The sequence below is a fragment of the Paenibacillus marinisediminis genome, assembly GCF_054343325.1.
Window position 1 is genome coordinate 57,672 of sequence record NZ_JBTGUH010000009.1, and the last position, 57,671, is coordinate 115,342.

39 protein-coding genes (1 of these 39 only partly in view) are annotated in these 57,671 nt (G+C 43.0%); 16 read left to right on the plus strand and 23 right to left on the minus strand.

The genetic code is table 11. From position 1 onward, the window contains the following. Positions 1–497, plus strand: the 3' portion of a protein-coding gene (locus ACXX53_RS18020; protein ID WP_458570071.1) for a copper amine oxidase N-terminal domain-containing protein. It extends 352 nt beyond the left edge of the window; 497 of the gene's 849 nt are visible here — the last part of the coding sequence; its start codon lies off the left edge, out of view; the stop codon is at positions 495–497. A 72-nt stretch (positions 498–569) separates the two neighbouring features. Here ACXX53_RS18020 and ACXX53_RS18025 read toward each other — a convergent pair whose 3' ends face one another. After that, positions 570–1,340, minus strand: coding sequence for a class I SAM-dependent methyltransferase (locus ACXX53_RS18025; RefSeq protein ID WP_458570072.1), 771 nt, complete (start codon positions 1,338–1,340; stop codon positions 570–572). Between the two features lie 270 nt (positions 1,341–1,610). Between ACXX53_RS18025 and ACXX53_RS18030 the strand changes: the two genes are divergently transcribed. The 3 genes from ACXX53_RS18030 to ACXX53_RS18040 all read left to right on the plus strand — a co-directional run bounded on the left by ACXX53_RS18030 (position 1,611) and on the right by ACXX53_RS18040 (position 5,909). Continuing rightward, complete coding sequence (locus ACXX53_RS18030; protein ID WP_458570073.1) at positions 1,611–1,898, plus strand: hypothetical protein; 288 nt, start codon at positions 1,611–1,613, stop codon at positions 1,896–1,898. Between the two features lie 429 nt (positions 1,899–2,327). Beyond that, positions 2,328–3,854, plus strand: a complete 1,527-nt coding sequence (locus tag ACXX53_RS18035; RefSeq protein WP_458570074.1) for a flavocytochrome c — start codon at positions 2,328–2,330, stop codon at positions 3,852–3,854. A 234-nt stretch (positions 3,855–4,088) separates the two neighbouring features. Beyond that, positions 4,089–5,909, plus strand: coding sequence for a PAS domain S-box protein (locus ACXX53_RS18040; RefSeq protein WP_458570075.1), 1,821 nt, complete (start codon positions 4,089–4,091; stop codon positions 5,907–5,909). 137 nt (positions 5,910–6,046) lie between these two features. Here the strand turns inward: ACXX53_RS18040 and ACXX53_RS18045 are convergent, their stop codons facing one another. The 6 genes from ACXX53_RS18045 to ACXX53_RS18070 all read right to left on the minus strand — a co-directional run bounded on the left by ACXX53_RS18045 (position 6,047) and on the right by ACXX53_RS18070 (position 12,085). Beyond that, positions 6,047–7,843: a right-handed parallel beta-helix repeat-containing protein gene (locus ACXX53_RS18045; RefSeq protein WP_458570076.1), complete on the minus strand. Its 1,797-nt coding sequence runs from the start codon at positions 7,841–7,843 to the stop codon at positions 6,047–6,049. Positions 7,844–7,878: 35 nt separating this feature from the next. Next, a complete protein-coding gene (locus ACXX53_RS18050) occupies positions 7,879–8,622 on the minus strand; it encodes a phytanoyl-CoA dioxygenase family protein (protein WP_458570077.1) in 744 nt (247 codons plus the stop codon). A 118-nt stretch (positions 8,623–8,740) separates the two neighbouring features. Continuing rightward, entirely contained in the window at positions 8,741–9,589 is an 849-nt protein-coding gene (locus ACXX53_RS18055) for a helix-turn-helix domain-containing protein (RefSeq protein WP_458570078.1), read from the minus strand. Between the two features lie 346 nt (positions 9,590–9,935). After that, positions 9,936–10,763, minus strand: a complete 828-nt coding sequence (locus ACXX53_RS18060; RefSeq protein ID WP_458570079.1) for a GNAT family N-acetyltransferase — start codon at positions 10,761–10,763, stop codon at positions 9,936–9,938. A 29-nt stretch (positions 10,764–10,792) separates the two neighbouring features. Next, the gene (locus ACXX53_RS18065; protein WP_458570080.1) at positions 10,793–11,242 is read right to left on the minus strand and encodes a GNAT family N-acetyltransferase; all 450 of its coding nucleotides are present in this window, start codon (positions 11,240–11,242) and stop codon (positions 10,793–10,795) included. A gap of 18 nt (positions 11,243–11,260) precedes the next feature. Continuing rightward, complete coding sequence (locus ACXX53_RS18070; protein ID WP_458570081.1) at positions 11,261–12,085, minus strand: MerR family transcriptional regulator; 825 nt, start codon at positions 12,083–12,085, stop codon at positions 11,261–11,263. A 96-nt stretch (positions 12,086–12,181) separates the two neighbouring features. On the opposite strand from ACXX53_RS18070, the gene ACXX53_RS18075 reads away from it, so the two are divergent. Together ACXX53_RS18075 and ACXX53_RS18080 are read left to right on the plus strand one after the other, a co-directional pair. Beyond that, positions 12,182–13,912, plus strand: coding sequence for an ABC transporter ATP-binding protein (locus ACXX53_RS18075; protein ID WP_458570082.1), 1,731 nt, complete (start codon positions 12,182–12,184; stop codon positions 13,910–13,912). Next, a complete protein-coding gene (locus ACXX53_RS18080; protein WP_458570083.1) occupies positions 13,909–15,708 on the plus strand; it encodes an ABC transporter ATP-binding protein in 1,800 nt (599 codons plus the stop codon). Before ACXX53_RS18075 ends, ACXX53_RS18080 begins: the two co-directional genes overlap by 4 nt. A gap of 62 nt (positions 15,709–15,770) precedes the next feature. On the opposite strand, the gene ACXX53_RS18085 is transcribed toward ACXX53_RS18080, so the two are convergent. The 5 genes from ACXX53_RS18085 to ACXX53_RS18105 form a co-directional block, all read right to left on the minus strand. Further along, complete coding sequence (locus ACXX53_RS18085; RefSeq protein ID WP_458570084.1) at positions 15,771–16,727, minus strand: HAD family hydrolase; 957 nt, start codon at positions 16,725–16,727, stop codon at positions 15,771–15,773. 53 nt (positions 16,728–16,780) lie between these two features. Further along, a complete protein-coding gene (locus ACXX53_RS18090) occupies positions 16,781–19,633 on the minus strand; it encodes a glycoside hydrolase family 38 N-terminal domain-containing protein (RefSeq protein ID WP_458570085.1) in 2,853 nt (950 codons plus the stop codon). A 116-nt stretch (positions 19,634–19,749) separates the two neighbouring features. Further along, a complete protein-coding gene (locus ACXX53_RS18095) occupies positions 19,750–24,162 on the minus strand; it encodes an Ig-like domain-containing protein (protein ID WP_458570086.1) in 4,413 nt (1,470 codons plus the stop codon). Positions 24,163–24,218: 56 nt separating this feature from the next. Then, positions 24,219–25,784, minus strand: a complete 1,566-nt coding sequence (locus tag ACXX53_RS18100; RefSeq protein ID WP_458570087.1) for an S-layer homology domain-containing protein — start codon at positions 25,782–25,784, stop codon at positions 24,219–24,221. Positions 25,785–26,140: 356 nt separating this feature from the next. Further along, complete coding sequence (locus ACXX53_RS18105; RefSeq protein WP_458570088.1) at positions 26,141–28,507, minus strand: AraC family transcriptional regulator; 2,367 nt, start codon at positions 28,505–28,507, stop codon at positions 26,141–26,143. 239 nt (positions 28,508–28,746) lie between these two features. Here ACXX53_RS18105 and ACXX53_RS18110 point away from each other — a divergent pair, with 239 nt between their 5' ends. From ACXX53_RS18110 to ACXX53_RS18135, 6 genes are all read left to right on the plus strand, one after another. After that, entirely contained in the window at positions 28,747–29,712 is a 966-nt protein-coding gene (locus ACXX53_RS18110) for an ABC transporter permease (protein WP_458570089.1), read from the plus strand. Positions 29,713–29,814: 102 nt separating this feature from the next. Continuing rightward, complete coding sequence (locus tag ACXX53_RS18115; protein ID WP_458570090.1) at positions 29,815–30,702, plus strand: carbohydrate ABC transporter permease; 888 nt, start codon at positions 29,815–29,817, stop codon at positions 30,700–30,702. Between the two features lie 49 nt (positions 30,703–30,751). Beyond that, positions 30,752–32,359, plus strand: a complete 1,608-nt coding sequence (locus ACXX53_RS18120; protein ID WP_458570091.1) for an ABC transporter substrate-binding protein — start codon at positions 30,752–30,754, stop codon at positions 32,357–32,359. Positions 32,360–32,462: 103 nt separating this feature from the next. Continuing rightward, positions 32,463–34,670, plus strand: coding sequence for a hypothetical protein (locus ACXX53_RS18125; protein WP_458570092.1), 2,208 nt, complete (start codon positions 32,463–32,465; stop codon positions 34,668–34,670). 15 nt (positions 34,671–34,685) lie between these two features. Continuing rightward, complete coding sequence (locus ACXX53_RS18130) at positions 34,686–35,900, plus strand: Gfo/Idh/MocA family protein (protein ID WP_458570093.1); 1,215 nt, start codon at positions 34,686–34,688, stop codon at positions 35,898–35,900. Positions 35,901–35,924: 24 nt separating this feature from the next. Further along, positions 35,925–38,900: a glycoside hydrolase family 2 TIM barrel-domain containing protein gene (locus ACXX53_RS18135; protein WP_458570094.1), complete on the plus strand. Its 2,976-nt coding sequence runs from the start codon at positions 35,925–35,927 to the stop codon at positions 38,898–38,900. 553 nt (positions 38,901–39,453) lie between these two features. On the opposite strand, the gene ACXX53_RS18140 is transcribed toward ACXX53_RS18135, so the two are convergent. From ACXX53_RS18140 to ACXX53_RS18160, 5 genes are all read right to left on the minus strand, one after another. Beyond that, the gene (locus ACXX53_RS18140) at positions 39,454–40,290 is read right to left on the minus strand and encodes a carbohydrate ABC transporter permease (protein WP_458570095.1); all 837 of its coding nucleotides are present in this window, start codon (positions 40,288–40,290) and stop codon (positions 39,454–39,456) included. After that, positions 40,287–41,177 (minus strand): carbohydrate ABC transporter permease, encoded by an 891-nt coding sequence (locus tag ACXX53_RS18145; protein ID WP_458570096.1) that lies wholly within the window; start codon positions 41,175–41,177, stop codon positions 40,287–40,289. Before ACXX53_RS18145 ends, ACXX53_RS18140 begins: the two co-directional genes overlap by 4 nt. Before the next feature lie 95 nt (positions 41,178–41,272). Next, complete coding sequence (locus ACXX53_RS18150) at positions 41,273–42,634, minus strand: ABC transporter substrate-binding protein (protein ID WP_458570097.1); 1,362 nt, start codon at positions 42,632–42,634, stop codon at positions 41,273–41,275. Between the two features lie 117 nt (positions 42,635–42,751). Then, positions 42,752–44,365: a response regulator transcription factor gene (locus ACXX53_RS18155; RefSeq protein ID WP_458570098.1), complete on the minus strand. Its 1,614-nt coding sequence runs from the start codon at positions 44,363–44,365 to the stop codon at positions 42,752–42,754. Beyond that, positions 44,365–46,161, minus strand: a complete 1,797-nt coding sequence (locus ACXX53_RS18160) for a cache domain-containing sensor histidine kinase (protein WP_458570099.1) — start codon at positions 46,159–46,161, stop codon at positions 44,365–44,367. Before ACXX53_RS18160 ends, ACXX53_RS18155 begins: the two co-directional genes overlap by 1 nt. A 349-nt stretch (positions 46,162–46,510) precedes the next feature. Here ACXX53_RS18160 and guaD point away from each other — a divergent pair, with 349 nt between their 5' ends. Then, positions 46,511–47,875: a guanine deaminase gene (guaD, locus tag ACXX53_RS18165; protein ID WP_458570100.1), complete on the plus strand. Its 1,365-nt coding sequence runs from the start codon at positions 46,511–46,513 to the stop codon at positions 47,873–47,875. 42 nt (positions 47,876–47,917) lie between these two features. After that, entirely contained in the window at positions 47,918–49,270 is a 1,353-nt protein-coding gene (locus tag ACXX53_RS18170) for a uracil-xanthine permease family protein (protein ID WP_458570101.1), read from the plus strand. 99 nt (positions 49,271–49,369) lie between these two features. On the opposite strand, the gene ACXX53_RS18175 is transcribed toward ACXX53_RS18170, so the two are convergent. The 3 genes from ACXX53_RS18175 to ACXX53_RS18185 form a co-directional block, all read right to left on the minus strand. Further along, positions 49,370–50,155: a CPBP family intramembrane glutamic endopeptidase gene (locus tag ACXX53_RS18175; RefSeq protein WP_458570102.1), complete on the minus strand. Its 786-nt coding sequence runs from the start codon at positions 50,153–50,155 to the stop codon at positions 49,370–49,372. Between the two features lie 2 nt (positions 50,156–50,157). After that, entirely contained in the window at positions 50,158–50,739 is a 582-nt protein-coding gene (locus ACXX53_RS18180) for a TetR/AcrR family transcriptional regulator (RefSeq protein ID WP_458570103.1), read from the minus strand. Positions 50,740–51,206: 467 nt separating this feature from the next. Beyond that, positions 51,207–51,635, minus strand: coding sequence for an NUDIX hydrolase (locus tag ACXX53_RS18185; protein WP_458570104.1), 429 nt, complete (start codon positions 51,633–51,635; stop codon positions 51,207–51,209). A gap of 452 nt (positions 51,636–52,087) precedes the next feature. On the opposite strand from ACXX53_RS18185, the gene ACXX53_RS18190 reads away from it, so the two are divergent. Together ACXX53_RS18190 and ACXX53_RS18195 are read left to right on the plus strand one after the other, a co-directional pair. Continuing rightward, complete coding sequence (locus ACXX53_RS18190) at positions 52,088–52,717, plus strand: cupin domain-containing protein (protein ID WP_458570105.1); 630 nt, start codon at positions 52,088–52,090, stop codon at positions 52,715–52,717. Between the two features lie 130 nt (positions 52,718–52,847). After that, a complete protein-coding gene (locus ACXX53_RS18195) occupies positions 52,848–53,345 on the plus strand; it encodes a hypothetical protein (RefSeq protein WP_458570106.1) in 498 nt (165 codons plus the stop codon). A gap of 296 nt (positions 53,346–53,641) precedes the next feature. On the opposite strand, the gene ACXX53_RS18200 is transcribed toward ACXX53_RS18195, so the two are convergent. The 3 genes from ACXX53_RS18200 to ACXX53_RS18210 all read right to left on the minus strand — a co-directional run bounded on the left by ACXX53_RS18200 (position 53,642) and on the right by ACXX53_RS18210 (position 57,384). Further along, positions 53,642–53,785: a hypothetical protein gene (locus ACXX53_RS18200; RefSeq protein ID WP_458570107.1), complete on the minus strand. Its 144-nt coding sequence runs from the start codon at positions 53,783–53,785 to the stop codon at positions 53,642–53,644. Positions 53,786–53,851: 66 nt separating this feature from the next. Continuing rightward, on the minus strand, positions 53,852–56,104 hold the full coding sequence (locus ACXX53_RS18205) for an ATP-binding protein (protein WP_458570108.1): 2,253 nt from the start codon (positions 56,102–56,104) through the stop codon (positions 53,852–53,854). A gap of 2 nt (positions 56,105–56,106) precedes the next feature. Further along, on the minus strand, positions 56,107–57,384 hold the full coding sequence (locus tag ACXX53_RS18210; RefSeq protein WP_458570109.1) for a DNA methyltransferase: 1,278 nt from the start codon (positions 57,382–57,384) through the stop codon (positions 56,107–56,109). Between the last annotated feature and the right edge of the window lie 287 nt (positions 57,385–57,671).

Sequence of the window (57,671 nt, forward strand, 5' to 3'; positions counted from 1 at the left end):
CTGTTATTTATGAACAATCTATGTTTATTCCAGTACGCGTTTTAATAGATCATTTTAATCTACCTGCAACTCGAGATCCCATGACGGGTATTGTAAACATCCAGAGTAAATCACTTATGGAGTCGGATATGATGAAATATATGAATGAATACGACAAAACACCTGAAATCTCAAGTCTGGATGCTTTGGTTCCATCGTATTATGACTTACAGATTGTAACTGAACAAGGTAAGTTACAAGAAGGAGAACTAACATTAACATCTATGAACATGAGTAGGCAAAAGATTGAACAAGGTAAGGAAGATATGCATGTGATCTTTATGTATGACCATGGATTGCAAATGGAACTGGATATAGATACTACAGATCAAGTTAATAAAAGAAATCGTCCTGCGTTAAAAGCAGATGCGATATTTAAAAGTAAATATACATTTTATGCTCCGAATTATACGGAACGATTGAAATATATCTTGGCAATAGGCAGAACTTTTAAATGAGGATTTTATAACAATATATTATTTTCGAAAAAATAGTAAAGGGATTGCCCTATAAGAGCAATCCCTTCTAACTTATTCTTTCACAGCCACAACCATAACTTCAATTTCATCTAAGCTAATATTTTCACGCTTCCAGTTTCCTGCCGTGCCGCCCCAGATGTTCTCAACCTTCAGTCCTGCCTTAGAAAACATTTGCTTCAGTTCAAACGGGAAATATCTGCGTTCCTTGACCTCGACCTGCTTCTTCCCCTCAGGCAAGTCCCATTCATCCACATAATGCTCCACCATGGTTACAGGATTGAACCTGCCGGATTCCACATCCTCTTGCGTAAGGCTGCGAATTTTCGAGTAGGCATTCAAGGTTGTAAGTATGAATCGTCCCTTTGGCTTCAATGCATCAGAGATATTGTTGAGAATCGCCATATCATGTTCGATTGGCTCTTCATCCCTACCCACTAAACCAAATGCCCCTTCGCAAAGGCAGATTACCGTATCAAATGTCTTGGTTGGGGTGTATTTCACTGCATCACAATGAACCCATTCGACATTCACGTTCGCTTCTGTGGCCATGTTATTGGCTTCTATAAGCATACCTGATGAAATATCGACACCTGTGACTTGATATCCACGCTTCGCCAGTTCGATAGAGTGTCTTCCTGTGCCGCACCCTATATCGAGGATGCTGCTTCCTTCAGCAAGCATGAGTTCCTCAATCACAAAGTTAACTTCCGAGATCGTGTTCTTGGTAAAACCATTATTCATGTATTGAGGAGCGTGTGCATCAAAAAAGGATTCCCAGTTATTTTTACTCAATTCGTCATACCTCCATGTGATGAGAACCACGGAAGCACATTAATTAGTCATCATATAAATGTAACTTCCGCAGTTCAGTTCTGTTTTATTCCCTCTTGAAGATATTCGAATAGACTTTTCATACTGCATCTCTCCCTCGTCTAAGATACCTTTAGTATATGAATTGCGTTCATTTTTTCAATGTAAAAAATAATTATATTCATGATTATTTATTGCTGTTTTTTATTGACAGAATTATTTCAAACCGATTATATTCGTAAAGGATTATGACAACATGATGCTACCTGATGGAGGGTTCATATGGAGGATATCTCTACCTTATCTTTGGTGTTCGCGGTAATTGCATTTCTAATCTTTTGTTTCATCTCTTTTGATCACCATGCCTTGGCGTTCTGGATTATTATTATCGGTTGGGGATCTCTATTCTACATTCTTTTAAAGTTTGATATTGAGACAGGTACGGCTATACAATTTGCACCAATTGCTGCGGGAAGTTTAATCGGGTATGTTTGGGGCTTTTGGAGTGGTGTGATAGATAGAGCTGAGAAAATTGGTAGAAAGATTAACCGATGGGCTGACGAGGATTAACATTGTTAGGAAAACGATTAAGAACCGCTAAAGTGCATCCCTTATAGTAGACATTGAATAAGCACCCCTAATGTATGAACTAATGAACATACTGGGGTGCATTTTTATGCCTAAGAAGGGAACAATCATTTAAACGTTACCTAAATGTGCAAAGGTCGAAAATAATATTGCGCCTCCTTCTCTCCTTCTTCATAATTTTACCTTCACATAATTCAGTTCCTCATGGAAATCATACGTATTACAAGCTTATTTTTTGACATTTCTAATTTAATCTGATATTTTGTCGATTTTTGTCTGTCGCTTTCTGTCGTTTTGTGATACAATTCACTAAGTAAGGAGCCGATGATACTTCACAATAAAATGCACCTAAAGATGTCGGTTGGCTCTTTATGTACATCACGAAAAAATCGTAAAGTTGAGGGGTTAAACATGAAAAAGAAAGTTGCATCAACGCTTATTCTAGTTCTCTCTTTCATGCTCGTGTTCGCTGGATGCGGCAGCCAGAGCAACCAAGGCCAGAATCAGGACAATGCGAAAAAAGAAGAGGCCAAAGATCCAGAAGCAGTTTCAGGAGCATCAAAAATCAGCTATACACCTATCGATCAACTACAAAATAAATATGATGTCATCATTATCGGTGCTGGCGGTGCCGGTATGACAGCTGCACTCGAGGCAAAAGAAAAGGGCATGAACCCGGTTATTTTCGAAAAAATGCCGGTTGCCGGCGGTAATACATCAAAATCATCTTCAGGTATGAATGCTTCTGAAACCAAGTTCCAAAAAGAGCAAGGCATTCAAGACAGTAATGATGCATTCTATGAAGAGACTTTAAAAGGCGGCCACGGTACTAACGACAAAGAATTGCTTCGTTACTTCGTTGACAATTCAGCAAGTGCAATCGATTGGCTGGATTCCAAGGGAATTACATTGAACAATCTCACGATTACTGGTGGTATGAGCGAAAAGCGCACACACCGTCCTGAAGACGGATCAGCAGTAGGACAATACCTGGTTAGCGGCTTAGTGAAAAATGTTCAAGCACAACAAATCCCACTGTTTGTAAATGCGAACGTAAAAGAGATTACAGAAAAAGATGGCAAAGTCAATGGCGTTAAAGTCATCTTCAACCAGAAAGATGAGAAAACTATCGAATCCAATGCTGTCGTTGTGGCAACCGGCGGTTTCGGCGCTAGTATGGACATGATTACTGAAGTTAGACCTGATCTCAAAGGATTAGTAACAACCAACCAAGAAGGCAGCACAGGTGATGGCATTAAGATGGTCGAAAAACTCGGCGGTGCAACGGTCGATATGGATCAAATCCAAGTTCACCCAACAGTGCAGCAAGACAAATCCTATCTCATCGGAGAAGCTGTTCGCGGTGAAGGAGGAATCCTTGTTTCCAGTGAAGGCAAACGTTTCACGAACGAGCTTGATACTCGTGACAATGTCACAGCAGCAATCAATAAACTTCCTGAAAAATCGGCTTACCTCGTATTTGATTCCGGCGTAAAATCCCGTGTCAAAGCGATCGAGCAATATGAAAAAATGGGCTTTGTCCTTCAAGGGGAAACGCTCGAAGCTTTAGCTAAAGAAATGAAGGTTCCAGCAGATCAGCTTAAAACTACTGTAGATACATGGAACGGCGCGGTGAAGAATAAAAATGATGCCGAATTCGGCAGAAAAACAGGTATGGACAACGACTTGTCCGGCGCACCATACTATGCAATCAAAATCGCACCAGGGATTCACTATACTATGGGTGGCGTGAAGATCAACCCGAATACTGAAGTTCTAACTAAAGACGGCAAAGCAATTCCGGGACTGTTTGCAGCAGGCGAAGTTACAGGCGGCTTGCACGGTCAAAACCGGATCGGCGGTAACTCCGTTGGTGATATCATTGTCTTCGGTCGCCAAGCTGGTGCAAAATCGGCTGAATACGTAAAAGCACAATAAGATATCAAGATTTCAGCTTCCTCCATTCACTCTAAATACAAACGCTTGGGCTTATCAAAGTCCAAGCGTTTGTTTGTTTATTTGGGACTAGAGCTTAAACCAAATCTAATGTAAAATAGCTCATACGGGAAGACTTCTTTTCTGTGAATTGGTTGTGGTGACATAATTCGACAAGAAGAGGACTTCCTTTTGCTATTTCTCATCATAATCCTTATTTGAGGAGGATATACCCCAATGGATAAAGAGACGCTTAACACTAATCCTCTTAAAGAACCGATCTATCTGGAAGAAATGCTTCAGTCTCTTGTTGAATCCACCAATGACGCTATTTCGATCAGGGACATGCAGGGGAATATTCTTTTCGTAAATCGTGCATTCGAAAATATGTATGGCTGGACATATGAAGAAGTGGTCACCGACCCTTACTGCCTGGTGCCAGAACATTTAATACATGAGACGGATGAGATATTGCATCCGATAAGATCCTCTGAAAAGAAGATCTCGCAGTACGAGACCGTACGTCAACGAAAGGATGGGACGAAGGTTCATGTATCCCTAACTGCCTCTCCCATACGGAATGGAGAAGGTACTATCGTTGGCACTTCGGTTATCTCCAGAGATATCACGGACCGGAAAAAGGCTGAGGAAGCATTGCTTAGAAGCGAGGCTAAATACCGGATACTGATAGAGAATACGAACGATGTCTTAAGCACATATGGTGTGGACATGAAACGATTATTCGTGTCACCTTCTATAGAGCTTCACTTGGGATATACCCAGTCTGAATATCTTCAGGCGAATAATTTCGAATATATTCACCCTGATGATGTAACAATAGTATTGGATCTGCATCAATCCCTCTCTACCCATAAACAAATTGTTCAAATCGTGGTCCGATTAAGGCATAAAAATGGATCTTGGGTGTATATGGAGTCGCGGTGTGTACCGATCTTATCTGAGGACGGCGAGTTCGAAAGCTGCCTAGTTGTTTCACGGAATATCACGGAACGAAAACGATCTGAGGAAGCATTGCGAAATAGCGAGGAACAATACAGGTTCATTGCTGAAAATACAGTGGACTTCATTTCTGTTATTGATAGGCAGGGCAATGTATCTTACAGTTCACCTTCGCATATGAACAAGCTGGGCAGGGATCGAATTTCCTTTCAAGATATCCATCCTGACGATGCTCCTCTCGTCTGTGAACGCTTTACATATATGCTTCAAACCCAAGCTCCTGTTGTCTGCGAATATCGATACAGGCTTCAGAATGGAGATTGGATTCACCTAGAGTCAAGAGGAGTTCCCTTTTTCAATGCGGATGGCGAATGCCTCTACTTCTTCAACGTTTCGCGCGATATCACGGAGAAGAAACACAACGAAGAGCTTCTCCTGCGAGCGGAAAAGCTTACGGTCATTGGTGAACTGGCTGCAAGTATTGCGCACGAAATAAGAAACCCGCTTACCTCGCTGAAGGGCTTTATTCAGTATTTGCGACCTTCGTTCCCGCCAAATTCCGGTATTGGTGACATTATGCTGACTGAGCTGGAGCGAATCAACTTTATCGTGAGTGAGCTGCTTGTCTTGGCGAGGCCGCAGAATCTGGATGTCAAACCGGTACCTCTGCACAAGATCATAGAACATATCATCAAGTTTCTCGAATCTGAAGCTAACTTCAAAAATATTATGATTCATACCAGCTTTGTTGACTCCCCTGTTACTATCATCTGTGAAGAAAATCAATTAAAACAAGTATTTATCAACATTATGAAAAACTCCCTAGATGCCATCTCAGCGAATGGCGAGATCCGAATTCAAACCAAACTTCTAAGTGATAACCAAGTCCTGATTCGCATTTCAGATAACGGTTGCGGCATTCCACATGAACTGCTTCCTAGACTGGGAGAACCTTTTTACACGACAAAGGAGAAAGGGACAGGACTCGGCTTGCTCGTCAGCAACAAAGTTATCAAAGACCACCATGGCAAAATACATATCACAAGTGAACTCAGCAAAGGCACAGTCGTAGAAATCACGTTACCCATCTCTTTTTGAAGCAGCCCTAGATCTCTCCAATAGGAGATGAAATACACCCCTTATAGTAGACATTGGTTACACACATCTAGTGTTAATGACCAATGAACTCTATAAGGGGTGCCATGTATGACCAAGAAAAGCTAATATCTTGTCCTTTATGTATTAGGCCAAACCTTAATTACCTGCCGACCATCTCCGGTCATTTCAAAAGGACCTGGGTAAGGATTATTCTCATCTCTGACATGTCCGAAATAATCGGTGTTCATCCTAAACGGCTTGCCGTCCGTATCTTCATAAGGCAACCCCGATATCCGGGATTGATCAAGAAGCGATGTCGTCACAAGCTTGCGGCTCCTTTGGTTTTTCCAATCCATATCGCAAGTCAAGTGAAGATAAGCAGCATCTTCTTCGATAACAAGCTGTATGTCAGGATCACACTGTTCCGCTATGAGCGGTGCCGCTTCGTGTATCGAAGGTTTTGCCCCATTAAGAAACACGTTGCCATCCATGAATACCGGATAAGCCGCTGTATCATACTTGCTTAATCCGATCTGGTTCTCATGATCAACAAATAGATTGTTATACAGGCGGTCATCTCCGCCTTCAATCGCATGAAGCCCTGCAAGATCAGTGGAATGTGCGCGATGATACGGCGTGGAACGAGTTAATTCGGGAAGAGCACAAACTGCACCCATAAACAAATTATGAACGTAGGCGCCTCCTTGTGAAACGTTGAACACCATATCTGCAGAATTCGCCGAGAGAAACAGATTATGATCTACCATAAACGGACCGTGATTCACTTCAACGAATAAATCGTTAGTGACGTTGTCATGCAACAAGTTCCTAGATACACGTGTTCCCTGGGTCATCCAGTCAAACCAAAGCCCCACTACCGTTCGGAAGATATGGTTTTTACTAACCAGCGTATCAATGGCACCGTGAAACTTGATGCCGGCCATCTCAGCTCCAGAAAAGAAACGCTGCACGTGAATATCGTGAACCACATTTTCTGTTATGACGCTAAAGCAAGCCCCCAAGCTGCCGACAATGCCGGCCATTTCGCAGTGGGAAATAGTATTACCTCTGACGATATGATGGCCGACTTGCTCGCGATTCCAACCATTTTCTAATGCACGTTCAATGGTTTTGTTGTAAGCATCGGCGGTTGACGCCACATTATCCCACTCGTCGCCGTATTTGCCGAGGGAAATCCCCGTGCATCTCGAATGGCTAATGACATTGTTTTCAATAATCCACCCTTTGCTCCAATGGGTGCCGATCAAAGCAATCTGTTCGGCGGTCGGCGGAGCCCAAGGCGTTGCCGCATGACGCATCATAAAGCCTCTGACGGTAATATAGTTGATGCCTGGCTGCTCCGGATAGAACACGGATTGTCTAGCATTAACCTCGACCATTTCCACATTCGGGTTCGAGCTGCCAAAGTTCGCCCATATCGTCGTGTTCTGTTCGTCAACACGTGCAAACCATAGCTGAGTATTCCCCTCATTATGGAGGACATCATGTAATTCGGCCGCTTCTATCAGCCACTCTCCGTTTAAGTACACCGCTCCAGTATGGTGATCCCGCCCCTTAGGGTCAAACCAATCCCCTTGAATAAGGTCATCGAATGGATTAAAACCCTGAAAAAACGAGTTAGGTATGGTCGCCTTCCACACATCTCCTTGCACTTGTTCCCAATCCTTGATGATTTCGGAGCCCTTGATCTCGACCCTTTCGCCGGCTGCGGCTTGATACACAATTCTGTTGGTATCCGATTCTCCGCCGCGCTGCGGATTGACTCTCTCTCGATAGGTACCTTCATGCACGGTGATGACATCCCCAGGCTGCGCCTTGGATGCTGCTTCAGAAATCGTTCTGAATGGAGATGTAAGTGAGCCTTCCCATCCGTCGTTTCCTGTCAGCGATACATGATATTCTTGTCCTGACAAATGAAGTCACTTCCTCAATTCGTTATTTTCGAAAATTAGTACAACCAATACTTCTGACGAAGATCTTCCCTGTGGAGAACATTCGAATCCTCACGGATATAGTGGCAGACATAGGATCGGCGCCAACGGTCCTTGCTGCGATTCTTGTTAGAGGAGTGAATCAACAGTTCACTGAAGAACAGGATGTCTCCCTTTTCCATGATCACAGGAATTTGACGGCTCGTATCTATACCTTCGGTTTCCTCGGTCCAGTGCTCGTGCTCTTCCACATTTTTAACGGCGCCGTGAGGCAGCAGTCCCAGCTTATGCGTTCCGGGCATCACCCACAGACAGCCGTTTTCTTCGTCGATGATGTCCTCCATTGCCGTCCATGCGGCGATCATGGTCATCGGATCGTTCTTGATATAGTAATAGTCTTGGTGGGAGGCTTGACCCGGTGATCCCGGTTCCTTATAAAAATACATACTCTGTACGCAAACGGCTTCCTTTCCCATCAATTGGGCTAGTGCCCCTCTGACCAAAGCATGCTTCATCACCTGCCGCGAGAAGCTGTCATGCTTATGAGGATTAAACAGCCGCAGCGAAAACTTCTTGGATTCCTGGCAAGCAGCCCATTCCGGCATCGGGTCCTCATTACGAATATCGTAAATGTGACTGTTAAAGGCATCGATCAAGTCGCTGCCCATTCCTTTTTTCCACAACAGATATCCGTTCTCTCTAAAAAAATCAATCTGCTCCTGTGATAAAGGGGTGCTCGGCAAGGAATATGTCTTGATCATCACCATTCTCCTCTGCATGGTTTTCTATTACACCCCAAGAATACTTGGATCATGCCTTAGGAACAATGGCTGAGATTTGCAGGAATGTGTCTGTGATTGATATCGCGGCCTAAACTGTTCAGCCCCCGCCAAGCCATGAGGATTGCCGAATTTCCGTCGGTGTGAGGCCAACCTGTCTTTTGATGCTTTTGGCAAAATGAAATGTCGATTTGAATCCGCATCTATAGGTGATCTCGGAAATAGAAAGCCCCGACTGCTTAAGCAGCTCAACTGCCCGAATGCAGCGGTAATTCCACAAGTAGCGGATTGGGGTGGTCCCCTCACTTTTACGGAATAACCGAATTAGATGTTCAGCGGTAACACCTGCATGCGCGGCTAGATCATTTAGAGTCAGCTCGTCGCCAAAGCGTTCCTGAATCAGCTGCTTGACGAGAATGACTGAAGCATGATCAGGCGGTTTCGCTGCTGTCGAGGTGACGCTGGCATAATAGATTTGCAAAGCGAGGTGGCCTAGGCTGGTCATCATACGGCTGTCCTCTGGAAACTCCATTTTCATGGATAGAATCATTTCCGTGATCCGGTTTAGATGGCTGCTGATGGGAACACTGAAAGGCAGATCCGAAAGAATTCGTTCCTCCTCGTGCTCTAAGAAGCTGAAATGAACCGATATCCAGCGATGCCATGTTTCCTGTGTTCGGGAAAATACGAAATATTCCTCGTTGCCCGGCATCAGCAGCGTAGCATGCCCGGGTTTCACACTCCGGGTTTGCCCCGCGATATTGACTTCCATATGACCCGAATCCAGCAGAACCAGTTGTATATCCTTCTGAATACGAGGTCCGAATACGCCTCCGGGCGGATAGATCACGCTTCCTGCCCCTGTGTAGGCAACGCGATCCAATGGAAACAATGCTTGATCATATGTAAAAGGCACTGCCGAATGAATGCCCCCGTTTGGCTCTGTCATCAGATCACCCCTAACTATCTAGAAGCACCCTGTTCCCGCTTCTGAATAAATAAACCTCTCATTGGCGAGAGGGCTATGTTGTATAAAGTACAACTTAATGAGCTGTTAATGGTCTAACTCCATAGTATTGTTGTACAGAATACAACAATGTCTAGCAAATAACTATGAAATGAGGGGGTTGAGAGAATATTGTTGTATAACGTACAACAATACTCCTATTATCCTGGATTATTGTAAGTATTGTTGTATTCCGTACAACATTTTGCCGCCGATTCATGCCGATTCATCTTGCTAGATCAGTTATGGGCTTGGCGTATGGAAATCAACAATTACATTTAACAGAGCTTTAAAAGTAGAACCAATTGATTTTGTAACGGAGTGCTTTATATAAACCTGCCTTCTCGGCTGTTTTTTGAGAAGCCATATTGCTCTCCATGCAATCCCACCAAGCAGCAATATGATTTTCATTGAATTTTTGCAATAGTAATTTCACAAGTGAACTAGACAATCCTTGTCTTTGGTAATGTTCAAGTGTTTCCACACCAATGGCGTGTGTAGAATGAAACTTAAACGAGGAAACGGCTATACTTACAATTTCATTTTGTTTAGTGAGTGCAGCGTAACCGTAGCCTTTTCCCAAATAATCATTGATAGTACCCCAATATTGTTCAACGTAATTGATCAAAAAGTCTGCATTTTTCATTTCACCCTTATTCAGTTTAAGAAATAATGCTTCATCAATCTCCACAGCCCGATATGGTTCTAGGTTATCTGTGCAGAGAACTTCACTGGTATTCATATTCGATTTATAGACATACTGAAAGCTTTCATCGATCTTTCTGCTGCCGAAGACTTGTTGTATGGCAGGATACCAGTCCTCCGAATCTACCGAGAACTCAAAATAGTTTAACTCTTTACTTTTCAAGAAAGGAATAATTTCATAATCGATGAACATTTCGATGGATTGATTGAAATTAGTGTTGTTAGCATCCCCCATGAAATTGAAGCTTTCCAATCCACTAGACCAAACTATTGCGGATGACGGATTCGAGTTGTTGTCTACCCACACTTCCCCTGGATTATGACCAACCACCACTCCTGCAAACATCATATCACTATTATCATGAACTAATTGATCGGCCAACCATTCGTTTCTTTCATTAATACGTATCATGTAGATCGCTCCTATTTCTAGTAATCACATTATAACTCCTTTACCATGACCTTCTCTCCATTGAAATCCAACTCACCGTTAAAGTGAAATCCAAACTTCTGGTATAAACGCAATGCATGCTGGTTATCCTCATACAGACTTAAATAAATTCTAGGGCAATGATATAAATCGACAAGATGTTCGATCAACGCTTCTAACATGGCACGGCCAAGCCCTTGCCCTTGAAAGCGCTCATCGATTAAGTATCGATCCAGCCACACCCTCCCGCTCGTTCCTTCATCGGGAAATAAGCCATACATCGCAAATCCAACGAGCTCCCCATCTCGATATAAGCCTGCTGGTTGATAATAATGGCACTCCTCTGCATCTTTCAGACACTGACTAGTCGATTCTATAAAGGATTCTTGGGTTGAATCGACGTGCAGAGCCAAGATCTCATCCATGTTTTCTTCGGTTACCGCTTTAATTTCAATATTCATTACTTATCACCTTTCCCTCTAATCAGCCAGTTCAAATAGAATCATCGTTACATACTCCGACTCTCGCTTAGAAGAAATATCCGATATCATATATTCCTCATATGCAAAACTCCCCAGCTTCAATCGATGATCGTCCGCATATTGCAGCATGCGTTGATAAGTCAGATTAGTCGTCTCATAGCTTCCATGATGATAGCCGACTAGATACAAGCCTTCTTTACGTACAATCTCGGTCTCAGTGGAGGCGTGCTTATTCATTTTGGTATACAGGTACGTGAGCTGATTACATATTCCATTCCGAATGTGATCGACGGAGAGAATGGCTCCCACATAATCCATTGCCGTGATGTTGTTCTGACTACAGAAAGAAATATAGTTCTCCATAAAGGTCACAAAGCCTTTGGAACTCTCGTACTCGATTAGATCACTTCTAAGGGCATATTCCTTCGGAAAATATCGCACTTCTATAATATCTAACGGAACCTCGAGCGCTCGGCGTGTTGTCGATTTAATCGCATGTATGAATTCCTGAATGCTCTGCAGATTGGCAATTTCACGTTCGACCTCGATGGATTTCTGTGCTAACAGCTCAAGCAGCAGTTCAGGTGATCGTTGATCCAGATAGATCTTGATCTCTTTGAGCGGCATGCCGAGCTTCTTCAGTACCATAATAACCGCAAAAGTATCGTATTGACGGTAGGAGTAATAACGATAGCCGTTTTCTTTAATCAAGATGGGTGAGAACAAGCCTATTTCATCGTAATGAAACAGTACATGCTTGGGCACTCGGCACACTTTGGCAAATTCCCCGGCAGTTAAGTATTTTTCATATATATCCGGCATGATCGTACTCCTTCGCTTGACTATAAGGTTACCTTATAGTTTATCATAGTTAAATTGCCATTAGCAGTTCACAGTATAAGAAAGGATTACGCCATCATGAAATTGATTCTAAAGTACTTAAGACCTTACAAATGGTTGGTTCTGCTCAATTTCCTCGGGGTATTTGGCTTTGCGGCAGCAGAGCTAGGCATTCCAACGATCGTAGCGAACATGATTGATTACGGTATTGTACAAGAGGATACGTCCTACATTTATCAAATGGGACTCTGGATTATCTTCGTGGCGATTCTCGGAGGCGCAGGCAGCATCTTAATCTCCTACTGCTCATCCAAGGTATCGACGAATATTACCCGGGACATACGTAACGATATTTTTGTTAAATCACAGGACTTTTCACATGCGGAGTACAACAAGTTTGGGATATCCTCACTGATTACGCGAACAACAAACGATGCGTTTCAGCTTCAGCAATTTGTCAATATGTTGCTGCGGATGGCCTTACTTACACCCGTTATGCTCGTCATCAGTATTATATTGACGGTGCGCACCAGTTTGGAGCTATCAGCGGTTATCGGCTTGTCGATACCGTTCATCATCATTGGCGTAGTGGTCATCGTCAAGCTGTCCAATCCGATCTCCGAGCGCCAGCAGAAGGGAATGGATAAACTTAATCGAGTATCACGTGAGAATCTGACAGGTATACGCGTCATTCGTGCATTCCGCAAGGAACGCTATGAAGAGCAGCGATTTGAAGAAACGAACGCCCAATTTGCCAGCAACTCCAAGAAGCTGTTCAAGCTGATGTCCGTCACACAGCCTATTTTCTTCTTACTGCTGAATATTGCCGTACTGTTTATATTCTGGATCTCCAGCAACTTGATCGATATGGGTGATTTGAAGGTCGGTCAGCTCGTGGCATTCCTGGAGTATACATTTCACGCGATGTTCTCCATCATGCTGTTCTCATTTGTATTTGTGATGTACCCGCGTGCACAGGTGTCTGCGAACCGTATTCATGAGGTATTAGTGGAACCTTCATCTATTGCGAATCCAGTGAACGGTATTCAAGATACAAATGAGCGCGGACTCATTGAATTCGATCAAGTAAGCTTTCACTATCCGAATGGCGAAGTTCCTGTCTTGAAGGATATCTCCTTTACGGCAAAAACGGGTGAAACGATTGCTTTCATCGGAAGTACAGGAAGCGGCAAGAGCACGTTGATCAACTTAATTCCTCGATTCTATGATGTAACGACAGGTTCCATCCGAATTAATGGCGTAGATATCAGGGAATATGATCTCAAAGCATTACGAGAAAAAATAGGCTTCATCCCACAAAAGACCTTTTTGTTCTCAGGCAGCATCGGTGAAAATATCAAGTTCGGCAAGCATGACGCCGATATGAATGAGCTTGAACATTCAGCTAAGGTCGCACAAGCCTATGAATTTATTGCTAAGAAGCCTCATCAATTTGATGAACCGATTAGCGAAGGAGGAGCCAACGTATCTGGCGGGCAGAAGCAGCGACTTTCCATTGCACGAGCTGTGGTGCGGAAGCCTGAAATCTATATCTTCGATGACAGCTTCTCGGCACTTGATTTCAAGACGGATGCACTGCTGCGCGAGCAGCTCAAGGAAGAGACGCAAGATGCCATCACATTAATCGTCGCTCAACGGGTAAGTTCCATCCTGGAGGCAACCCGCATCATTGTCTTGAATGAAGGCGAGATTGTGGGCATCGGCACTCATCAGGAGCTTCTCAAGAGCTGCAGCATCTATTATGAGATTGCTTCATCCCAGTTAACCAAGGAGGAGTTAAGCATATGAGAGCTAACAAGAAGCAGAATGCATACATCAGACGACTAGCTCGCTATTTGAAGCCTTATTGGCTGCCACTCCTTGCTGCACTATTGCTCATCGTTATCGTAGCTGTACTAACTGCTCTTGCTCCAATCATAGAAGGTAAGATTACAACACAGCTCTCAGCAGATGTTAAAGCAATGACGGATGGAATTGAGGGCGCAGGGGTAGATTTTACATTCATTCTCGGAATTATTGGAGTGCTGGCCATCATCTATGCAGCTAACGCTGGAGGGGCAATCGCCTACAACTTTTTCCTGACCAATGCGATCCAGAATGCCATGTTTGATCTGAGAAATGCAGTAGAGAAGAAGATCAGCAAGCTGCCGATCAGCTACTTCGATAAACATCCGGTTGGTGATATTCTAAGCCGCATTTCCAATGATGTAGATACGATATCCAATGCGCTGCAGCAGAGCTTAGCCCAGATTATAAATGCGGTTCTAATGCTGTCATTTGCCATTACGATGATGTTTATCATTAATCCGTTGATGGCGGTTATAGCTGTATTCATCATTCCGATCAGCATCTTGATCTCCCAATTCATTGTGAAGAAATCGCAGAAGCTGTTCCAGAATCAGCAGAATGCGCTTGGCAAGCTTAACGGTACCGTGCAGGAGAAATATACAGGCTTTAATGAAATCAAGCTGTATGGAAAGCAAGAAGACTCTATTGCAGAATTCAAAGCTGTGAATCAGGATTTATGTGAAAATGGCTTCAAAGCGCAGTTCATGTCGGGTCTGATGTCTCCGCTCGTTGCATTCGTCACTTATCTCGGAATCGGCATCATCGCCGTCGTGGGAGCGATCAATGCGATCAGCGGCGTCATTACGGTAGGTAACTTACAGGCCTTTATCCGTTATGTGTGGCAGGTGAATCAGCCCCTATCTCAAGTGACTCAATTGTCCTCCTCCATGCAGTCCGCCTACGCGGCCATCACTCGGGTATTTGAATTCCTGGATGAGGCAGAAGAGGTTCCAGATGCGGCGGATAGTAAGAAGGTTAAGCAGGTTCGTGGGAATGTTTCCTTTGAAAATGTGAAATTTGGTTATAGTGAAGATAAGATCCTTATCGATCAATTAAACGCTGAAGTAAAGAGCGGACAAATGGTGGCCATTGTCGGCCCGACAGGAGTCGGCAAGACGACGCTTATTAATCTGCTCATGCGCTTCTATGATGTAACGGATGGCTCCATCAAGATTGATGGGGTAGACATTCGCGATATGAAGCGCGAGGATCTGCGGAGTATGTTCGCTATGGTGCTTCAGGATACCTGGCTGTTCAGCGGCACCATTAATGAGAATCTCCGCTACGGACGCGATGGAGCGACTCAAGATGAGATTATTGCCGCGGCTAAGGTCGCGAACGTGCATCATTTTATTAAGACTCTGCCAGACGGCTATAATATGAAGCTGAACGAAGAAGCTTCTAATATCTCACAAGGCGAGAAGCAGCTGCTGACGATTGCGAGAGCTGTGCTGTCCGATCCAGCTATCCTCATTCTGGATGAAGCCACCAGTTCCATTGATACGCGTCTTGAGCTAATGCTGCAGAAGGCGATGCAGAACATTATGCAAGGTCGCACGAGCTTCGTCATTGCGCATCGCTTATCCACCATCCGCAGCGCTGACCTCATCTTAGTCATGAACAAGGGTACCATTGCGGAGCAAGGAACTCATGAAGAACTGATGGAGCTGGGCGGCTTCTACGAGAAGCTCTATAACAGTCAGTTCGCGCATCAAGAAGGTAATACAGCTTCATAATACTAAAGAGGTTGTCTCAACAGTAAAGTTCTTACTGATGGGACAACCTCTTTTCCTATTTACTACGATAAGATTAATGGCAGTGCATCACAAAGATTATCATATTCCTTTAAACATAACGATTGTACGCCACTCTTTCTGATGTTTCCTCCATTTATGCCAATAGCTGAAAACCCAGCCAACCGGATCGAGACAACACCGGCAGATGAATCTTCAAAGCCCAATACATGTCCCTTGTCTTCATCCGTTAACCCAAGTCCTACTCTTGCCGTCTCCGAATATAACCATGGATGTGGCTTTGGCGCCAGCTCTCCCATTGTTCCAGCTTGTCCCTTAATCAATGATTGCCCCGCTGTTATGATGGCGTCATAGAAATCCAGCGGATCTCCCATCCCCAGCGTTTTGAAGGCAGAGATAATCTCAGGCATTGCTTTATTATATAAACCTGAAGTTACTAAACCTATTTTAATATTTTTGGCCTTCAGCTCGTATAAGAAATCTTTTAATCCTGGAGCCGGCGTAAATGCATCCGTCTTGCCTCTGCCGTGCAGGATCTCATTCATTTCATATTCGGTTATGGCAAAGTAGTGCTTTCTTGCCTCTTCTACCGTCTGATCCGGGCAATATTTGTCTATGCAGTATTGCAGATGCTCAGATACCGAATGCCCCGAAACATGCGGTTCATCACAAGCTTCTAATGTAAATTGATTATTTTTCGTAAGCCTTGCCACCGTCTGTTCGATAATCCACATCCAAAAGCTTTCGCTATGCACACTTGTACCGTCCAAGTCCATTAGGATTGCCTTAGCGTTTCCTTCATACTTTGGTTTAATGACTGGATAGATGGCCGGGTAGCCCATTGCCGATTTCACATAACATAAGGTTTTGTCTTCAAATAGTATAAATTCTACTTTTTTATCAAGTGGAGTTAATATGTCTTGAACTCCGTCTTTGCCAAGTTGAAATAAACCATCTCCGCCTGTTTCCAGACTGGTATACCCCATTAATTCATCTTTCATATTATATGATTGCAGCATGGTCATTTCCTTTCCACTGATCAGTTAGTTAAACTTCACGCTAGATCTAGCTTCAGAGTTACGATCTTATTCGATTCTATCGTGAGTTCTGCAGCGTTATCGGTAACTTTCAATTGTGAATCTGCCGCTTCTTCCTCATTGAGATTCGTCATGCACACTTTGTGCACATCACATCCAAATGTAAGTCTTCCACTCTGCTCTGTAGGGTATGGATTGAATATACGTACAATGACGCTATTGCTATCCTCTGCCTTCTTCATGCAGGATACGCTTAACTTACCTGTTACCTGATAGAAGCTATGTTTTAGCGGCAGCATTCCTTCGGATTTCTCAATTGGCGCAGCAGGTATACAAGTCTGAACCGGCTTCAACGGAATATTGAAGCAGTCCGCCATTTCACAAATATCGCTGTTTTCCCAGCTTGAATACATCGGGCAGATGGCATAGTTGTACACCAGCTTTTGCTGCAATTGTCCACCCTCTTGATCAGGGAATACCCCTGCGCTTCTCCACTCTGTACAGATAATATTTTTGACAGCTCTAAACAGTGTCATAGATAGCGTTCCATTTCCACCGTCTGTGTGCTCACAACCCTGTGATACGCTGTATTCTCCCAAGCAATCTGTAATAAGGCCAAAGCCTTTATAATCATCCGCTATGGACACAAAGTTCTGTAATGGCTGAGTGATTAGTTCGTTATAGTAGTAACCTTTGTCATCCTTCAGTGGCGTAACGTCTCGGTTGTCTACTGTAAAGTGGCCTTGTGCATTGACAACTGCGGTCTGGATCTCGGTATCAAATAAAACACTCATGCGATGGTCTTTACAGTTGTTATCTACTTCAACCTTAACTTCTACTGTTTTAGCATCTTTCTTTAAGGTATAGTAAGTCGTGATTGTCAGTTGTTCAGTAAGTTCTGATCGCTCACTCTTACCTCTTAAATAGTTGTCTGGTCGATAGGCGTATTTCGGTAATTCCATGGTCAGCTTAACCCCAATAGTCGCTGCGAGATTGCCATTCTCCATTAAGAAAATGCTGGCATTACAGCCTTTGCTGTTGTAGGTTCTATTATGATATGGAGGATAGTACATCCAATAATCGCCGACATCTCCCGTACTTTCAAAGTAATTGAGATTATCGTAGCAGTTACCGCTTTCCTTATCTAATATTGAAATGGTTCCGTTCGGATTAACCTCAACCTTAAAGTACTTATTTTGCATACATGTAGAAGATACAGCTATTTCTTTACCATTCGTTGTTCTAGTCTTAGCCCAGAATTCTGTTCTTCTATTAAACTCCACTTTGTTAATCAGCTTATATACCTTATAGCCGCCCGCTGGTATTTCTCCAGTATCAAATACTACACAGTGACGGTCGGCGTAATAAGGAAACGGTCGAGTCTGCAGGTGTACAACTGGTGATGTTACCTCTGTTCTGGATATGTGCTGAATATCACATATATTCCCATCGCAGTCCACCATGTCAAACTCCCATACATTTTGATCTTGCGGAGTATCGATATATGCCTTTATCATTTCATTTCTAGGCTTAGCATATGGGTTGTACACCACCAGTAATATATCATCGCTGTTATACTGCGACAGATCCATATGGCGGATAATATTCTGACAGCTTTGATTGTATATGGAATTCGAGATTTCCAGAGCTTGATTTAATCGATAGAGTACATCATCTACTGTTTTATCCTGGGTTACTCCGTTGATGGAGTCATGCGCATGGGACAATAACATGTAATCTAAAGCGATCTGCAAGAATGCCTCATCATACTTGCCGCCTACCATCATATTGGCCACTGATAATGGCTCTGCCTGATTAAACAAGCTGTTCTGAACCTTTTTATTCAATGTTTTGATATGCGGTCTTGTCATTAGAGCATTTCCGGATAGAGAGGTAGTCGGTCCATCTCTCAATTCACCAATGATCTCTTTCAACTCATCCAACGTGAGCTTTTCTTTGAGAAGATCAACATATTCCTTTAATGAGGAGCTCTTGAAATGGATGTCGTCAAATTGCTCATTAATAGCTTCGATCAGATTCATCAGTTGAGGCTGAGCAGTTGTTGAATCCGTACCGTCCATCATCGCTCGATCATCCGGCATAAGAGTGTCCTTCATACCATCCCACGCCTTAGTAACTGCTTCCTTTATAACCTCTGGATGTATTCTTTCTGTGTCCTCAATCTTAAAATAATCCTGAATATAGTTCTCGCTGTCAGCCTGATGATACACTTGACCATAGTTCCCCATGGCGTAATTGTAACCATCCGACTTGTAGTCCACACCATTCATAGTATGAATATAGGCATTCATAAAGAAGTTGGCTCTGGCATCATCGCCTAATCTTGTGGCAAATACGCTTGTCCCATCCACGCCTGTCCACTTGAATTCACAGTTCGGAGCTCTCTTCTTGTCTACATTCTTGGAGATGATGACCGTATCGATTCCAAAGCCCTTATAGATCTGCGGAAGCTGCGATGGCTGTCCCCATCCGAAGGACTCATAACCAATATCTAAACAATTTCCTAGCTTGTCTGCCTCTCTTCTTCCTTTGAGAAGATTGCGTACTATGGATTCCCCGCTGATCGGATATAAGTCCGGCAAGGTGTACCATGGCCCTACATCAATTCTTCCTTCCTTAATAAAGGTAACAAGTTTATCTCTGTTTTCTGGTCTCACCTGCAAATAGTCCAGAATAGCAATAACCTGTCCGTCTAGAAGAAATGTTTTATAATCCGGGTTATTCTCTAAGGTCTCGATTAATTCGTCCATTAGCTTTACAAGGTATAATCTATTTTCCCATATAGGGTAACGCCATTCTCGGTCCCAGTGTGTATGGGGAATTACATATCCCGTCTTTGATTTGTTCATGATTTATATCCCTTCCTTTATGATCTTTGCCTATTCAAAGCTGATCGCCCAAAAAGTGAAATCTATACCCATATACATGGTACAGACTTCACTTTTTAAGCTTTTTAGTTCATGACTTATTTACTAGTCTTGTCATGTGCAAATACTTTAACGCCAATGTTCTCTCCTACTAGGTTTGGCATTCCGCTAGTTAACCAAGCTTCAATGCTAGTACCTGGCTTCTGATAGGATATAGAAACCGTATTACCTTGTGGCGCTATCATCACAACAGATACCTTAGCCTTTGCTCCAGTTCCTTCCGTAAATTGAACTGCGAGATACTTACCCTTTAGGTTATCTGCATGATCTCCACCAATCGTAATATTGCGAGTATAGCCCGCTCCGCCTGCAGTCTCATTGCCAATCGCAAGCGTATAACCGCTTTCTGTACCAGATGAATCATCTTTTGCCTTTACCTCTACGACTTGCAAGATATCTCCTGCATATCCTTCTGCTGTACCAACCGCGATAATCGTTCCTTCTTGTGCATATAAGGAAGAATCCAATTGTGCGAAAGTCAGTGGGAGCTCTCTAGTGTCACTTAGGTATTGTGCAGGAACGGTAGTTGCCAATTCTGGCGCTGCGCCAGCAACAGTAGCAACATGGCCTAATTTATCGATTGATGTAATGCCATCTACGATTACATTTACGCTAACGGATCCTTTTAGACCTACAAGCTGACCTGTTACTGTAAATGTGCCTGGAGTTTTATAGAATGATGGATTCACTGTATCCCAGTTCACTTTAGCGATCTGAGAAGTGCCATCATGAAATTGAACAAGAACCTCCGCTGGTAGACTTGGAGCATGATCAACAGTTGTTGAGATATGATCCTCAATACCTACTATGGATGTAATTACATAGTGCTTGTTCATATAAATGAAATAATCTTTACTTCCTGCTGAAGAAATTTCGGATAATTTTAACGTATTTTTCCCTTTGACTAATCTATCCGGTGAGATAGTCGCATACTCACCTTCAAATAGAATTTCCTCACCATTCAACTGTAATCTAATCTCTGTGCCATCAAGTACGATATGAGGCTTCTTGATTGTAATAGGCTGCGTAGGATCGATTACGGTAGCATAATAAGTATAGTAATTAGGATTAAAGCCGCCGATTAATACCGCATTGCCCAGTCCGAGGTCAGGCGCATAATCTACATATTTAGGATTGGATATGATCTCAATATCATCCAGGTACACAGTGGAATTAATTCCTCCAAAGCCTACTCCACCTGTTTTTAATTGACCATCATCAACAGATATCAATTTTTGTCCATCCAATACGAAACCAATCTTGCCATCGAAGGTTTGGATCTGCAGATTATGCCACTCATTCGCATTAAATCCATTCGGAACGCCTGCTTTACCTAATGGAGAATCTCCACCGGTAGTATGTTTCATGATTTCAAAATACGGTGTACCAGCAGGAAAGCCATCGGTTCCATTCTTATTTCTTCGATAAACGACTTGATAGGATACCGGCGCTTTATCTGCAGCTAAACCTTCATTATTTGCCATTACATAAATAGTAAAGTTATCATATTCACCATCAAGAACATTCGTTGTACCCCATCCTTCAAATTTCCACTTCATATTGACCAGGTAATTATTCCAAGGGGCATTCAACGCATAGAAATCATTGCCGTCTCTAATCTCATCCTTTAACACGTTATTTCCGGTCTCATATACAACACTTGTTACAGACGGTGCACTACCTTTTTTGATAAAATTAGGAACTTGACCATCTTCAAAATCCAGCTTAAGCTGCTGCTTATTCACATCTGATCCGTCATATGGCGGAGGTGCTGGTATATTGGATGGAGGGATTGGCAATGTCGCTGGATTCCCGCCAAACGCATAAAGCTCATCGTAGAAAGCTTGTCCTTTGCCCTGATCAGAACCAAACGAGATATAATCGAATCCCGCTGCAGGTAAAGTTTTAACGAGTTGATTATCAATGTACAGCTTTACATCGATTCCTGATGTATAGTCAAACTTCAACTCATGCCAACCAAAAGTTCGAGGGATGTTAGTAGGTTCCTTTTGATCTCCAATTTGAATTACATATTTATCTGTAGTAGCATAATCCAAACCCATACCGATCATATGGTCGCCATCATCAACTCGTGCCATGGATGTAACTCGTGCTGAATTTTGATGCCCTGAATCGTACGCTGCCAAGTTAAGGTTCTGTCTATCAAACATCTTAACTGTAACGACTTTGTTCAGCATTTCAGGGAAGTTCTTGGATACGCGAGTTGTATCCATCAGTTCTAGACTTTGTTTACCGTTTATAGGTCTTTCAGACATGAATTCGGTTGAAATCTTGGCTTGACCGTTTTGAGTAGACCACACCGAATCATCTAGTCCATGTTCAAAGTTCTCTTTGAAGTAAATATCCGCTGGCTCTGTAATCACATCTCGGTCTGTCAAGTATTGTTTAGGGTAATCTGAAGTCACTCCGATCTTGTCATACTCCATCTTAGAGTCGTCAAATTCCTTAATATGATTTGCCAATTTTCCATAGTTAACATTCGTATTATCAAACTTGATGACATCGCCATATTGAAGAATTGTGTTCACTTCAATATTAAAATTCATAGGATTTGTTGCTTTTACATTCTTTAACTCTATGCCTGAGGCTCCCATATCCAAGTTCATATCATTAGGTCCATAATCAGTCATGGTAGGGTTTGGCCCTGTGTTATCAATAAGAACTTGGTTTAAGTAGTTCGGTTTGTAATTCTTTGAGCCCTTGTATAAGTAACATGCAAAGAACGCTCCGTCATCTCCGCCATCCTGTTGACTATCATGCAGATAGACATACTCGATATTATTATGGTGGGTATACATATCCCTCATGATATTGAAATCTTTATCACCATTCGGGAATGCAACATTAGGGTTACGGCTATGTCCTGCCGTTAAGAAGATTCCTCTTCTTGGTGAATTGTAGATCTCAACATGAGACACCGTATTATAGCTTGACTGTTGGATGGTAATACCTGAGGCCTGACCAATAAGCTCACCAATATCATGAATAATGCTGTTGGTTATGGTATTATTTCTGCTATAGCCATCTCCGTTATTGTCTCCAGCCACACCAGGGTAGCCACCGTCAACGCTTATACCTCCATGGCCTGTATATTCAATAAGGCAATCCTTTATGGTTGCATTTTCATTAGCTAGATACAGATTGATACCAAACATGCCTGAATTTTTGATATGTGTTTTCGATATCGTTATGTTTTTAGTATTTTTAAGTGTAACTACGCCATATTGGAACTCTATTCTTTCGGTTTGCTCAGCATAGGATGGTTGAGTACTTCCCTCAGCTTCTGGAGGATAGAAGCCTAAACCGGCCCCTGCATCTCCCCAGTTCCAACCATATGCATACCAATCTGTCGTATTCGTATCCTTTAATTGCAAGCCGCTGAATTCAATGTTGGAAACCATACGATGCCTAGCTGAACCTTCAACTCGGATTACTTCCTTGACGGTAGGAATGATAACTTCGTTATCGTTCATATCCCCTTCAGGATAATAGTACAAGTCACCCGTAGTTTTATTGAAATAGTATTCACCTGGAACATCCAAGAAGCCTAAATTTCCTTGTACAAAATATCTTGCATCTTTACCTGTTTGATATTTAGGTCTATACATTTCTGGTTTTCCTGAAACTGTTTTGTACACAAGCTGACGCTTTGCAGTGTCAATAGCAGACACCGGTATCGTATCCGTCATCCAATCCCAGTATCCGCCGTCCCACATATACACCGAGGCATCCAAGTCTCCACGCTGTTGGGCATTTACCATACCGTTTATAGATTCTTGATCCAGATCACCATCTCTATAGATCAAGTCACCGATTCCGCCGCCAGCACTTCTCATGTAAGGAGTCAGGGCCGATGGGAAATCTTTATACTTCTCTAAATTCTGAGTACGTGCTAACGTAGCGCGTCGATCATTCACATAGAGAGTATCAAAAATAACATCCGTACCAACGTGAGTTTTATAAACTTTACCTGCAGCTGCAGCTGGCAAGTCAGCATCAGCACCGGTTCTCTCAACTAGTTGCCACGGTGTGTTAACGACCTTACCGCCGATAATCTCAGCACTAGCCAAGTCATCTAAATTTCGATAGATGATATTGTAGCCATTCGTACCAGAGTCTCTTTCATCGAAAGTAATGGTTTCATCCAGATAATATTTTCCTTTTGCGATAAAGACGTAAATATCACCTGTCATGTCCTGATTAATCTTTCGAACTGCATCTCTTGCAGCTTGCACCGTTGCAAATGGCTTATCATATGAACCATCATTTTCATCATTTCCACCTGGTGAAACAAAGAACTGCGCTTGTATTCGGTTAATTGAATTTACTTCTTCCCCTGCTGCTGCTTGAACATTAAAGGCAGGGCCAAATAATGAAGAACAACCCATACATAATGCAAGCATGAAGCTAAAGAATCTTTTTTTGGCCATAATGTTATCGATCCTTTCTCATTCAATTTTGATAATGCTTACGATATGAATAGGGGTTACCTATTATATAGCTTATGCAATATGACGGCAGCCTCAGCTCTTGTTGTCTTACCAGTTGGATTGATACCGCTAACATTTCCTTGCACAATACCCTCTTTAGTTAATGATGCCACGCTGTCCAGCGCATATTTCGCGATCTTATCGGCATCTTTATATTTTTGAAGGTCCTCTTTGCTTCCTTCTGCACCTGGTTTACCCGCCGCATGAAGCGCTTTATCTACCATGACCATCATATCTTGTCTGCTAACTTCTGCTGTGGGGTTGAATTGATTGGCTCCTTGACCAGATACTATGCCTAGAGCCTTTGCTATAGCCACTTCGTTATAGTAATAGGCATTCTCTGCTACATCATCAAAGTTTCCATTGATGTCAGCTTGAAGCCCTAAAGTATCTACTAATAACTTCAAAAAGTCGGCTCTAGTAATATTTTTCTCAGGAGAAAAGGTTGTATTGCTCGTTCCACCTATGATGCCTTTCGAGGCAAGTACGGAGATCTGTTTTTCAGCCCATTTATGCTTGGAGGTGTCTTCGAAGGTTTTCTTTACGAAACCTACCGCATATGTTCCATTAGCCTCACCATCAACAGTAACTTTTCCAGTTTCTTTGTTATATCTGCCATTCGAGACGATGACCAAGCTACCATCCTTGGCTACTTTATACACAACGATATGTTCATAATCCGCTAATTCGTTTCCTACAGGCTTATAGTCCATAGCGATCTTGATATCAGCATCTACTGGCTTGCCTTCTTGTAAGATAGATACATGAACACCTGCTCTGTTGCCTATCGTTTCGCTTGCAATTGATGTAAGGCTGCTCTTATCGATTGGGCTTATTACGATAGTTACTTTACTATTGATATCCTTGGCTAAGGATTCAATCGCTTCATTTGTTAAAACAACATCACCAAAGCCAGTATTCACTGTGACATCGATCTTTTCTGACTTAGCTGCTATCTTTCCTACAGGAATCGTGATCCTATTTTGCTTCGCATTTCCTATAGTTCCTATTTGGATTGTGATTTGCTTTACTCCACGTTCATCTGTTGCAGCACTTTTAATGGCTGAATCTACATACTCATCTTTAACCTCTACTTTTACAATTCCATCCTTGTCAGGCTTCACCTTATCGTAAGATACGCGACCATCTTTGACTGTAGGCTCTGTGTCTGGAGTAGGGGTTGGATCCGGCTTGGGATCTGGTCCTGGAAGTGTTGGCTCATTCTTTCCTGTCAAAGGTACTGATGAAACCAATGAACCATCCATTTTATTCACATAAACGATGTGTTCTTTTACTTTGTCTAAAGCGCCAGTTGTGATCGAACCTGTAATCGTTCCATTAGCATTCGTCTGAACTTGTCCCATTGCTTTCAGGGTTTTATTTACGTTATCAACTACTCTTACCAAATAGTCATGGTTCACTTCATATCCTGAACCATCGAAAGCAACAACACCATCATTATAAGTTGCTTTTAGGTTCGCAGAAGCTGCTAGACTATTTGCAGGAAATATTGCTATACAAAGTATTACTGCAAGTATTATCGGTATACTTCGTTTACTCATACTATTTCCTCCCATCGTAATCTCTGTCCCTTAAGCGCTTTCAATTTCTTCAATCGAAGTTAGTTTTCCATATCTCATCTCCTTTGCTGTAGTTTGTAAGGAAGAAGTCACTTGCATTGTAGCCGAGCTGATCACAAGCCAGCAATCTCAAAATCCGTAGTTTTTGATGTTTTCTGCTACTTCTATATTTTAAAAGGTGCTTTGTAACTCCTATTTTTAATACAATCTCTAATTTCATGTGTTTTGTGCGATATTCGAGATGAAGAAAGAGGCTTCGCAGATTCCATCACTACAGGATGAATCGCGGAGCCTCTTTTCTAGTAATCCATATGATCGTTTAGGATTGTCTCTTACAGTTAATCACCATCGATTTCTTGTCCAAGCTGCAGCTTGTACTCACTGAGAGACATGCCAAAATGCTTCTTAAAACGCGTGTAAAAATAATTGTTCTTTTCAAGACCAACCTTTTCGATAATGGTCGTTAAGGGCATTTTGGAGCTGCGCATGTATTCGTCCAGCTTCTGCATGCGGAAGTCAAATATGTATTGTGCAATCGACTTCCCGTATGCAGCTTTGAACAAATGGCCGACATAGTTCGATGACAGACGCAATTTCTCGGCAATGGAACTGAGGCACAGTTCCGTGTTGGAATAATCCTGTTCCACCATTCCAATAATGCGCTGCATCAGATGGTCGTTACTATTGGATGTATTTTTGATCGCTGTTGCCTCATTGCTGAGCTTCTGCAAGAATGCATTCATCAAAACATCAATATCTGCACCCACTTCTGCATGCTTGATATCTAACAAGAACTCCTGCAGCGTTAGATCCTGATTGTCCTTAATGGCCGGCATCTTACTGAGCACACCAGAATAGATTCGGTAGATCAAATGTACAATGCAGAACAAAACCTCATTGTAATTATATTGATACAGTTGTTTGCTGATAGACTGATAGATCGCACTGGCTCCTTCATAGTCACCTTCCAGCACTTGTTCGATCAGCTGTTCTTCCTTCTTGACGGAAACGTGGAATTCATCGGTATTCATGTCATCCATCATGTAAGGAGTGATGATGCAGCCATGGCCATAGCGCATTTTCAACAGAATAGAGCCCTTCATGTTGTTATACATACTAGGCAAATGTTGCAGCCCCTGAAACATCGTGCTGTACGCCATAGACAGCGAGATATGAAGATACTTTTGCGTATTCCCTTGTATTTCGCGTAAGAAACGTTCCACTTTATCCTGGAGCACTTTATATTGCGATACGTTGTCACAGTCCATAAGCATCACAAATTTATCAGAATCACAGCTGAAAATTTCGCATTTTCCATAGTTCTCAGCAATCTCTGTTGCGATATTTACAATCGCGTAACGCAATGCCCAACGTTCCTTCTGACTATTTTGGGACGTAAACTGACGGTAATTATCAATTTTAAACAGGCACATACACAGCTGATTGGAGACGATATAATCGAGCTGCAGGTCATGCAGTTTCTCCTGTACAGTTTTCGTAGAGTATGTTGTACTTTCGCTTAACAGCGCATTTAGAAAATCTCGTTTGGCAGCATAGCCTGTTTCGCGCATGAGTTGATCGAGCTGTAAATTCTGCTCCTTCATCGATTCGAATACAGACAGAATAACTTGGAATTCTTCCGTTTCAGCTACAAGTGCATCGCTTTTTTCGGGAGTTTCCCCGTTAATAATTTTCGTCATGGCTTGAATAGGGCTGTTTAGCCTGCGCGCTAGGAACAGACAGATTACTGCACTAAGAATGAATACAGCTATTACTATACCTGTAGCAACGATCGCGGCAATAAATACATCTTTGAAAATTCGTTTAACGGGTGTGACACCCATGATGTACCAGTTGTTCGCATTACTTTTACTGCTCGAAACAAGGTAACTGACTCCGTCAATTTTTTGCACCTGATTGCTGCTGCCGTCCAGCTCCTGTGCTTTCTGGGCTAGTGCGCGCACTTCACTCATATCATGGCCGAACTCCGGTGAGAGCACCATACTTAAAATAGAACCGTTTGTGTCAACTACCAAGAAAGACGTATCCGGCACAGGATTATGACCATTGATGGCTTGGATAGAGTCCGTAAGCGCTTTCGTTTGAATGTTGACAACAATGGCATTTTTTAAACCAGCCTCAGTGGCGCCAGGCTCAAACAAGATGTAGGAGCATACATTTGCCGATTGTGTTGCTTCATCTACAGATGCCACAATGGGACGGCCGCGATACTCAGCTACAAAATCTTTGTCTGTTATCAGCTTGGCAATCGCCTGATCCGAAAAGGCAGATGCTGATCGACGCTCACCGCTCTTTGAGGAATAAAACACATCCAACTCTGCATTGTAAAGATACACACTGTCGATGTTGTTCAATGTTAGAAAGTGCTTGTCAATTACTTTGCTAGCTAACAGAGCCGCACGTTCATTATTTTCATTCATGTTTAAAAATTCGATGATCCGATTATCGCTATAAAGAGCATTACCTAATTTTTTGGCGGTTTCGTCAAGATAGGTAATACTGTAATTGGATTGCGCAATCAATTTGTCGTTATACCGATTCGTCATCTTAATTGTAGTCCGCAAGAAAGTAAATGTCAGAAAAAACGTAAGTAAAACCGTAATAATGATCGTGATAATTAAAAAAGAAATAAATGATTTACGCAGAAAGCTCGTACGATGCGTTTTTGGATTAGAGAGCTTCATTGCGACCTCCTAATAATACGAGTCCTAGTAATATCTTCCTAGTATTAATCTAGTTTTTATTATAATGATTATTAAATCATGCCTCAACGATTTATAACACTTTGTAGAAAGTGTTAGTTTTTAGAGATGCTCTGTGTTGAAAAACAAACAGAACAATAGATTTGGTTGTTGAGCAAAGAAATCCCCCTAACTACACTGAGAGCAGACGTACAAACGAAGTACAGAAAGGGGTGAACGAAATGAAGGCGATTACACAACCATCTCAAAAAAGAAAGTCCCACAGAAAATTGAACAGCGCGCGCCGTCAGGCACCTTTCTACTTGATGATGGCACCTGGATTGATTTTCATTACAATCTTATTTTACATTCCGATGTCCGGCGTTATCATTGCCTTCAAGGATTACAATCCACGCGATGGTATATTCGGAAGTCCATGGATGGATCCGCTGTTCAAAAACTTTGAGTTTTTCTTTAAGTCCGATGCTGCGAGAACGGTTACCTTCAATACACTCTTTTACAACGTATTAGAAGCTGTTAGCGTTACGCTTTGCGCATTGGCACTGGCTATTCTATTAAGTGGAGTAAAAAACAAGGTGGTCTCTGCTACCTATAAAGGTGCAATTCTGCTGCCAACCTTTCTCTCATGGGTAGTCATCCAGTACATTCTCTTCAGCATGCTGAGTGTTGACCGTGGTATTGTCAATAACATGATTACCGCAAACGGAGGAGAAGCGATTTACTGGTACAGTGAACCGGATTACTGGCGCTACATCATGCCGCTTGCCTATCTATGGAAGAATGTCGGTTACTATTCGGTGCTGTATGTAGCGGCTATTGCTGGGATTAACCCCGATTACTATGAAGCTGCCCAACTGGACGGCGCTTCGAATTGGCAACGAATTAAGCATATCACATTGCCGCTCTTGAAACCGACAATAATTGTTCTTTCACTGCTATGGGTTGGTAAATTGTTCAATGGCGGACTAGGCGACTGGAACGGATTCTACACGCTTCCAAATGATGCGGGTGCTCTTTACCCAGCAACAGACGTTATCGACACACTTGTATACCGCTCACTGAAAAAGGTAAATGACTACGGCATGGCGTCGGCAGTTGGTCTATATCAAGCGGTCGTTGGTTTCTTCCTTGTGTTGATCTCTAACTATATCATTAAAAAGAAGGATCCCGACAGTGCACTATTTTAATCGATCAAACAGGATAGAATGTGCACCTTCTGATCGATCTGCAGAAACGGATGCTGTCTTTGAAAAAAGACTTAAATCCGTTTCTACTAGGGAGGGAAATACATGCTTCTAAGAAAGCTGCATCTTTCAAAAATGATGATTCATCTCATGTTCATTGTCTTGAGCCTAGCCTGCATCGTTCCGCTGCTGCTGGTTGTATCTATATCATTTACTGGCGAGCAATCGCTGATGCTCGACGGATATCACTTCTGGCCCGAAGAGTTCAGCACAGCAGCTTACCAGTATGTATTCAGCGGAGCAACCTCTATTCTAAATGCATATGCAGTTACGATCTTTGTTACTGTTGTGGGTACATTCTTGCATTTGCTGATTACTTCTATGCTGTCGTATTCGTTGACACGTCCCGAAGTGACTCACCGCAAAGCGCTTACTTTCTTTGTGTATCTTCCGGTTCTGTTCAACGGCGGTCTTGTTCCGCAGTACATCTTGCTGACGCGCGTCCTGCATCTGAAGGATACAATCTGGGTACTGATTATCGTCTTCCTGGTCTCGACGGTTAACGTGCTGATTATGAAGAACTTCTTCCGCACGATTCCGAACTCATTAATTGAGTCAGCGCGTATTGATGGCTCGGGCGAAATCCGTACATTTTTCAAGATTGCACTTCCGCTTTCCAAACCAGCACTCGCTACCATCGGTTTGTTTGTAGCTATTGCATACTGGAATGACTGGATGACCGCATCCTTGTACATCGAATCACCAAAACTGCGCACCCTGCAATATCTGCTCCAATCCTTAATGAACAATATTGGATATTTGCAGGCAAACGCACAAGCTTCACAGTCAATGGAGGCCGCTCTTGGTATGCTGCCTAGTGAAGGCGCGCGCATGGCAACGTGCGTACTCGCCATCGGTCCGATTATTCTGCTGTATCCTTTACTGCAGAAATACTTTGAAAAAGGCTTGACCATTGGCGCTGTAAAAGAGTAATTTCCCCCGCAATCACTGGGAGATTAAATAAATTTCAGGAGGAACGACTATGAAAAAAATGTTTTCGATCCTGTTATCCGTAATGATGCTGTCTACCATGCTGCTGACCGGCTGTGGTGGAGAGAAAGACGCAAGCTCAAACAGCTCTTCCGGCGAACCTGCTAAGACTGGGGATACTGCTTCTACTAAAGAAGAGATGGTTGAGCTCAAATTCTACATGATGAACAGCCCTGTAAATGACTTCGACCGCGTCATGCAGAAAGCTAACGAGATCATTGGCAAAGAAATAAATGCAAAGCTGAATCTGGTTCTTGTAGACAGCAGTACATATGCTGACAAGATGAATCTGATGATCAATTCCGGCGACGACTGGGATCTCAGCTTCACTGCTAACTGGGGTGGCATTAACTTCTTTGAAAACGCCGCCAAAGGCGCTTATGCCGACTTGACTGATCTCATTCCTAAATATGCACCGCAAACTTATGCTCGTATTCCTGAAGGACTGTGGGAAGGAGTTAAAGTAGATGGCAAGATCTATGCACTCGTAAACTATCAACAGTGGGGCACAGCTAAACGAGAGGGCTTCAAATTCCGTTCAGATCTTGTAGAGGAAACTGGATTTGACTGGAAATCCTTAAAAGGCAAACCTACAATCGAGGTACTCGAAAAGATGGGGCCTTTCCTTGGCGATTCTCTGGCAAAACACAAAGATATGATCGGGTTTGAAACCAGCTCCCTTGAAAGCTCAAGCTTATATGCCGGCAATCCATTGATATGGAACATGGAAGCCGTAGGTGATACGAGCATCCCTGGCTGGATTAACCTTGATCATCCAGACACCGTTATCAACCAGTTTGAGACAGAAGAATTTACGAAGTACACTGAAATTATGCGCGACTGGTTCGAAAAAGGTTATGTCCGCAAGGATGGCGCAACGGTAAAAGATACTTCTCCTGACCGTAAAGCAGCCAAATTTGTCGCTGAGAAAACGGGAAGCTGGCCTGACAGCATTGATCATCCTGGTAATCCAGACGCCAGCAATATGTCTATGACGAAGAGCGCAGGCAATGCTCCTGCAGTAACCGTTTCTACGACTCGCACAATGATTCCTGCAGGTGCTGCTTCTACTGCAGCTATTGCAATCAATTCCGAATCCAAACACATTGAAAAAGCGTTGCAGTTAGTTGAACTGCTCAACACCAACGATGAGCTGTACAAACTGATTTCGCTTGGTGAAGAAGGCGTTGACTACAAGTACGACGAAAATGGCAAGTTCACTATGATTGAAGGCAAATACAATTTCAACTTTAACGAATGGCAGATTGGTCAATCTTACAGCCCTGACTTCAACCGTGCTAACTATGACAAGAACAAAGATGGTGAAACTCAAAAAGAGACCCAAAAAATTGTCTTGGAAGCTGACAAAACAGCAGAAATTTCACCAGTAACGGGCTTCGTATTCGACCCGACTCCTGTGAAGACTCAGATTGCGAACTGCTCTGCGGTTACTACGGAATTGATTCCGGCGCTCAGCTCCGGTTCTGTAGATCCTGCTAAAGCAGTGCCTGAATTACAGAAGCGCCTGAAAACTGCCGGCGTAGACGACATCATCAAAGAAAAGCAGGCTCAATATGACGCCTGGAAAGCAAGCAAATAATTTCGCGCTCCTTTGTGAAATCCGGTGTATTTCTTTATAGCTACACCGGATTTCGTTTTTTAATAAGCCAAAAAGAGAGGAACCCGATATGCGCTATTCTCTTATGTGTAAATCTTTCACAGGCAGTGAAGTAGTAGACTGTGAGAAGGTCTATGTGGATCTGGAAGACAAGTCATATACTTTTTCAAAGTACCCATGCAGTGCTTCGATGACCACGCACCCACTGAAGCATGGACAACGATTGGATATTACCTTGTCATTTCATGAAGATACTACCGATCCGATGAATTTTTCATTTTCGATGGAAACGGAGCAATGGGAAAAAGGCAACTATGTATTGATGCCCGGTGCGGTTTATAATGGCAATCGTTTTGTAAGCCTACCTCTCCAATACCCGCCTTATTATGAGCCTCCACGGAACAGCCAATTTGCCGATGTCGAAGTCATTACCAGCATTCCTCATCTGGATATAGAGAATATGCAATCGCAAATTTCTTTACTTTCTGGTGATATGGCATCGCCTTTAAGCGGGTTCTATGATTATAACCGCCAATCCGGTTCTGTTCTATTGGGAGAGCACCAATGCGGTGGTTATTATACAGGCTTTACCGTAGATGAGAATCAAGCTGATGGCCAAGCATCTTTTGTTCTTTCCGTTCCAGGCGTACGCGAGACTACACAATATTTTTTCGGGGATCAGAACGATGGTCATGGCTTTCGTCCAGACGTTACTGCTCCTTCACAAGATACCGGAGCTTATTTTAAACAAGGACAATCCCTAACTCTGACTGTCTGTGTCTTTCACTGGCAGCACATATCTTTGCCGGACTTTTTCAAGCTAGTAAACAGCTCCAAGACAACATTAGAAGCTCCTAAGCATTTTTATAACGTACCATTTTATAAGGCATATACCAGCATCAAGGATAAGTACCAGAAGGAAAACTTCACGGAAGAAGGGTATTACTCAGTAGGAACCGTCTGGAGCATACATCAGCAGTGTTGGCAGGCGGGCTGGATTGGCGGAGGCATCAACAGCTACCCGCTGTTGATAGAAGATTCATCTGAAGCACGGCAGCGCGCGCTGTCTACGCTCCGCTTTATATTTTCGCGCCTGCAGCATCCAAGCGGATGGGTGTACGGCATGTATGGAAACGGAAAATTTTATGGTGACGGTGGCGACAGTAATCCTGAAACCATTTTGTTGGTTCGAAAAGATGCCGATTTGCTTTATTTCGTGCTGAAGCAGCTATTTTGGCTTTCGGATAACCACCATTCCACGATAGAGTTCGAGCAGCCTGTAAGGGCGCTTTGCGATGCATTCGTACGGCTGTTCCATAAGTACGGTCAGATCGGACAGTTTATGGATATGGCCACAGAAGAAATCGTAGTAGGCAATTCAGCTGGAGCATGTATGGCTGTAGGCGCGCTGGCGCTGGCAAGCGACTATTTCCAGAGTACGGAATATCGCGATGTTGCAGAGCAGCTCGGGGAGTATTATTACCACAACTATGTCAAAAAAGGGATGCTGAACGGCTGCCCTGGGGAGATCTGTCAAGCACCGGATAGCGAAGCGGCTTTCGCCATGCTGGAAAGCTATGTGCAGCTGTATGAAACGACACGCAAGAGCATCTGGCTGTCTTATGCAGAATATACCTGCGAGATTGCCATGACGTGGGTCATGAGCTACGACTTTGTGTTCCCTGCTCACAGTACAGCAGCACAGCGCGGTGTGCACAGCAGCGGTACAGTGTTTGCCAACGCACAGAACAAGCACTCTGCACCTGGTATTTGCACACTTTCAGGCAACAGTCTTCTCAAGCTGTACCGCTTTACAGGCAATACCAAATATCTGCATGAGCTGCATGCTATTGCACACAGCTTGCCGCAGTATGTATCGCTGGCGGAAGATCCGGAGCTTACGCTCGAGAAAAAATATTTGCCTGCGGGCTATATGAACGAGCGTGTGCAAACAAGCGACTGGGAAGGCAAAGAAACAGTTGGAGAATTCCTCTATGGCTCCAACTGGCCGGAAGTTTCTATGCTGCTCACATATGTGGAAGTACCCGGTGTATATGTGGATTTCGCAAGCCGCACCTTGCAGGTATATGACCATGTGGAATGCTTGGTTACACAGTGGAATCCGGACTCTGTGTGCCTGGAAATGTACAACCCTACAGCATACAGTACGGTGGTTACGCTGCTTGCGGACGAACGCACGGAAGCTCAGCGCGTAACGCATAACTACTTTGGAAGTATGAAAACTGTCCCCCTTTCAGCCGGAGAGCGTGTACAGTTTGAACTCATTAAATAACGGGAGGTTTTCCTCATGTTGAATATTGGTGTTATTGGATACGGCGTGCGGATCGACATGCTGATGGATGATCTGTTCGCGCTGCCTGATGAAGTTCGCATCAAAGCAGTAGCAGATCCCAACCACGAGCGCGTGCGGGCTTTAATGAAGAAAGACGGCTCGAAAGAAATGATGCATCACATGGAAATCGATAAAATCGACGGACTTATGCGCAGCTGTGAGATGAATCCAGATACCATTACCTTTTATACGGATGCTGACGACATGCTGGACAACGAGAAGCTGGACGGCGTGATCGTGGGCACGAACTGCAACACGCATACTTATTTCGCTCAGAAGGTGCTGGATCGCAATCTGCCGCTGTTCTTGGAAAAGCCGGTAGCTACTACGATGGAGGATCTGAGAACGCTAGCGGAGTGCGAAGCGAAAGCAACGGCTCCTACGGTTGTTTCTTTCCCGCTGCGCGTCACACCGGTGGTGCAGGAAGTAAAGCGTATCCTGGATGCTGGCACGATCGGCAAGGTGGAGCATGTGCAGGCGTTCAACGATGTAACCTATGGCTATGTCTATTTCCATGACTGGTACCGCGATGAGTCTGTTTCGAAGGGGCTCTTCCTGCAAAAGGCAACGCATGATATCGACGTCCTCAACTATCTGTTGGGTGAAGAGCCCGTGAACGTTTGCGCGATGAAGTCCAAGCAGATTTACAAAGGCGACATGCCAGCCGGTCTGCGCTGCAGCGAATGCGACAAATGGGAAACCTGTATGGACAGCACTTACAATATCGTGAATCTGCGCAATGACACTCCGCGCAGCGATTATTGCAGCTTTGCGGTAGATACCGGAAACGAAGACTCCGGCAGCATGATTGTGAGATACGCGAGCGGCATGCACGTGATGTACTCGCAGAACTTCTTTGCCCGCAAAGGTGCTGGCCGACGCGGCGCAAGGCTGTACGGTTACAAAGGCACTGTGGAGTTCGATTTCGTTACGAATGAAATCAAAGTATTTGACCATATGAGTGACAAAGTATCTACCGTGCGACTTGGTGATCAAGGTTCGCGTCATGGCGGCGGTGATATTGTACTCATGCGCAATTTTGTGCATCTGATTCAGGGCAGAACTACCGAATCTGTAGCTCCGCTGAAAGACGGCATCCGCAGTGCGCTTGTGTGTCTACAAGCTAAAGCGTCTTCCGAAAGTGATCAATTCTATCCTGTCACTCTATAAATCAAACGATAATGGAGAGATCATATGAATTACAACTATCACCAGGATTTGCAGATCGTTAGGGTAAACACAATGCCTGACCGGGCTTATTATATTCCCTGTGCACCGGGCGTAACCACCTCATCGAAACAAAACAATGAGCGTGTATTGCTCTTAAACGGCAGCTGGCAGTTTGCATATTACCCTTCCTATGCTGAAGCTTCCCTGGAAGGCGTTTCGGACGGCGTCCTTCCCGTTCCGTCCAACTGGCAAATGCACGGGTACGACAAGCATCAGTATGTGAATTTTGATTATCCGATTCCTTATAATCCGCCCTATGTGCCCAAAGACAACCCGTGCGGAATCTATAAGCGCACCTTCTCGGTGGAGCTTGCAGGGGAAATGCGATTTTATTTGAACTTTGAAGGTGTAGATTCCTGTCATTATGTATATCTCAACGGTGCATTAGTAGGATACAGCCAGGTATCCCATTCCACTGCTGAATATGATGTTACCCCGTTCTTACGAGATGGGGAGAACGAGATCGCCGTCGTCGTTCTGAAATGGTGTGATGGAACCTATCTGGAAGCGCAGGATAAGTTCCGCATGTCAGGCATATTCCGTGATGTATATCTGCTGAAACGCCCGCAGCATCATGTACGCCATTATGTGGTGCAAACAGCGATACAACAAGACAGTGCCACCTTGTCTTTCCGTTTTGAAGATTGCGGTACAGCACTTTGCAAATCTATTAAAATACTGGACGCAGCAGGCACTCTTGTCGCGCAGGGAGAAACTTGCGATGACACACTGTGCCTGACCCTAGATCACCCTGTGCTTTGGAATGCGGAGCAACCGTATTTGTATCAGGTCGTGCTCGACACCTTGCAGGAGCGGATTGTAGACACGATTGGGATTCGCACGATCTCTGCACAGGGCAATGTGCTGCTCGTCAACGGACAGCCTATCAAGCTAAAGGGTGTAAACCGTCACGACAGCTATCCCGACACCGGATATGTGGCTTCACGTGAGCAGATGGTGCGAGATTTGCAGTTGATGAAGCAGCACAACATTAACGCCATTCGCACATCGCATTATCCGAATGCACCGGAATTCTATCATCTGTGTGACGAATACGGCTTCTATGTGATTGACGAGGGTGATATGGAGACGCATGGCGCATGGTCGAGCCACGGCGAACGTGAGGATCACTGGTATGCGTTGATGCATCATGATCCGCGATTTGAAACGGCTGTTGTGGATCGTGTGCAGCGTCTTGTCACACGCGACATCAACCGTCCGTGCGTGCTGATTTGGTCACTTGGCAACGAGAGCGGTTTTGGTGTCAATACATTAGCCGCTATTGACGTCATGCGGAATCTGGACAACACACGCCTTCTTCACTATGAATCGAAGCTGCTTGTACCTGAGGATCAGGGCAAATTCAGCTTTGATATTCTAGATGTGGAAAGCTATATGTACCCGGAAATTGAATTCGCTGAACAGCTGGCTAAGGAATGCAAAAAGCCATTGATTCTGTGTGAGTTCGCTCATGCCATGGGCAATGGTCCAGGCAGCTTAACGGAATACTATGATTTATTCTATCGTTATGATGGTTTTGCCGGCGGCTTTGTGTGGGAATGGTGCGATCACGCTGTGTTACAGCACGATGCTGATGGTAACGCGCAGTATCTATATGGCGGGGACTTTGGCGAAGTGCTGCACGATGGGAACTTCTGTGTAGACGGTCTAGTTTATCCCGACCGCACGCCGCACACCGGTCTGCTGGAGCTAAAGAACTGTGCGCGTCCTGTGCATGTGACAAGGGAAGGAAACACGTTTGTAGCTGAAAACAAGCTAGACTTTGCTGACCTTTCCGAGGCTCTTACCATCGTCTGGACACTAGAGCAAAACGGTACAAAGGTAGCCGAAGGCAGCCTTGCCGATTTCAACCTTGCTCCGCACATGAAAGCTCAAATGCCGCTTTCACTGCCGCAAATTGACGGCTCGCGTGTGTATCTGAAATTGGAGTATTTGCAAAAGGCCGAACATCCGCTGATCCCTGCCGGGACATCTCTAGGGTTTGATCAATTTGATCTGTCCACAGAGGCATCAAGTGTGATCTTGCCGGTGTCGCATCACACCGTATCGGCTAAGCAGACCGAGACCGGATGGCTGGTGAGCGGCGAAGCATTTTCCTATCATTTTAATGCGGCACTCGGTACCTTTGATTCATATGTGGTAGACGGCAAGGAGTGTTTTGTTAAACCGGCTGAATTTGATATTTACCGCGCCCCTACCGATAACGATATGATCGAGTCTGGGATTGCCAGTCACAGCAAACGTTCCTGGAAAAGCTTGCGGCTGAATGCGGCTTATGCCTATACGTACGAAACATCGGTAGAACAATCTGATACATGTGTTACCATTACTTGCCCACTGTCGCTTGTAGCTGATCGCGCAGCGCCTTTCTGTACGATCAAGGCCATCTACAAAGTGCATGGCAGCGGCGCCGTCGAAGTGAGTTTGCAGGTATCGGTGCGCAAGGACCTTGCCTATCTGCCGCGCTTTGGCATGCGCTATTTCCTGACGGAAGATTTTCAGCATTGCGACTATTTCGGCTATGGTCCGCATGAGAGCTACGCCGATAAGCATGCCAGCAGCTACAAGAGCAAATTCGATGCCAAAGTGCCGGATCTCTTCGAGAACTATATTTATCCGCAGGAGAACGGTTCGCACTATGATACCGAAGAATGCACATTATCAAGTGCGGCTGCGGCGATCAAGGTATGCAGCGCACAGCCTTTTAGTTTCTGCGCTTCGGAGTATACTCGCGAAGAGCTGGCTGCTAAGAAGCATCATTTCGAGCTGCAGAAGAGTGGCAGTACCGTATGGAACATTGACTATGCGATGACCGGAGTCGGTTCCGGAAGCTGCGGTCCTTATACACTGCCGCAATATCGTTTGACGGAGAAGGAATTCGTGTTCGACTATGCCTTTGTGCCACAGAAGAAATCATGATAATAGAACACTTCTAATACGGCTATAGAGAGTAACTAACAAAAATAAAAAACCTTGCTGCATATGAAGTGCAGCAAGGTTTTTTGCAGTTGATTAATTCCCACAATGCTGTTTTGTTACTATCCCATTTCAAAAGCATTACTGCTTCCTCTAAGCATAACCATTTATAACGGCAAAATGTTGTACGGAATACAGCAATACTTACAATAATCCGCGATAATAGGAATATTGTTGTACTTTATACAACATAGTTGATCACCCTGAGCTCTCGCTGTAACGGGGACATAACCGGTTATCTCGCTCTGGCCTTCCCGCCCGTGCACGGCCTCGACTCTGTAACACGGTTTTTCCCCGTTATCTCACCTAACTTGCGGATTCCACCGCTGTAACGGGGAAACAACCTGTTATCTCGCTCTGGCCTTCCCACCCGCACACGGCCTCGTCTCTGTAACACGGTTTTTCCCCGTTATCTCACCTAACTTGCGAGTTCCGACCGCTGTAACGGGGGAAATAACCTGTTATCTCGCTCTGACCTTCCCACCCGTGCACGACCTCAGCTCTTCACCGCACCCGCTACAATACCTTTGAAAATGTACTTTGAAAATAGAAGGTAAATCACAAGTGTCGGCAGCATGACCAAAATAATCGCAGCGCTTAGATAATCCCAGCTTCCAAACTTCGAACTGCTAAAATACATCAAGGTCGTAGTTAACGTTCTTAGTTCGATTGCAGGCATATAAAGATATGGAACATACATATCGTTCATCACATCAACCGCTTTAATAATAGCCAATGTTGCAGTTGCCGGCAGCAGCAGAGGGAAGATCATCCTAAAGAAGACACCAAAGTACGAGCATCCATCAAGCATCGCACTCTCATCCAATTCTTTCGGAATACCATTGATAAACTGTGTATAAATATAGAGCTGGACCAGATTCGTTGCTGCATAGATCACGACCGGGGCCCAAATCGTATTATAAAGTCCAAGATTATTAATGATGGTAAAACGTGAAATCTCCGTAATCATACCGGGCATAATCATACCCGCTACAAAGAGAGCGAGAATGATCTTCTTCGCACGAAAATCAAAGCGATTAATGGCATAGGCGGTCGTTGTTCCTAACATTGCATTAATGACGACACTGACTGCAACAAGGAACATAGAGTTACCAAACCCCAACAAAAACTTTCCCTTATCCAGTACAACTTGGTAGTTATCGAAATCAAAGCTATTAGGCAGCTTTAGAGCAAATTCGGAGCCAATCTCCATCGCAGACTTAAATGAAGCGAACAACGTGATGAGCAAGGGTATAAAAATAACCAAGCAAATCATAATTAGAATGACATACACGGCGAGCTTCTTAACTGAGCTTGCTAATCGAAGTGTCATTCCTCACCAACTCCCTTCAGGTTGAACAGCTTGTTCTGTACACCATTCAGGACAATAATGAGAACTAACATGGTAACAGCCATCGCTGAAGCCATACCGAAGCTGCTAAATTTGAAGGCCGTCTCCAAAGTATATAAGGTGAATGTGCTGCTCGCATGACCTGGTCCGCCCTGTGTCATGATATACGGAATATCGAACACCTGTAGAGCCCCGACGACATTTAAGAATAAGATAACCTCCAGCACCTTTTTCACACCAGGAACGATTATATACCAGAAATTCTGGATGCTGTTCGCACCATCGATCTTAGCTGCCTCGAATTGATCCTGGGGAATGGATTGCAAGCCTGCCAGGAATAAGATGATATGGAAGCCTGAGAATCGCCATATCGATACAAACACTAAGCTGAGATTCACTACGGATTCATCTGTCAGCCAATTTTGTATGAGCGATTCTAGCCCAAACACTTCTAGAATGCCATTCAAGCCACCATTAATGGGACTATAGAAGAAGGCAAACATATACGAAATCGCAACCCCATTGATAATGTAAGGCATGAAGATAACGGCCTTGAAAAACTTGCTGGCTCGAATCTTACTGTCCAACACGACCGCAATCACTAATTCTAGTGGAATCATGATTAAATGGAAGACGAAGTAGATCCCGTTATTGCGAAGCGACAGCCATACATCTGGCGAATCGGTAAACATCTTAATGTAATTGTCGAAACCGATATAAACTTGTTCGGCAGCCACTCCATTCCAATCGGTAAAGCTCATTCTGACAAGCTCGAATAGCGGGTAAAGCACAAACAGCAACAGCAGCAATACAGGAATAAATAAAAAAGTGAATAACAGTATGTTTTTTTGCATAGAAATCGTCTTCATGTCTGCCCCTCCATCCCATTTATATATAAGGAAAGTGGCTAGTCTAAACGGTAGCCACCTTCCATTCATTGCTCAACATTCAATTGAGACTTATTTTATTTGGAACGGGCTTTTTTCCAGCTGTTATTCATTTCCTGCATCATCTTATCGAATTCCTTGCCTGCCATCATGTCCTGCCCCATCTTCTTCACATCAAACTTAATCGCCGATTCAATCTTCTTGTACTCCTCACTGCCGCCTTTATAAGTCACATAATTCAGATTAGGGATGTCAAAAGCACCAGCGAACGTTGAACCTAAATCAATCTTAACATCCTTCACCGTCGATTGAAGTTGAGCTTCGGTCATATATTTTGGATACCAAGCATCACTGAAGAACCAGTTCAGGAATTCTTTCGCTTCCTCAGGATGCTTCGACGTTTTCGGAATCGTATAGAACGTATCTACCATCGAAATCGTATTAAATGGCTGATCTACTGAGTCACGAACCGGCAACAAGAAGGCGCCTATATCATTCATATCCACATCCGTCATCGATTTCAGATCACTGCCGAACCATTGACCAAGAGCGATCATCGCCGCCTGCTTGGAACCAAACATCAGCTTGGATTGATCAAAGCCAACACCGAGTGGATCAGGACCCATTACCTTTGCATCGTACAGTTCCTGAATTTTCACATATGAATCATAGAAACCCTGGCCCTTCGTAAAAGGCTCATCCATCGTCGCCATCGTTGACCAGTAATCCCCGTCGTTTGCTACTAGAGCAGGCATAAATTCGTTGAAAGGATAGTTCGGCCAAGCGTCTTTGCCGCCCATTGCAATCGGAATATATTTGCCGCCGTCTTTGATCGTTTTAGCAGCAGTTACAAACTCTCCCCAAGTCTTCGGAATCTCAATTCCGTATTCCTGGAATATACTCTTGCGATACCAGACAAACTCATTGAATTGGCTTTCTGGCACGCCAAGAATATGATCATCCACCTTGAAATCAGCTGCGAATATATTGTTTTGGGCTGCCGTTAAGTCATCCAGAGGCAAGATATTATCCTTGAAATTAATCAACCATGAAGATTTCAGCGGCATAATATCCGGCAATTCTTTCGCTGCGTTCCGGATCTTCATCGTATTTTCATACTCTGTATCCTTTAACAGCTCCAATTCGATGGTGACATTGGGGTGAACCTTTTTGTATTCGTTTACAAGATCCAGCTTAGTAAGCAAATCCTCCGTAATCGTTGACCAGATTGGAAATTTCAAAGTAACAGGCTCTTCCTTTTTGGGTTCTGGCTGTTTGGTTTCTTGCTTTGCTTCCTGCTTGGTCTCTGTCTGAGCAGACTGTCCTTCATTGGTTGAGTTTCCCTTAGATGATGAACAACCAGAAAAAAATGGTACCATTAAAGCTGCGATCATGATCATGCACAATATACGTGTTACACGAGGTCGAGCTTGATGCATCTAACATTCCCCCTATACTTATTGGATGCAGGCTATGTTCATCTGCTGGTTCTATCATAGCCTTTACGATAAGAGGCCAGAATGATAAAACATTCGAAATCATGATATAGTTTTGGGCTATTTAGACACCGATCTCATGAACGTATACGGACTCATTCCCGTTATCTTCTTAAATACCCGGCTAAAGTGCTCCGTACTTGCATACCCCGTTCGCTCTGCAATCTCATAGATCTTTAAATAAGGCTCTTTCTTCATGCTTTCCATTGCCTTTTCCATGCGTACCTTAGTTACGAACTCTTTAAAAGTCTCTCCTACCGCTTTGGAGAACAACGTACTGAAATGACTCTCACTTAAATGCACAATTTCGCTTACTTTCCCAAGTGTAATTTCTTCACGATAATGCTCCTTAATATACGCTTGTGCGATGGCTACAACCCGATTCATCTGACTTGCCCTCTTATCTGCCTCTTGAAGCAGCTGTTGAACCAAGCTTGAAATTCTGGCCTGCAAGCTATCGGCGGAGTCCATCTGCCAAGCCACTTGATAGACGTCCTCTATCTGATTTATATCCTGGTTATGTACATAACCGTTATCATTCATGAACTTCACTAATATCATGAGGAGTTCCATATATCGGGCACGCAGCACCTCATTTCCCATAGAGGCAGAACGCTTAATACGCGCAAACATATGGTCTAGCTCTTGCAGCACCGTTTGCTCTTCGCCCTCCTTCAATGCATCCAGCAAGGCTTTCTCTTTTCCGATCAAGGTCTCTCCCGACTGCGTCAAGAATTGTTTAGCATCCTCAGGGTAAATGATTCGATGTTTGTTAATGACAAAGCGCAGATCGGCATGTTTTCGAGCTTGAAGATAACACGCCGGGAGCTGCTTCAACTCCTCGCAAAGCTCACTAACTCCTATCGTGACTTGAATATTGATGTATTCCTTCAATACAAATATGATCTGATCCAGGATCTGCGAGATACACTGCCGAACATACATTAAACTGCTCGTTCGAAACGATAACAGCACCGCGTACTCATACGGATTGCAGCTGATGACTTCGCCCGTTCCCGCCTCTGTTAGCACCTGATCAATAGACTTTAGAACGGAACCTACAAACTCCCCAATAGACGAACCATACCGCTCCTGTACCTGAGCAAAGCCCTCTACTCGAATCATGGAGACTGTAATATTAGACCATTCCAACCGCATGTTCAGATCCTCCAGCATTGAAGGTTCCAACTGAGGATTCACGCCGATCTCAAGCCATTCCCGAATCGTTTGCTGTTTCAGCCGGATCCGTTCGCCCTTATGGATTTCCCTCGACTGCTCTGACATCGACTGTTCAACTTCACAGTTATGCTTGATCCGATTCAAGAGATCCAGTACAACATTCGGATCCATCTCCGATTTCAGAATATAGTCATGTACCCCCTTCTTGAATGCCTTCCTGACAAATTCATAATCATCGTACGCACTTAAAATGACGACATGCGGAGCAGCTCCATTCAACTGATTAAGCTCATCAATAAGCTCTAAGCCATCCATCACCGGCATCTTCAGATCCGTAATCACAATGTCGATCTCTTGATGTTCCTTTATATACTGAAGTGCTTGATAACCATTGCTCGCTTCATACACAATTCGATATCCGTTCGATTCCCAGTCAATTAGAGTAGATAATGCCAATCTCATAATCGTCTCATCTTCGACTATCATTACATTCATCATACGGCCCGTCCTTTCAATGAAAGTTCATGTTCAAGTGGAAGCAGAATCGTAACGATAGTACCTCTACCTAGCTCACTATCAATCTCCAAACCGTACGGATGACCATAATTAAGCTCCAATCGTTTCAACACATTATGTACACCTAACCCACTGAAATTGCCGCGCTGGAGCTTCTCACCCTGCTGCAGCAATCCCCTAACTTGTTCTTCCGTCATTCCTTTACCATAATCCGTGATGGTAAAACATACGCCAAGCTCATGACGAATCGCCTTTACCTCAATGAGTTCGTTCATATCTTGCTGATCCAATCCATGAAATATCGCATTCTCTAGAATCGGCTGCAGCAGCATCTTAGGCATGCTGTAGTCCAAGAGCGTGTCATCGATATTAAACTGGATATTAAGCTTACCTCCATAACGAACCTGCATAATATGCACGTATGACTCTAGTACTTTGATCTCTTGGCCAATCGGTGCCAGCGAGTTCGGTTCACGGAATACATGAATCAGCAGGGCGGACAGGCTGTCAATAATTTTGCGTATATTGTCTGTCTTCGCGATCATGGCCATAAGGCGAACGGAATTCAATGTATTTGATAAGAAATGAGGATTAATCTGTGACTGCAAAGCTTCGATCTCAGCCTGGCTGCGCGCTCGTTCCTTCGAATCACGCTCTGCAATCAGATCTCTGATTTGAGAAACCATGCGATTGAAGGAATAGCCTAGTCGCTTAACCTCGCCTCTTCCGTCTGCCTTCACCTCAGTTAGAAAATCCCCTTTCTCCACCTTTCTCATCGCTACAATGAGATTCTGCAGCGGCCTAAGGATGTCTTGAAAAAACCATAGTAGAAATAGGATGAAAAAAGCGAAGCTGCCGAACAGGAACATGACGGACATCTTTAAGAATTGATCCGCATCCCTCGTAACCATGCTCTCATCTAATATATTGACGATGCTCCAATCGGTCTTCTCAAACGAATACAGCTTAAGAAGCTTGTTTTCACCGTTTATCTGTACATAAGAATAATCATCATCTCGATCATGAGATGGCTTCTGCACCATCTTGGATAGCTCCATCATAATTTCGGGATCTACCTTATCGTGATTGTTCTGATTCACGATTCGATTACCGTTACGATCAATAATGAATTGCTTAATTTCAGGATTAGATTGAATGAAATCTGGAAGTGAGGCGTGCGTCGTCAAATAGACCATCTCAACCTCTGTTTCCAAAGATCGATCCGGATGAAGTAGAAAAGTAAACATGTCCTGTTGATCTGAAGTAATGCCGTTCAAGCTATCGACAATAACTGTTGTTCCATTGCTGCTCCTTAGTGCCTCTTGATACCATGGCAGATTGCGAATGGAGGAATCGGAAATAGCAGGCGGATTCTTAAAATAATAGTAACCCCCGTCCTTTAACGTAAAGATAACGCTTACAATTTCATTGCTGTAATTCGAAATAATATTTAAGTAGGCATCGATATCACGCGCAATTTGAATCTTCTCTACTGAAGACGCGCTGTTGCTCCACTCTGAGACGGCATCCAATATCACATGGTCGCTCACATTCGCGATCGTAGCAATTGTAAGTGAAGCTCGTTTCAACTCCGCGTTCATACTGTTAGATGCTATATCGAGCTGTTGGTCAATCTGATCCATTGACCTTTGAATCAACGAGGTTGAATAGTATTTATAGAATATGGTGATAAACAACATGAATGGAATAATAATAATCAATACAAAAGCTCCAATAAAATGCTTCGTAATCCCTAGTTCTCTCTGTCTAAACATGGATACCCTCCATACTTGGATATGGCATATGAGATGTACTAACTAGCGATAATATAAAAAAAGATCACCTTCAATAGCATACTAGAGCAGGCGATCTACTTCGTTAACTAACAGTGTAAAGATTGAAAAAGACAAATTTAATGATATTTCTTGTTGTTATATGATATTTCTTCTCTATTAAACCTAAATATTCCTTCCAAAAGCTAGATTATTTCATGTTAAAGGTATGGCATATACTATTTCTATGACAAAAACTTACAATCATTCGTCTTTTTTGGTATAGACATCAATTTTCATCGAGACTATAATAACAAATATGGTTTAAAAGACGAACATTAGGGTGGTATCCATGTATAAATATAAAGAAATTTTCCTAGGCACTGCTTTTTCAAGCAAATCCCCTAAAGAAATCCAAATATTAAAAGACCATCTTTTTTGTATCAATAGTGACGGGATGATTGAAAAAATCGTTGCACCGGAACATTCCGACTATCAACCTTTGCTAGATACTTATCAAGGTAAACACAACTTTCATCCATTAGCTGAAGGTCAGTATTTCTTGCCTGGTTTTATCGACTTGCATGTTCACGCGCCGCAATGGGCTCAATCTGGAACCGCATTAGACATTCCACTCTATGATTGGTTGAATACCTATACCTTCCCACTCGAGTCTAAATTCTCGGATCTGAATTTTGCACAAAAGGTCTACGACGATTTAGTAAGCACCTTACTCGCAAACGGGACAACGACAGCACTTTATTTTGCAACCGTACATAAAGAAGCAAGTTTATTATTAGCTGAAATATGTGCTGATAAAGGCCAACGTGGATTAGTTGGGAAAGTGGTCATGGATGATCCACAGCAAAATCCAGAATACTATCGCGACACGGACACACATACGGCACTAGCGGATACGGAAGAATTCATTCTAGCTGTACGAGAATTAGCCAAATCCACTAAACAAGGCGTTTATCCCGTAGTGACACCGAGATTCATTCCAAGCTGTACAGACGATGCTTTAAACGGTTTAGGAGAGCTAGCAGCTAAATATGATACATATATTCAATCCCACTGCAGCGAAAGTGACTGGGCACACGGTTATGTAAAGGATCGATTCGATAAGAACGATGCCTTTGCCTTGCATGATTTCGGTCTATTGCGTGATAAATCTGTAATGGCACATTGTAATTTCCTAGATGATCATGATGTGGATTTGTTTGCTGAAACAGGAACGGCTATTGCTCATTGTCCAATATCAAATGCGTATTTTGCCAATAGCGTCATCCCAATCGCTCACTTCCATTCCAAAGGTGTCGAGATCGGTTTAGGGTCTGATATTTCTGGTGGTTATTCACCTAGTCTTTTCGATAACATCAGACAAGCTGTCATATCCTCCAGAATGCTAGAAGATGGTGTTAATGCCTCCCTTCCTGCCAAAGACCGTGGCGTACCCGGATCACGCCTTACGATTGATGAAGCATTCTATCTTGCTACTGCTGGCGGCGGAGAAGGTTTAAGCTTGCCAATCGGTCGTATTCAAGAAAATTATGCATGGGATATGCAAATCATCGATACGAAATGTCCATCCGCCAAGTTGCCAATTTTTAATGAGAATGAAGATTTACATGATGTTTTTCAAAAAATCATGTACCTTGCAAGGCCTGAGCATATCCGCGAAGTCTGGGTACAGGGCAATAAAGTTCATTCACGTTAGGAATAGAAATAACTACAAAAACTTCGAGGTGCGCATCTTAGAATGAAAACACAAGCAGACAAGCAAGATCAAGCTCAAGTGAAGTCGCAACATCTAACGGTCTTACCCGATGAAAAAATCTCATTCGGTAAGTCCGCTCTTCTAGGTTTACAACATGTATTGGCCATGGACGTTTATGTGGTGCCTTTCCTCATAGCGATGCTAATCGGTTTACAAGCCGATCAATCAAATGCTTTGATTCAAGCTACTTTTATTGCTGCTGGGCTTGCAACGATAGTGCAAACTTATTTCTGTATGAAACTGCCTATCGCCCAAGGTCCTTCTTATGTTCCGCTAGGCGCCATCATCACGATTTATGCAGCAAGCGGCGGCGGGGAAGCAGGTTGGAGTTCCGTGCTCGGGGCCAGCTTAATTGGTGCGATCTTAATGATTATTTTGGGCTATACGGGAATTTTCAATAAAATTGTTAAATCGTTTATCCCACCCATTGTAGGCGGTACGATCATTTTCATTGTAGGTCTTTCTTTATTGCCGGTTGCGATCAGAGACAATATTTATGCAGCCACCGACGCTACTATTAATCAAAACGTATTATTAGCCCTTATTTCCGGTTCTGTGCTCATTCTTTTCGTGATCCTGGGCTCTTTGTTCCGTAATAAAGGATCGCTATTCCGAATTATGTCTGTGATGGTCGCATTGATTACCGGATGTGTTGCTGCAAAATTTATGGGTATCTTAGATTTCACGGCTGTAGAAAGCGCAAAGTGGTTTAGTATGCCTAAGATTCCTTTTGCTGATTTCAGCTTTTCTTTTAACTTTTCTGCCATTATCACAATGGTCATTATTTATCTCGTACTGCTAGCTGAAACAACAGGTACTTGGTTTGCCGTTAGCAACGTAATCGATAAACCGTTAACCGATAAAAATATTAACCAAGGTGTTATTGGAGAAGGAATTAGCTGCCTTATTTCTTCTCTTCTCGGATCAACTCCTGTAACAGGCTATTCCACAAATGCAGGTATTATTTCTATCACAGGCATTGCGAGCCGCCGAGTCTTTCTGTCTGTAGGAGCATGGTTTATCGTCTTCGGTTTCTCAGGCAAATTAGCTGCTTTAATATCTTCGATTCCAACCGCTGTTATCGGTGGCGTATTCGCTATCATATGCGGCATCATCGCGATTAACGGTATACAAGTGATGAAAAATGAAACCATTGGCGAAAAAGAGATGTATATTATTGCTGTACCGATGATCATAACCTTAGCGTTAGTACTCATTCCTAAAGATTACTTGAATTCTTTACCGACTTTCGTACAATATTTGCTCGGTTCGCCTATTTTACCGTCTGCCATTGCAGCCATAGCATTGAATAAAATATTGCCAAGCGGTAAATAAGCAGGCTTTCATAAAAAGCTGCAAACAATTAGAACTTCATATATAAACGACAAAAACCCTTGTATACCAAGGGTTTTGTCACTTCTATGGAGCTTACTACTAAAAGTAAGTCACTTTTTTTATTTTGGCTAGGGCTTCGCCGGCGCCGTTCAAGGCCGTGCCGTGTTTCCACAAACCGACAGTGTAGACCAACATAATCAACACCTGAGCCGAAATCACGGCCAGCGCCGTCCAGTCGAGGGCAAGCTCCGTGCTGAAAGAGATGAAATTATGGACAGCATGCCACACAATGCCGATCCAAAGGCTGCGGGTAATGCTGACGATGAGTGCAAGCGCAAGGCCGACGAGAAAAGCAAAAGCGATCTGCAACAGCACTTCGACCGGCTGTGTCCCGCTCAGGGCGTTGGCGGCATGCAGCACGCCAAAGATTAGGGACGAGCCGATAACGGCCTGCTTTCGGCTTTTTCCCAACAGGAAAGAGAAGGCCAGGCCTCGAAAATAAAGCTCCTCGTTGAAGCCAACAACGACGGTGAACAGAGCCAGTGCCGCATATTCGGCTCCCGGACGGGTAAACGCGGGGCCGTAAACGGCAAGCGGAATCGCCTCCACCAGCAGCAACGGCACACAAAGCCAGACGGAGCGCATGCTGCCGGATGCAGGCCGGCGGAAACCAGCCTCGCTGGCCGAGAGGCCAGAGCGGCGCAGCAAAAATAGGCCCGCCAAAATGGACAATACCACGGATGTTGCCATGACGAGATAAGCGGGGACTTCCGCCAATTCGGCAATTTGGGCGGTCGCGGAACCGACAGCGGTAAGAATAGTGCAGATCAACGCCGCGATGACGGCGGCGATGTAAGGATGGTTGCGGATGAAAGTCACGGACATGGTTAAAGCTCCTCGCCTTCTTTTTTGAGTGTAACCAACAAACCTTTAAACATGCTGTTCAATACGGCCTGCGCCTCCTCGTCGTCCATCGTGCTGCTGTTTGTTGCGACCAGTGAGGCGATGCCGTGCGTCGTAAACCAGATGCCGGCATACAACTTGCGCGCTTGGTCGACCGAAAGGCCGGTTATGCTTCCGATCATTGCAATAACCTGGTCGTCGCCCTCGGTTGTGCCGGTGATATCCGCCACCTTCTCCTGCCGAAGCCGGCCAGACATAAACAGAAGCTGGAACAGCTTTTTTTCCGTTCGTGCAAACCGGATGTAAGCAAGGCCCATCGCCAGAAATCCGTTACCGCCGCTCTGCATCGCCGTCAGCATCGCCGCGTTGTACAGATGTTCGGCATAAGCGTAGATTGCTTCCCTCAGTTCCTCCATTGAAGAAAAATGACTGAAGATAGGCTGGGTGGAGGTGCCGAGCCTTTTTGCGACGTTGCGTGCGTTGACAGCATCTATTCCCTCTTCGCGTACCAGCCCGAGTGCCGCTTCCAGAACGATGTCGCGCGTCACTTTCGGCTTCGGGGGCATAAGAATTCCTCCTCAGCAATAATATAACAACAGTTATATTACATATATTATATTTTATGTATTATTTTATCAATATTTTTTTATAGGCTACAGGATGTGGCTTGGGAAAATCATAATCGGCTTGTAAATGAGAAAATGACCTGGCGAATCGGCTTATCCGCAAACATCCACATCCCCCTCCTTTCTCACACAAAGCGAAAAGCCACCAACCGGATTACTTGGTTGATGGCTTTTTTTGTACGACTATGGAGGCGAGGGGAGTCGAACCCCCTTACTCATGTATTGACACTACCGCCACCACTACATGTTTTTTAGAATTGCCTGAGTCCACCATTAGAGAACGCCTTTGGCCATTTATATATCCAAGAACCGGCCTATCGGACTCTTTACTAAACATAGTATTAAAAAAACGCGATCTGTTAGCCGCTTCAGCTCCATAAAATAAATCCTCCTGCTATATTCGTATCTTATCCAAGGATAGAATCAATATCTAGCAAGGAAAACACATTATTTTTCTCGAAATCACGAATGATTTCCGGAGTCAAAAGTAACTTTAGCTGGTCTTGTGTTGACCATCGGTAATCCGTGTGTTCCTCTGAGAGAACAACATTTTGATGCGTACTGTGGCATAAATAGGTGAGAATGACGACCTGTCTTGTTGCACCTATTAGGAAAGTAGTGGCATATAACAGCTTCTCAACCGTTACGTCTAAACCAGCTTCCTCCTTAATTTCTCGTACTAATGCCGGTTCTAGATCTTCTCCGAACTCTACTTTTCCCCCAACACACTCCCAAGTCCCACCGCCAATTTCATCATCAGCAGCTCGTTGTACAATTAATATCTTGTCCTCATTTAGGATAACCCCTTTAACGACGACATCCATTCTATGTGTCATGTTATGCACCAGTCCAATCGTGGAGAATGTATATCATGTTGAAAACCTATATGCTGCATTATAACGCTTTTTAATGGAGTTGTTGGGAACATTTTGTAATTAACATCGTACATTTCTCTGAAGGAGTTGATCTCATGTTTATTTGCATTTTACTGTTTGGAGTTGCTATCATCGCTTTCGGTTTGTACGCTATTAGAAATCCCGAATCTTGGGTGTTCAAGAGAATTGGTGATGATTCTGAACCAAGTGATGACTATTCATCATCTATCAGATTTAGAGGGAAAATAATCATAGGATTTGGCTCAATCGTTATTTTGTTGGGTACACAACATCTTTTCGTGTAAATTGTCCTTTGCTGAAATAAACGAACACCCAGCTCCTTGTTTGTGCATAACCTGCCTATAAAGGTCAATTGTAGCCTTGTGACCAGATAAAGAGGTGAGCTGATACAAATGGTTTCAAATATTGATTATACCTCCCCATCAACTCAATTCACGTTCGACGTCAATACAAGTCCCTTGTTCAGGAAAGATAATCAAAACTATATTAACGTATTAGGTGTAGAACAGCTGAATACACTCGATAACGTGTCTCTTCTGGACATTTTCCTAAGTACTAATAATGTTGTTGAGCCGCACTATCACCAGAATGCCGCTGAGCTTGTGTACTGTATCTCTGGTGCGGCGGTTGTGTCGATGCTGAACCCTTTTACCAAACAAATTCAAGATTACCCGATCACTCCTGGACAGGTGGCAAACGTTCCGCAAGGCTGGTGGCACTATGAGATCGCTACCGTTGACAATACGCATCTCTTGGCTATATTCAACGCTCCGACTCCAGAGGTGATTCTAGGTTCGGACATATTGAAATTTACTCCTCCCCATATCATGGCGCATACCTATTGTATGGATGAACATCTATGGAAGCAAGTCATCGCACCTGTTCAACCCACAACCTATATAGGCCCATATAGTTACTGCAGCAAGATGGAGCAATATATGCCGCATCATCATGCGTATAACCAGTATCAACAGATGCAGCAACCTCAGAGCAATTATCCCCCTCCGTATTACCAATATTAAAGACAACATGTTTAAGGGGAGATGAAGTCATTCATCTCTCTTTTTTGAGGGGTTTGAATCAAAGAATGATTGTATGTGTTTGAAATTCAGGCTATGATTTCATAATACATATCGGTAGAGGTGTAACCCCATGGATGTACAAGAATTGAACAGGCATTTAGTTAACATCGTCCAAGAATACGGCTCAAAATGGAACAGCATTGAAGATCGCATCTATAAGCAGCATGAACAAGAAGAGGCCGAATTAAGAGAACAATATACAGGTGATGAATATCATTATGCCAAACGAACAGATTGGCACGAGGAATTCTCGGGGTTGATCAGTCCTATTTTTGATGAATACTGTACCGATAAAAAGAAGGTCTATGGCGGCAAAAGCAGACAGAGCTTTGGTTTTCCGGACCCGCATGTCGAGCAAATTCCGGCGCGAAGTCTCTACTCTACGCTACAGTGTGAGGGGGTAGCATTACTGCAAATCAGTAAATTCTCAGTCATAAAGTACAGATATAGATTTATTAAATGCCCTTTCTTATTCAGCCAATCTAAAGTGGAACAAGCTCTCCTTTTTATAGGAATTCCTATTTATTTTATTAGCCTCAGTACAAAAGCAAGAAGACTAACAGTTTAACGCTATTTTAGCAATCAGTCGATGCCACTTCCCAACCTACTTATTCCACTTCCCAAATAAAAATCAAAAGCGGCTCCCCATCAGAGAAAGCCGCCTAAGCCAAGAAGATCTAGTGCGTGAATAAGGAACGATAACCTGCGTCCGATCTTATTGTTTTTGGATCAACAACTATACATTCGCGCCATTTGCAAGCCGTCTTTGAGTCCAGCATAGTACATCCGTTCCATTGCAATAGTATACCGATGGTTCAGCGTTTCTTCCCATTCGAGAACGAGCAGAAACTGCATCGGTGTAATCTATTGCTTTAACTGTTGCTCGACTTCAGACTGTTTTTGGTGTAACAGAACAATTTCATTAAGCTTACTGATTATCCTAGCTAAATCAATAAACCGCTCATCGAGCGCGGGCTTCATCCAATCTTGCAATGGCTGCTGTGACAAAGAAATCCCCTCCCAAGGTAAATTGTTGTTGATGTTACCTTGGGAGGGGGAAGATGGCAATATCAATTAAATAATTCCTTGATCACTTAATAAGTTTGACAATGTGTGTAAAGGTAAAATAATATCGTTAGCGACTTCAAGAGCCAGGCCCTTATCAATTTTTGAAGGATTATGGGTTAACGAATGTAGAAACTTATCATAATTCTCATTAGCAAATTTAACGTTCACGCCTACTAAAAAGTTGTTTAATGCATAATGCCCTTTGAATACCTTTTTCACTTCGAGTTTCTTGCTCTCTAGCGGATCATTTCTTCTTATGTTTAATACAGACTGAATATCAGATAACATACCTGTAATATTATCTTTGAACTCACTATTAAGGGTTAGTAGTGGCCTTTTAGAATAGTATTTCTTGACTATCTCTTCGAGAATAGCACGGAAAGAAATGACATAAAGTAGATACTTTTCATCATATTTCAAACCTACTAATTGCTTAACTAAACCACTAATATCTCTTAAATCAATGGTACCGTTGAAATGATTGCTAGTTGTGAAGAAATCATCATCATTGATCATGCCTGTAACTTTTCTCTTTTGGACCTTTATTAATAAGGTTTCTTTTAAATCCCCATGATAGTAATCAATACTATATTCGCCATGCGAATTGTCGTGTGAAAACACATTATCAACAATTGAGCAAGCGCTACGTGGTATTATCCTTAAACCATTTGTATATGTTAAATTAATAATAGTTGGATCTAATAAATAACAATTTTCCCCTTGAGAAATAGTGATTTGGGGAATTTTTAATATTTTATTTTCCTCTTCTTCATTTGGGGTAGCTTGGCCTTGACCCCCTTGGCCTTGACTCCCTTGGCCCTGACCTCCTTGGCCTTGACCTCCTTGGCCTTGACTCCCTTGGCCTTGACCTCCTTGGCCCTGACCTCCTTGGCCTTGACCTCCTTGGCCCTGACCTCCTTGGCCTTGACCTCCTTGGCCTTGACCTCCTTGGCCTTGACCTCCTTGGCCTTGACCTCCTTGGCCTTGACCTCCTTGGCCTTGACCTCCTTGGCCTTGACCTCCATTACTGGTGTGAATGAAACAATTGTTTTTAATCGCATAATCTATATTGATTGTGATGTACAGAATATATATGTATAAGATATCCATAAATTTGTGGTAGTTGATGTTCTCAATGAATCCACCACGTTCATTCGATATCATAAGGCTAGAATCCAGTTCATTGAATTGATCAAAATTCACATAGCCATATACATTATGTTGCCTAAAGTTATTATTCTTCTTAACTTGGCTAACATTGGTTAGTTGAAGCCAATCATTATTTTTATTCAAGTAGTTATATAAAGCAAATTTATTAACATACAGACGAATCCCACTTTCAAATTTGTGAAATTTTTCGCTTCTACGATCACGTTTCATAAACCATTTACCTTCAAAATTTGGGACAGATATCTCCTTACGTTCTACTAATCCGTTCGTTAAAAAGTCCTCAAAAGACAGTCCAATTGGCTTAATTGAGTACACTTTTTTTAAAATATCGTTCACATCAACTGAATTACCTATTTCAATCGCCAGCTCGGTATTCTTAACCCTAGCATCGTCTACATCATATTTATATTTTAATGTATTCGTTCCATGTTCGTATCTAAATGAAACAACTGCATTAAACTCTTCTTTAAAGTCATTAATGTTTTCGACATCCAAATCAAATCGAACTCCATCTTTAATCACTATTACTTTTGGCACTGTCGGTTTCTCTTGAAAGTTATATAATGAGATATGTTTAAACTTACTTGACTCTTTTTCTGAACTCAATAAAAGAATATTATCTTCTTCAACTCCAGAAATCAGTATCTCTGTTCCTAATGTGTAGTTTTCATCATCAACCTGCGTATAGTAGTACTTCTTTTCACCCTTTGACCATTCAAAATAATATTTTTGTCCCTGGGTGTTCTGTGACTTCACTTCAATTTTGTCTCCTAAGGAAAACATAGAATAGAACGCAAGACCCTTACTTCCTAGTAACATTTCCCCATTTTTGTTATAAAGATAATTGTCTCTCTTTTTACTAGACGAAGCTATATTTCCAATATTTAATATGTCATCAATCGTAAAACCGTCACCATTATCAATTACCTTTATCGTGTTTTTCAATGTATCAATATGAACTGTAACCGATTTTGCGTTTGCATCTACACCATTTTTAATTAATTCAGAAAGCACGACAAAAGGGCTTGTTACATTCCCAATAACCTCGACTACTTTCTCCTCTTCTACTCTAATTTCGACACTATTCATCTTTACTTCCCTCCTTTTCTAAGTATCAGTACTGTTTCAGCATTCATAGACTGGACTGGGCCTATGTTATTTACATGAGAAACTCTAGCGGGCATCCTCTTTCGAGAAATATTCCTCACAAGCTCGGCCTCCAATTCTAAGCCGTTATTAATACAGAACTCTTTAGTAATTTCATCTAACTTTATCTCCTTGTCATCAACTCTCCTATTTCCTAATGTCAATACCATTAAATGTCCCGACTTAAGAACACGTATCATATTGCATATTGCATTAAAGTAATCATTGAAGAAGTTCTTGATTTTCTTTTGCTTATCTATACTAATTCCTTTAAGAATATTGACTAGAGTCACCGATGGAATGAACTCAGACTTGGAAATACTCGGATCTATTCTCCCTCCTAGACTTAAGGTGTCAATAGCCGAAAAATTCCTCATTAATTGGTCATTGGATATATTTAAATCTTTCTGATCTATCCAAAGCAAACTTAATATAGAAAACTGCCCATATGTCACTGTAGTCCCGTTATCACCATATGGAGGGGACGTACAAATAAAATCAATACTTTCAGGCTCCATTTTTATCATTTCCTCCAATGAATCCCCTTGTACTAACAACGTGTTGTTTGACTTTTCTGATTCAAAAGAGTTAATATTAGCCTCTACAGAATTAACAAAATCATTAATTGCATTGTTTTCCATCTTTTCGATTTTGCCTTCTTCTTTAATATGCAATTTAAACGTTGAACTTCTTGTATTGCTATATTTTCTGATAAGGTCGCACATACATGTCCAGTAATACTCTCTATTTCTCTTATCTTTTTCTTCAATAATACTTTTTCTAATAACCGATAAATCACATATCACATCTTTTCTAAACCACTTATCAATTTTTTCAAAAGAGTGTACTTCTACACCTTCTTCTTTGTATTTCTTTATATTTAAAAAGAGCTCCTCATTACAATTGTAAATAGTATCTTTATTAATTCCTTGTAGCTTGACTTTTGTAATTAAGTTAGCGAGTGGATTTATATCAATTCCAATCAAATCCAGCCCAAAACGATTCCCTTCTACTAGCGTAGTGCCTGAACCATGAAAGGGGTCAAATATATTAGATATATTTCCTTCCATAGTGATAATATCCTCAATCAATTTATGTTGCATTGGGGCAACCATCATTGCAGGATAGCTAGCTATTTTATGAATTCCATCTCTTTTAATTTTCTCAAAGTTCCAATATTTTTCCCCATAACTTTCCAACTTCTGCTGTAAGTTTGTTTTCATAGTCGCACTTCCCATTATATTTTTGCTTATAGCTCCCCATTACGAAGTAACTGATTCTAAAATACAACATAATTTTACACAGCTCTTTTTATGATATCACATTCTAATGTTGAATACAGTCGAATAACGCCAGCCTTAATTTAAATTCAATCATAAAGACACTTCTTCTAATTAGCCTAGTTCTTCTCGAAATGATGGTGCCACCTAAAGACATTACACTCTCTCAGGTATTTATATAAACTAAAAAAGCATAAGCAACTCTCACTATATGCTTCTTCGATAAATGA

Bases quoted from the DNA above. Each gene is read 5' to 3' on its own strand.
- ACXX53_RS18190 (WP_458570105.1), top strand. From the start codon at position 52,088: ATGGTTTCAAATATTGATTATACCTCCCCATCAACTCAATTCACGTTC.
- ACXX53_RS18195 (WP_458570106.1), top strand. From the start codon at position 52,848: ATGGATGTACAAGAATTGAACAGGCATTTAGTTAACATCGTCCAAGAA.
- ACXX53_RS18170 (WP_458570101.1), top strand. From the start codon at position 47,918: ATGAAAACACAAGCAGACAAGCAAGATCAAGCTCAAGTGAAGTCGCAA.
- ACXX53_RS18135 (WP_458570094.1), top strand. From the start codon at position 35,925: ATGAATTACAACTATCACCAGGATTTGCAGATCGTTAGGGTAAACACA.
- ACXX53_RS18075 (WP_458570082.1), top strand. From the start codon at position 12,182: ATGAAATTGATTCTAAAGTACTTAAGACCTTACAAATGGTTGGTTCTG.
- ACXX53_RS18115 (WP_458570090.1), top strand. From the start codon at position 29,815: ATGCTTCTAAGAAAGCTGCATCTTTCAAAAATGATGATTCATCTCATG.
- ACXX53_RS18155 (WP_458570098.1), bottom strand. From the start codon at position 44,365: ATGAATGTAATGATAGTCGAAGATGAGACGATTATGAGATTGGCATTA.
- ACXX53_RS18095 (WP_458570086.1), bottom strand. From the start codon at position 24,162: ATGGCCAAAAAAAGATTCTTTAGCTTCATGCTTGCATTATGTATGGGT.
- ACXX53_RS18090 (WP_458570085.1), bottom strand. From the start codon at position 19,633: ATGAACAAATCAAAGACGGGATATGTAATTCCCCATACACACTGGGAC.
- ACXX53_RS18055 (WP_458570078.1), bottom strand. From the start codon at position 9,589: ATGACAGAGCCAAACGGGGGCATTCATTCGGCAGTGCCTTTTACATAT.
- ACXX53_RS18125 (WP_458570092.1), top strand. From the start codon at position 32,463: ATGTGTAAATCTTTCACAGGCAGTGAAGTAGTAGACTGTGAGAAGGTC.
- ACXX53_RS18160 (WP_458570099.1), bottom strand. From the start codon at position 46,161: ATGTTTAGACAGAGAGAACTAGGGATTACGAAGCATTTTATTGGAGCT.
- ACXX53_RS18145 (WP_458570096.1), bottom strand. From the start codon at position 41,177: ATGAAGACGATTTCTATGCAAAAAAACATACTGTTATTCACTTTTTTA.
- ACXX53_RS18185 (WP_458570104.1), bottom strand. From the start codon at position 51,635: ATGACACATAGAATGGATGTCGTCGTTAAAGGGGTTATCCTAAATGAG.
- ACXX53_RS18120 (WP_458570091.1), top strand. From the start codon at position 30,752: ATGAAAAAAATGTTTTCGATCCTGTTATCCGTAATGATGCTGTCTACC.
- ACXX53_RS18205 (WP_458570108.1), bottom strand. From the start codon at position 56,104: ATGAATAGTGTCGAAATTAGAGTAGAAGAGGAGAAAGTAGTCGAGGTT.
- ACXX53_RS18175 (WP_458570102.1), bottom strand. From the start codon at position 50,155: ATGTCCGTGACTTTCATCCGCAACCATCCTTACATCGCCGCCGTCATC.
- ACXX53_RS18060 (WP_458570079.1), bottom strand. From the start codon at position 10,763: ATGATACGTATTAATGAAAGAAACGAATGGTTGGCCGATCAATTAGTT.
- ACXX53_RS18130 (WP_458570093.1), top strand. From the start codon at position 34,686: ATGTTGAATATTGGTGTTATTGGATACGGCGTGCGGATCGACATGCTG.
- ACXX53_RS18040 (WP_458570075.1), top strand. From the start codon at position 4,089: ATGGATAAAGAGACGCTTAACACTAATCCTCTTAAAGAACCGATCTAT.
- ACXX53_RS18085 (WP_458570084.1), bottom strand. From the start codon at position 16,727: ATGAAAGATGAATTAATGGGGTATACCAGTCTGGAAACAGGCGGAGAT.
- ACXX53_RS18105 (WP_458570088.1), bottom strand. From the start codon at position 28,507: ATGAAGCTCTCTAATCCAAAAACGCATCGTACGAGCTTTCTGCGTAAA.
- ACXX53_RS18140 (WP_458570095.1), bottom strand. From the start codon at position 40,290: ATGACACTTCGATTAGCAAGCTCAGTTAAGAAGCTCGCCGTGTATGTC.
- ACXX53_RS18180 (WP_458570103.1), bottom strand. From the start codon at position 50,739: ATGCCCCCGAAGCCGAAAGTGACGCGCGACATCGTTCTGGAAGCGGCA.
- ACXX53_RS18150 (WP_458570097.1), bottom strand. From the start codon at position 42,634: ATGCATCAAGCTCGACCTCGTGTAACACGTATATTGTGCATGATCATG.
- ACXX53_RS18210 (WP_458570109.1), bottom strand. From the start codon at position 57,384: ATGAAAACAAACTTACAGCAGAAGTTGGAAAGTTATGGGGAAAAATAT.
- ACXX53_RS18065 (WP_458570080.1), bottom strand. From the start codon at position 11,242: ATGAATATTGAAATTAAAGCGGTAACCGAAGAAAACATGGATGAGATC.
- ACXX53_RS18035 (WP_458570074.1), top strand. From the start codon at position 2,328: ATGAAAAAGAAAGTTGCATCAACGCTTATTCTAGTTCTCTCTTTCATG.
- ACXX53_RS18050 (WP_458570077.1), bottom strand. From the start codon at position 8,622: ATGATCAAGACATATTCCTTGCCGAGCACCCCTTTATCACAGGAGCAG.
- guaD (WP_458570100.1), top strand. From the start codon at position 46,511: ATGTATAAATATAAAGAAATTTTCCTAGGCACTGCTTTTTCAAGCAAA.
- ACXX53_RS18110 (WP_458570089.1), top strand. From the start codon at position 28,747: ATGAAGGCGATTACACAACCATCTCAAAAAAGAAAGTCCCACAGAAAA.
- ACXX53_RS18100 (WP_458570087.1), bottom strand. From the start codon at position 25,784: ATGAGTAAACGAAGTATACCGATAATACTTGCAGTAATACTTTGTATA.
- ACXX53_RS18030 (WP_458570073.1), top strand. From the start codon at position 1,611: ATGGAGGATATCTCTACCTTATCTTTGGTGTTCGCGGTAATTGCATTT.
- ACXX53_RS18070 (WP_458570081.1), bottom strand. From the start codon at position 12,085: ATGCCGGATATATATGAAAAATACTTAACTGCCGGGGAATTTGCCAAA.
- ACXX53_RS18080 (WP_458570083.1), top strand. From the start codon at position 13,909: ATGAGAGCTAACAAGAAGCAGAATGCATACATCAGACGACTAGCTCGC.